Source organism: Argonema antarcticum A004/B2 (assembly GCF_023333585.1).
Classification (GTDB): Bacteria; Cyanobacteriota; Cyanobacteriia; order Cyanobacteriales; family Aerosakkonemataceae; genus Argonema; species Argonema antarcticum.
The window spans coordinates 1-57,671 of record NZ_JAIQZN010000023.1; the positions used below are offsets into that span (position 1 = coordinate 1).

Annotated in this window: 55 protein-coding genes (1 of these 55 running past the window's edge); 21 read left to right on the plus strand and 34 right to left on the minus strand. The window is 45.7% G+C overall.

All coding sequences use genetic code 11. From position 1 onward, the window contains the following. Nucleotides 1–351 precede the first annotated feature (351 nt). The 10 genes from cpcG4 to LAY57_RS12260 all read right to left on the minus strand — a co-directional run bounded on the left by cpcG4 (nt 352) and on the right by LAY57_RS12260 (nt 8,472). Nucleotides 352–1,107, minus strand: a complete 756-nt coding sequence (cpcG4, locus tag LAY57_RS12215) for a phycobilisome rod-core linker protein CpcG4 (RefSeq protein WP_249066879.1) — start codon at nt 1,105–1,107, stop codon at nt 352–354. Nucleotides 1,108–1,233: 126 nt separating this feature from the next. After that, nucleotides 1,234–1,983 (minus strand): phycobilisome rod-core linker protein CpcG2, encoded by a 750-nt coding sequence (gene cpcG2, locus LAY57_RS12220; RefSeq protein ID WP_249066881.1) that lies wholly within the window; start codon nt 1,981–1,983, stop codon nt 1,234–1,236. Between the two features lie 53 nt (nt 1,984–2,036). Then, nucleotides 2,037–2,876: a phycobilisome rod-core linker protein CpcG1 gene (gene cpcG1, locus LAY57_RS12225; protein ID WP_249066883.1), complete on the minus strand. Its 840-nt coding sequence runs from the start codon at nt 2,874–2,876 to the stop codon at nt 2,037–2,039. Between the two features lie 93 nt (nt 2,877–2,969). Beyond that, nucleotides 2,970–3,575, minus strand: a complete 606-nt coding sequence (cpcF, locus tag LAY57_RS12230) for a C-phycocyanin alpha-cysteine-84 phycocyanobilin lyase subunit CpcF (protein WP_249066885.1) — start codon at nt 3,573–3,575, stop codon at nt 2,970–2,972. A 45-nt stretch (nt 3,576–3,620) separates the two neighbouring features. Beyond that, nucleotides 3,621–4,451: a C-phycocyanin alpha-cysteine-84 phycocyanobilin lyase subunit CpcE gene (gene cpcE, locus LAY57_RS12235; RefSeq protein WP_249066887.1), complete on the minus strand. Its 831-nt coding sequence runs from the start codon at nt 4,449–4,451 to the stop codon at nt 3,621–3,623. A 26-nt stretch (nt 4,452–4,477) separates the two neighbouring features. Beyond that, nucleotides 4,478–4,753 (minus strand): rod-capping linker protein CpcD, encoded by a 276-nt coding sequence (gene cpcD / locus LAY57_RS12240; RefSeq protein ID WP_249066888.1) that lies wholly within the window; start codon nt 4,751–4,753, stop codon nt 4,478–4,480. A 96-nt stretch (nt 4,754–4,849) separates the two neighbouring features. Next, nucleotides 4,850–5,713 carry a phycobilisome rod-core linker polypeptide gene (locus LAY57_RS12245; protein ID WP_249066889.1) on the minus strand — a complete coding sequence of 288 codons (864 nt, stop codon included), beginning with the start codon at nt 5,711–5,713 and terminating at the stop codon, nt 4,850–4,852. Nucleotides 5,714–5,828: 115 nt separating this feature from the next. After that, entirely contained in the window at nt 5,829–6,317 is a 489-nt protein-coding gene (cpcA, locus tag LAY57_RS12250; protein WP_249066890.1) for a C-phycocyanin subunit alpha, read from the minus strand. Nucleotides 6,318–6,428: 111 nt separating this feature from the next. Continuing rightward, the gene (gene cpcB / locus LAY57_RS12255; RefSeq protein WP_249066891.1) at nt 6,429–6,947 is read right to left on the minus strand and encodes a C-phycocyanin subunit beta; all 519 of its coding nucleotides are present in this window, start codon (nt 6,945–6,947) and stop codon (nt 6,429–6,431) included. Nucleotides 6,948–7,527: 580 nt separating this feature from the next. Further along, the gene (locus LAY57_RS12260; protein ID WP_249066892.1) at nt 7,528–8,472 is read right to left on the minus strand and encodes an RluA family pseudouridine synthase; all 945 of its coding nucleotides are present in this window, start codon (nt 8,470–8,472) and stop codon (nt 7,528–7,530) included. Between the two features lie 133 nt (nt 8,473–8,605). Here LAY57_RS12260 and LAY57_RS12265 point away from each other — a divergent pair, with 133 nt between their 5' ends. Together LAY57_RS12265 and LAY57_RS35825 are read left to right on the plus strand one after the other, a co-directional pair. Continuing rightward, nucleotides 8,606–9,889: a RuBisCO small subunit-like domain-containing protein gene (locus LAY57_RS12265; protein WP_249066893.1), complete on the plus strand. Its 1,284-nt coding sequence runs from the start codon at nt 8,606–8,608 to the stop codon at nt 9,887–9,889. A gap of 260 nt (nt 9,890–10,149) precedes the next feature. Then, nucleotides 10,150–10,284, plus strand: a complete 135-nt coding sequence (locus LAY57_RS35825; RefSeq protein WP_275993894.1) for a hypothetical protein — start codon at nt 10,150–10,152, stop codon at nt 10,282–10,284. A 6-nt stretch (nt 10,285–10,290) separates the two neighbouring features. On the opposite strand, the gene LAY57_RS12270 is transcribed toward LAY57_RS35825, so the two are convergent. Both LAY57_RS12270 and LAY57_RS12275 read right to left on the minus strand, forming a co-directional pair. Next, nucleotides 10,291–11,316, minus strand: coding sequence for a serine hydrolase (locus tag LAY57_RS12270; protein ID WP_249066894.1), 1,026 nt, complete (start codon nt 11,314–11,316; stop codon nt 10,291–10,293). A gap of 23 nt (nt 11,317–11,339) precedes the next feature. Then, nucleotides 11,340–11,894, minus strand: a complete 555-nt coding sequence (locus LAY57_RS12275; protein ID WP_249066895.1) for a 2'-5' RNA ligase family protein — start codon at nt 11,892–11,894, stop codon at nt 11,340–11,342. Between the two features lie 84 nt (nt 11,895–11,978). Here LAY57_RS12275 and LAY57_RS12280 point away from each other — a divergent pair, with 84 nt between their 5' ends. After that, complete coding sequence (locus tag LAY57_RS12280) at nt 11,979–12,245, plus strand: YciI family protein (protein WP_249066896.1); 267 nt, start codon at nt 11,979–11,981, stop codon at nt 12,243–12,245. A gap of 16 nt (nt 12,246–12,261) precedes the next feature. Here LAY57_RS12280 and LAY57_RS12285 read toward each other — a convergent pair whose 3' ends face one another. Next, a complete protein-coding gene (locus LAY57_RS12285; RefSeq protein WP_249066897.1) occupies nt 12,262–12,675 on the minus strand; it encodes a GFA family protein in 414 nt (137 codons plus the stop codon). Between the two features lie 219 nt (nt 12,676–12,894). Here LAY57_RS12285 and clpB point away from each other — a divergent pair, with 219 nt between their 5' ends. Together clpB and hpsE (LAY57_RS12295) are read left to right on the plus strand one after the other, a co-directional pair. Further along, nucleotides 12,895–15,537 carry an ATP-dependent chaperone ClpB gene (gene clpB, locus LAY57_RS12290; protein WP_249066898.1) on the plus strand — a complete coding sequence of 881 codons (2,643 nt, stop codon included), beginning with the start codon at nt 12,895–12,897 and terminating at the stop codon, nt 15,535–15,537. A 75-nt stretch (nt 15,538–15,612) separates the two neighbouring features. Then, nucleotides 15,613–16,602, plus strand: coding sequence for a hormogonium polysaccharide biosynthesis glycosyltransferase HpsE (hpsE, locus tag LAY57_RS12295; RefSeq protein ID WP_249066900.1), 990 nt, complete (start codon nt 15,613–15,615; stop codon nt 16,600–16,602). A 24-nt stretch (nt 16,603–16,626) separates the two neighbouring features. On the opposite strand, the gene LAY57_RS12300 is transcribed toward hpsE (LAY57_RS12295), so the two are convergent. After that, on the minus strand, nt 16,627–17,379 hold the full coding sequence (locus tag LAY57_RS12300) for an FkbM family methyltransferase (RefSeq protein WP_249066902.1): 753 nt from the start codon (nt 17,377–17,379) through the stop codon (nt 16,627–16,629). 166 nt (nt 17,380–17,545) lie between these two features. Here LAY57_RS12300 and hpsE (LAY57_RS12305) point away from each other — a divergent pair, with 166 nt between their 5' ends. The 4 genes from hpsE (LAY57_RS12305) to LAY57_RS12320 are packed head-to-tail and all read left to right on the plus strand — an operon-like array spanning nt 17,546 to nt 21,680. Further along, nucleotides 17,546–18,520, plus strand: coding sequence for a hormogonium polysaccharide biosynthesis glycosyltransferase HpsE (hpsE, locus tag LAY57_RS12305; RefSeq protein WP_249066905.1), 975 nt, complete (start codon nt 17,546–17,548; stop codon nt 18,518–18,520). A 5-nt stretch (nt 18,521–18,525) separates the two neighbouring features. After that, the gene (locus LAY57_RS12310; RefSeq protein ID WP_249066906.1) at nt 18,526–19,698 is read left to right on the plus strand and encodes a glycosyltransferase family 4 protein; all 1,173 of its coding nucleotides are present in this window, start codon (nt 18,526–18,528) and stop codon (nt 19,696–19,698) included. Nucleotides 19,699–19,735: 37 nt separating this feature from the next. Next, nucleotides 19,736–20,485, plus strand: coding sequence for a class I SAM-dependent methyltransferase (locus LAY57_RS12315; RefSeq protein WP_249066909.1), 750 nt, complete (start codon nt 19,736–19,738; stop codon nt 20,483–20,485). 19 nt (nt 20,486–20,504) lie between these two features. Beyond that, nucleotides 20,505–21,680 (plus strand): glycosyltransferase family 4 protein, encoded by a 1,176-nt coding sequence (locus LAY57_RS12320; RefSeq protein WP_249066911.1) that lies wholly within the window; start codon nt 20,505–20,507, stop codon nt 21,678–21,680. A gap of 23 nt (nt 21,681–21,703) precedes the next feature. Here LAY57_RS12320 and LAY57_RS12325 read toward each other — a convergent pair whose 3' ends face one another. From LAY57_RS12325 to LAY57_RS12340, 4 genes are read right to left on the minus strand one after another with little or no spacing between them, the layout of a single operon-like run. Continuing rightward, nucleotides 21,704–22,687 carry a glycosyltransferase gene (locus LAY57_RS12325; protein WP_249066913.1) on the minus strand — a complete coding sequence of 328 codons (984 nt, stop codon included), beginning with the start codon at nt 22,685–22,687 and terminating at the stop codon, nt 21,704–21,706. Between the two features lie 14 nt (nt 22,688–22,701). Beyond that, the gene (locus LAY57_RS12330) at nt 22,702–23,685 is read right to left on the minus strand and encodes a glycosyltransferase (protein ID WP_249066915.1); all 984 of its coding nucleotides are present in this window, start codon (nt 23,683–23,685) and stop codon (nt 22,702–22,704) included. Between the two features lie 3 nt (nt 23,686–23,688). Continuing rightward, entirely contained in the window at nt 23,689–24,690 is a 1,002-nt protein-coding gene (locus tag LAY57_RS12335) for a glycosyltransferase (protein WP_249066916.1), read from the minus strand. Further along, complete coding sequence (locus LAY57_RS12340; protein ID WP_249066918.1) at nt 24,681–25,580, minus strand: sulfotransferase domain-containing protein; 900 nt, start codon at nt 25,578–25,580, stop codon at nt 24,681–24,683. Before LAY57_RS12340 ends, LAY57_RS12335 begins: the two co-directional genes overlap by 10 nt. Nucleotides 25,581–25,826: 246 nt before the next feature. Here LAY57_RS12340 and htpG point away from each other — a divergent pair, with 246 nt between their 5' ends. Next, on the plus strand, nt 25,827–27,842 hold the full coding sequence (gene htpG / locus LAY57_RS12345) for a molecular chaperone HtpG (RefSeq protein WP_249066920.1): 2,016 nt from the start codon (nt 25,827–25,829) through the stop codon (nt 27,840–27,842). A 40-nt stretch (nt 27,843–27,882) separates the two neighbouring features. Here htpG and LAY57_RS12350 read toward each other — a convergent pair whose 3' ends face one another. After that, nucleotides 27,883–28,089, minus strand: a complete 207-nt coding sequence (locus tag LAY57_RS12350; protein WP_249066922.1) for a hypothetical protein — start codon at nt 28,087–28,089, stop codon at nt 27,883–27,885. Here LAY57_RS12350 and rpmB point away from each other — a divergent pair. From rpmB to LAY57_RS35830, 5 genes are all read left to right on the plus strand, one after another. Continuing rightward, a complete protein-coding gene (rpmB, locus tag LAY57_RS12355) occupies nt 28,072–28,308 on the plus strand; it encodes a 50S ribosomal protein L28 (protein ID WP_249066924.1) in 237 nt (78 codons plus the stop codon). The genes LAY57_RS12350 and rpmB overlap by 18 nt on opposite strands. Before the next feature lie 518 nt (nt 28,309–28,826). Further along, nucleotides 28,827–33,281, plus strand: coding sequence for a hormogonium polysaccharide biosynthesis protein HpsA (hpsA, locus tag LAY57_RS12360; protein WP_249066926.1), 4,455 nt, complete (start codon nt 28,827–28,829; stop codon nt 33,279–33,281). 17 nt (nt 33,282–33,298) lie between these two features. After that, nucleotides 33,299–34,045 carry a prepilin-type N-terminal cleavage/methylation domain-containing protein gene (locus LAY57_RS12365; protein ID WP_249066928.1) on the plus strand — a complete coding sequence of 249 codons (747 nt, stop codon included), beginning with the start codon at nt 33,299–33,301 and terminating at the stop codon, nt 34,043–34,045. Between the two features lie 36 nt (nt 34,046–34,081). Then, on the plus strand, nt 34,082–35,188 hold the full coding sequence (locus LAY57_RS12370; protein ID WP_249066930.1) for a PilW family protein: 1,107 nt from the start codon (nt 34,082–34,084) through the stop codon (nt 35,186–35,188). 47 nt (nt 35,189–35,235) lie between these two features. Continuing rightward, nucleotides 35,236–35,805, plus strand: coding sequence for a type II secretion system protein (locus LAY57_RS35830; protein ID WP_275993901.1), 570 nt, complete (start codon nt 35,236–35,238; stop codon nt 35,803–35,805). A gap of 165 nt (nt 35,806–35,970) precedes the next feature. Here the strand turns inward: LAY57_RS35830 and glgB are convergent, their stop codons facing one another. The 5 genes from glgB to LAY57_RS12400 all read right to left on the minus strand — a co-directional run bounded on the left by glgB (nt 35,971) and on the right by LAY57_RS12400 (nt 40,044). After that, nucleotides 35,971–38,292, minus strand: coding sequence for a 1,4-alpha-glucan branching enzyme (gene glgB / locus LAY57_RS12380; RefSeq protein ID WP_338022397.1), 2,322 nt, complete (start codon nt 38,290–38,292; stop codon nt 35,971–35,973). Between the two features lie 194 nt (nt 38,293–38,486). Continuing rightward, entirely contained in the window at nt 38,487–38,672 is a 186-nt protein-coding gene (locus LAY57_RS12385) for a hypothetical protein (RefSeq protein WP_249066934.1), read from the minus strand. 13 nt (nt 38,673–38,685) lie between these two features. After that, entirely contained in the window at nt 38,686–38,991 is a 306-nt protein-coding gene (locus LAY57_RS12390) for a hypothetical protein (protein WP_249066935.1), read from the minus strand. Next, the gene (locus tag LAY57_RS12395; protein ID WP_249066937.1) at nt 38,988–39,671 is read right to left on the minus strand and encodes a glutathione S-transferase family protein; all 684 of its coding nucleotides are present in this window, start codon (nt 39,669–39,671) and stop codon (nt 38,988–38,990) included. Before LAY57_RS12395 ends, LAY57_RS12390 begins: the two co-directional genes overlap by 4 nt. A 181-nt stretch (nt 39,672–39,852) precedes the next feature. Further along, entirely contained in the window at nt 39,853–40,044 is a 192-nt protein-coding gene (locus LAY57_RS12400) for a hypothetical protein (RefSeq protein ID WP_249066940.1), read from the minus strand. A 188-nt stretch (nt 40,045–40,232) separates the two neighbouring features. On the opposite strand from LAY57_RS12400, the gene LAY57_RS35835 reads away from it, so the two are divergent. The 3 genes from LAY57_RS35835 (at nt 40,233) to LAY57_RS12410 (ending at nt 43,310) form a co-directional block, all read left to right on the plus strand. Continuing rightward, nucleotides 40,233–40,367: a hypothetical protein gene (locus tag LAY57_RS35835; RefSeq protein ID WP_275993904.1), complete on the plus strand. Its 135-nt coding sequence runs from the start codon at nt 40,233–40,235 to the stop codon at nt 40,365–40,367. A 210-nt stretch (nt 40,368–40,577) separates the two neighbouring features. Further along, nucleotides 40,578–41,153, plus strand: a complete 576-nt coding sequence (locus LAY57_RS12405) for a hypothetical protein (protein ID WP_249066942.1) — start codon at nt 40,578–40,580, stop codon at nt 41,151–41,153. 195 nt (nt 41,154–41,348) lie between these two features. Further along, nucleotides 41,349–43,310, plus strand: coding sequence for a peptidoglycan D,D-transpeptidase FtsI family protein (locus tag LAY57_RS12410; RefSeq protein ID WP_249066944.1), 1,962 nt, complete (start codon nt 41,349–41,351; stop codon nt 43,308–43,310). Here LAY57_RS12410 and LAY57_RS12415 read toward each other — a convergent pair. The 5 genes from LAY57_RS12415 to LAY57_RS12430 form a co-directional block, all read right to left on the minus strand. Then, entirely contained in the window at nt 43,307–45,415 is a 2,109-nt protein-coding gene (locus LAY57_RS12415) for a thioredoxin domain-containing protein (RefSeq protein WP_249066946.1), read from the minus strand. The two genes, LAY57_RS12410 and LAY57_RS12415, sit on opposite strands and share 4 nt — an antisense overlap. 96 nt (nt 45,416–45,511) lie before the next feature. Then, nucleotides 45,512–45,670, minus strand: coding sequence for a hypothetical protein (locus LAY57_RS12420; RefSeq protein ID WP_249066948.1), 159 nt, complete (start codon nt 45,668–45,670; stop codon nt 45,512–45,514). Next, nucleotides 45,667–45,849 (minus strand): QAALIT motif small membrane protein, encoded by a 183-nt coding sequence (locus tag LAY57_RS36810; protein ID WP_522729852.1) that lies wholly within the window; start codon nt 45,847–45,849, stop codon nt 45,667–45,669. The genes LAY57_RS12420 and LAY57_RS36810 overlap by 4 nt, the downstream gene beginning before the upstream one ends. A 117-nt stretch (nt 45,850–45,966) precedes the next feature. Beyond that, the gene (gene cbiB / locus LAY57_RS12425) at nt 45,967–47,016 is read right to left on the minus strand and encodes an adenosylcobinamide-phosphate synthase CbiB (protein WP_249066949.1); all 1,050 of its coding nucleotides are present in this window, start codon (nt 47,014–47,016) and stop codon (nt 45,967–45,969) included. Between the two features lie 125 nt (nt 47,017–47,141). Next, nucleotides 47,142–47,585 carry an RrF2 family transcriptional regulator gene (locus tag LAY57_RS12430; RefSeq protein ID WP_249067001.1) on the minus strand — a complete coding sequence of 148 codons (444 nt, stop codon included), beginning with the start codon at nt 47,583–47,585 and terminating at the stop codon, nt 47,142–47,144. Between the two features lie 247 nt (nt 47,586–47,832). Here LAY57_RS12430 and LAY57_RS12435 point away from each other — a divergent pair, with 247 nt between their 5' ends. Continuing rightward, on the plus strand, nt 47,833–48,234 hold the full coding sequence (locus LAY57_RS12435) for an AbrB/MazE/SpoVT family DNA-binding domain-containing protein (RefSeq protein ID WP_249066951.1): 402 nt from the start codon (nt 47,833–47,835) through the stop codon (nt 48,232–48,234). A 134-nt stretch (nt 48,235–48,368) separates the two neighbouring features. Here the strand turns inward: LAY57_RS12435 and LAY57_RS12440 are convergent, their stop codons facing one another. Then, nucleotides 48,369–50,300, minus strand: a complete 1,932-nt coding sequence (locus LAY57_RS12440; protein WP_249066953.1) for a chloride channel protein — start codon at nt 50,298–50,300, stop codon at nt 48,369–48,371. A 380-nt stretch (nt 50,301–50,680) separates the two neighbouring features. On the opposite strand from LAY57_RS12440, the gene LAY57_RS12445 reads away from it, so the two are divergent. Then, on the plus strand, nt 50,681–51,064 hold the full coding sequence (locus tag LAY57_RS12445) for a hypothetical protein (RefSeq protein WP_249066956.1): 384 nt from the start codon (nt 50,681–50,683) through the stop codon (nt 51,062–51,064). 151 nt (nt 51,065–51,215) lie between these two features. Here the strand turns inward: LAY57_RS12445 and LAY57_RS12450 are convergent, their stop codons facing one another. After that, nucleotides 51,216–52,865 (minus strand): ArnT family glycosyltransferase, encoded by a 1,650-nt coding sequence (locus tag LAY57_RS12450; protein WP_249066957.1) that lies wholly within the window; start codon nt 52,863–52,865, stop codon nt 51,216–51,218. Between the two features lie 197 nt (nt 52,866–53,062). On the opposite strand from LAY57_RS12450, the gene LAY57_RS12455 reads away from it, so the two are divergent. Continuing rightward, the gene (locus LAY57_RS12455; RefSeq protein ID WP_249066959.1) at nt 53,063–54,418 is read left to right on the plus strand and encodes a sensor histidine kinase; all 1,356 of its coding nucleotides are present in this window, start codon (nt 53,063–53,065) and stop codon (nt 54,416–54,418) included. A gap of 4 nt (nt 54,419–54,422) precedes the next feature. Here LAY57_RS12455 and LAY57_RS12460 read toward each other — a convergent pair whose 3' ends face one another. The 3 genes in view from LAY57_RS12460 to LAY57_RS12470 are tightly spaced (at most 34 nt apart) and all read right to left on the minus strand, a layout consistent with a single transcriptional unit that may run on beyond the window. Continuing rightward, entirely contained in the window at nt 54,423–55,508 is a 1,086-nt protein-coding gene (locus LAY57_RS12460) for a substrate-binding domain-containing protein (protein ID WP_249066963.1), read from the minus strand. A 34-nt stretch (nt 55,509–55,542) separates the two neighbouring features. Next, nucleotides 55,543–57,054, minus strand: a complete 1,512-nt coding sequence (locus LAY57_RS12465) for a mechanosensitive ion channel family protein (protein ID WP_249066965.1) — start codon at nt 57,052–57,054, stop codon at nt 55,543–55,545. 27 nt (nt 57,055–57,081) lie between these two features. After that, nucleotides 57,082–57,671: the 3' end of an adenylate/guanylate cyclase domain-containing protein gene (locus LAY57_RS12470; RefSeq protein WP_249066968.1), read on the minus strand. It continues 1,564 nt past the right edge of the window; the window shows 590 of its 2,154 coding nt (coding positions 1,565–2,154); its start codon lies off the right edge, out of view — the gene reads right to left on this strand; the stop codon is at nt 57,082–57,084.

The following is a 57,671-nucleotide window of genomic DNA, read 5'->3' on the forward strand; positions in this document are numbered from 1 at the left end:
CACTCTGCCACTCTCCCCCTCTCCCACTCTCCCCCTCTCCCCCTCTACTCAAATAGCATAGTAAGTACGGAAGAGCCTTTCCTCTTCCCTCTTCCCTAGTCCCTAGCAAGAAAGCCCCTAGTCCCTAGCTATAAATCTGAGTTGGCAGCACGATAGTAGGCGGAATCAAATAAGTTGACAGACATAATCTGACTGTGTTAAAAACACTAACACTATAACTACAATGACTGGGCTTAATTTCCGCCTAGCTCAACAACCAACAAACGCTATAACGTCAGCCAGTCATTATTAAGCGGAAACTAAACCCAGTCTTTAAAGCAAAAAGTGATTTAGAGAAACTCAGCCAGAACCTTAGCGGCGCTTGGGCACCTTGTTCAGGTAATCGATGTCAAACGCAGACAGGCGTTGCGCGTAATTGCGCTTGGTATTGACCGACGACGCCATACCGCTGAACTTGCGGGGGTCGCCTTCGGGCAGTTTCCGTTCCTGTTCTTTGCGGCTGTAGAACTTCTCCAACGCAAAACGCCAATCGGTTTTGACAGTACCAGCTGATTCTTGGAAGTCCACGCCGTAGCGGGGTGTCACCAAATTGAACGGACGCGCCTCCATCCGCTTGCGTTGGTAGGGTACAGTGAAATCCCCAAACGCTGCGGTATACTCATCGCTATCAACCAGTGCATCCACAAAGCCGCTAAAGCCCTTGGTTGCAATCACAATTGACCAAGCGATTTCTTCGTCTTTGTTGTAAGAAGTACGACCCAAAAAACGCTTGAGGCAGATTTGTACCAGTCGATAATTATTATTGACCGAGACAACTAAACGATAAAAAGCCTCTGACTTCGCCAATTCACGGATCAAGTCGCGCACCGTAATGGAACGATTGGCGAGACGAGTTTCCACCGCAATTTGACGGTTGAACTTGAGGATTTCGTGTTCGCTGAATACTTGGCGATAACCTGCCCAAATCAGTTCCTTAATCTCGTAGGGAGAACCGGCATCTTCTAGGCGATAGATATAAGGCGTATCTTCATTAAGATCCGCTACGCCAAAGCTTTTAACGCGCTGGTTTTGGGATGAAGGTTTATATGAAAGCAACGATAGTGCCATGCAAAAGCCTCCTAATGTGGTTGAAAAGTAAATACGTTGGTCAAAAAGGTAACTTCAAATCGTAAAATTCAGATTGCAGATTGAAAAATTCAACTTTAAATCTGAGATCTTGAATTTGAAATTCCCTTACCGGCGTTGCGGAAAACTCGTGCTTGAGTTAATCGACACCGGAATCCCTTCAGGCTTATTATCCCTTGTCGTGTCGGGAATTTTGATATTAGCCGTTGAAACGTTCAGATTTTGGGTAACTTCCTTGATTTGGAGAGAACGTGCCAAATCAAGGAAGTTACGGACATCGCCCCACTTGTAGCGTTCGTCTTCTTGTTTGTCGCGCCAGTAGTTGCCGTAACGAGGGGTCACCAAGTTAAAAGGACGGTCTTTGTAGCGACGGCGCTGATAAGGCACCGTGTTGTCGCCAAAATTGGTCTGATATTCTTCGCTATCGATCAAGGCGTCAACGAAGCCGCATAAACCGCTGGTAGCGATTTTAATTGACCAGGCAATCTCTTCATCCTTGTTATATGGGGCACGGCCCAAGATGCGTTTGAGGCAAAGTTCGACGACGCGATAGTTGGAGTTTGTTTCTACAACTAAACGGTAGAATGCCTCAGTCTTCGCCAAACCACGGATGAAGTCCCGGACAGTAATCGCCCGATTTTTTACCTGAGATTCCAACGCAATTTGACGAAAAGATTTGAGGATTTCGTGTTCGCTGAGAATTTGACGGTAGCCAGCCCAGATTAATTCCTGGACATCCCTATCGTCTATGCAGTCTTCTATGCGATAGATTCTGGGTGTTTCTTCGTTGGCCACTTCGTAACCCGCTACTCGCTGGTTCTGCGAGGAGGGTTTGTATGTAAGCAAAGGTATGGACATAAGCAGTTTTGAGGTTTGAGTTTTTAGTTTCGCTCTGCTAATCGGTATTAGCGCTATGCTTTGGGATCTGTGGAAACATAGCGATAGGGGAGCGCAACTTCCGTATGACTGACTGCTGGTTTAACAGTGCTTCCCTGACGAGTCATATCTGGAAGATTGACACTTCTGGTCTGATTGATTGCCCGGTCTTTGTACCGCTGGTAATTAACTTGGGGGGTAACGATGCTCCGCGCCATTGCCAGGAAGTTGTCGGGAATGCCTTTACGAGCAACTTGTTTTTCTGGTTCCCCTGTACCGTAGGTCCGCACTTGATAATAGCTGCGGCCTTCAATTTGAATCAGGCGAGTGCGCCAATAGTCGCTGTAACGGGGATTTACTAAGTTGAAGGGTCTTTCGTTGAATCGACGGCGTTGATAGGGTATGAGGTCATCTCCAAAGTTCTGGACATATTCCTCGCTATCAACAATAGCGTCAATAAAGCCATGTAATCCCTTGGTTGCTATTACAATTGACCAGGAGATTTGCTCGTCTTTATTGTAAGTAGCGCGTCCGAGAAAGCGTTTGAAAGTGATGTCAACTAAACGGTAGTTGGAGTTGGTTTCACCTACAAGTTGCCGATATACTTCGGATTTGCCGAGTCCCCGGACAAACTCTCGCACTGAAATAGAGCGATTCCGCAATAAGGACTCTAAGGAAAGTTGGCGGTTGCTTTTGAGGATCAACTGTTCGCTGAAGATTTGGCGATAGGCAGCCCAGATTATTTCGTTAACTTCATACTCTGATGAAGTATTGGTTAACCGATAATTAATGGGATCGTCTTCATCAGGAACTTCGTAGCCTTCTACGCGCTGATTTTGTGTGCTTGGTGTAATTTCTAGGATGGGAATTGGCATTTTTTAAGTAGTTGTAAGTTGCTAGTTGTAACTTGATGGTGTTAGTTATTGGTTGTTAGTTGTATTTAACGACTAACGACTGACTTCTAACGACTAACTACTGAGGGTTGCTAATTGAACTCTCGCGCGAACTGCTCGATCGCTTTCCGATCCGAGCATTTGCTGTAAGTGGGTTTGGATATGGGGTTTGATTCCCGGCTCTTTAGCCAGTAATTGCAAGCCTACAATGGCTGCATAGCGAATCGACCAGTCTGAGTCTTGGGAGACTTGTCGAAGCGTGTAAAAAGCTTTTTCTTGGGCGGATTGAATCTGTTCTGGGGAAAGTTTGTGCCAGTGGAGGTTTCCTAATCCTTTGGCGGCAGCACGGCGGACGCTGGGGGCAAAGTCGTTTAGAGCTGCTGTGTTCAAGACTTCTAGGGAACGCGGATCTGCGATCGCGGCTAAGGCGCGTATGGCATAAGCCCTCGCGCCGTAGTTGTACCCATCCAGTTTTTCTAGTAAAAGCCCTACAGCCGATTCCCCCATTTGAATCAACCCTTCAACGGCTATTAATGCTGCGCCTGGGTTGTTGTAGCCCAAAGCGGCGATTAGGGTAGGAATTCCAGCTTCTAAACGGGCATCTGCTAAGGCGCGTACTGCTGCGATCAGAGTTGCGGGGGTATCTGCTTGTTCGACAGCCTGAATAAGGTCATTAGTCATTGCTTCACCTGCTCTTTCCCCTAGCCCCGACGCAGTAGCCCCTTTCTACAAGAGGGTATCCATCAGGTTCATGACTTTGACAGCCCCGTCGTTGAGCGATTCAGGTTTGAAAGGCTCAAGTTGGTTTTCTAATAAGCCTTTGAGAGCTATGAGCTTAAAGCTATTTTCTACCGCCGATTGGGCGATCGCACTAGCAGCCGGTAAATAGCCTATAGCACCAAGGTCAGACAAAGCCACCCGGCGCAATTGAATATCTTTTCCGGCCAAAGCTTTAACTAGGCTTTCCCCATATACTGACTCTTTGGTCAGCTGGTACATAGCCCTGGTGGCAGAGTACTGCACTCGCTCTACTGGATGTTCCAGGAAGGGTTTAATCAGGGGAATGGCTTCAGTTGCCTGGAGCGTTCCCAAGGCTTCCATTACAGCTTCGTAGGGTTGTGCTAAATGGGGCATCCCCGGTACTTGTACGGCAGCTGCTATTCCACCAAATAGCAGCTGCTTCAGCGCTGGAATGCAAGCTGGGTTGCCCAGCATACCCAGCGACTGAGCAGCTGCTTCTCGTACATAGAAGTCGGAGCCATCCAAACACTCAATTAGGGCAGGTACAGCCTTAATATCTCCTATTTTTCCCAGCGCCCTTGCGGCATTGCGCCGTAGGGGGTAGCCTCCTAACTCTGTTCGGTCAGCCTCATCGTTTAAAGCTGCGATCAGGGTGTTCACTGCTGCTGGTGTGTCGATCTGGAATTTTCCCAGCCACCAAGCGGCATAATACCGGAGACTCACATCTTCGTGGGTGAGATTGGCGATCGCCTGTTCTACCGTTAGCGACGGAGAAACTTCTGTTTCACCATCCGCCTCTGGATTGGACTCCTGCATGATTCAGAGTGCAAACACTTTCTCAGTTAATCTTCTGATTTGTCTGATTTTGCGGATGCGGCAGCTTCTTCAGCACCCCAGGGCTGAATGCTGACGATTTGGCCGCCAAGACGAGTAATGCGCCGCATTTCTTCATTCATGCGGCTGTATGGGACGGTGACAAATACGCTGCCGCTGCGACGAATAGCGTAGTTATTTTTGTCGTTTTCTTCGTTTTGGCGTAAGCCAACAACTTCGTAACGAAAAACACGGCTACCAGAAGGCGTGTTTGCAGCGCTACCAATGGCGGTTTGACCAAGCATTGTTTTAGTACCTCCTGTGATTTTAATTTCAGATTTCCAATCTGAGATTTTAGATTTAATTTCAATCCAAAATCCAAAATTTAAAATCTAAAATTCTTAGGCTGGGTTGACGCTTACGATTTTGCCGCCTGAGCTATGAATTTGCTGCATTTTGGGAAGCAGATTTTCGTAAGGCACCAAGAAAGCGGTGCTGCTACGGCGGACACCGGGATATCCCGGCTGACGAATACCGGCTACTTCGATGCGGTAAACGCGGCCACTTTCACCATAAGAACCACCCAAGCAGTTACGGGGGGCAACATCCCTGGATGCGCGGTAGTAAGACCAGGTGTCATCGCTACCGGAAGGCTTGATAATCGAGGAAGCGACATTCTGCGCCAGGTCGGTGGCGAGACGAGAGTTACGGCCTTCTACTTGAGCGCGATCGCTATTGGCATAACCCCGGTACAAGCGGAACATCCGCGTGAAACCTACGCTTCTTTGCCCTGCTTGATACTCAAAGCTACGATAGTAGGGAACAATGTTGTCGCCGAAGTTGGCTTGATACTCCTGAGAGTCGATGTAGGAGTCTATTTCAGCGTCGTAACCCTTGTTCTCGTACAAATCGAGGTGATAAACCACCTCTGATTCGTCATAAGGGGCACGTCCCAGTAGATGTTTGTAGTTCAGCTCGATCAACCGGGTTTGAAAACTGTTGTAGAAAAACTTGGTTTTGTATAGCTCCGATTTAGCTACGGCGCGTACAAACTCTTTGACTGTCAAATTTCCATCTCGCAGAAGCGATTCGGCACTAACCAGACGTTCGGAAGCCATCAAATAATCATTGCCCAGAACCTGACGGTACGTGGCGCGGATTACATTCTCGATATCTTCCTTGGTTGCATAAGGTCTTAGTTCTACCCTTGCTGCTTCACCATAAGCTGCTGTTCCCAAACGGGATGCTGCTGCTGTTATCGCCACTTTAAATTTCTCCCAACAAACACAGCTTCTCTTAAATACAACAATGCCCGGAGAAATAAGCAACTGCGAGTTTCATAACCAGCACCTGCATACCCCTCCGGGCCATAGCGATCGATTAGCTCAGAGCATTGATCGCGTAGTCGATGTAGGTGTTAGCTTCGTTAGCAGCTTGGCCGCTCAGACCGTGATTGCCTTTGATGTACTTGAGGGCTTCAACGTACCAGCTAGGAGATAGATCGAAAGCTGCGTTGATTTCGCTCAAGCCAGCAACCAAGAACTCGTCCATTGGGCCTGTGCCACCGGCAACCAGACAGTAGGTCACCATACGGACGTAGTAGCCGATGTCACGAGAACACTTGGACTTGCCTTCGGGGGTGGAGGCGAAGTTGGCACCCTGCATTTGGGTGGTGTAGGGGAATTTTTGGTAAACTGCATTAGCAGCACCATCGATCAGCTTTTGAGCGTTGTTGGTCAGGGCGCGAGCTGCTTCCATGCTGGCAGTGGCGCGTTCAAACCGACCGCGAACTGCTTGCAGTTCGGTGTTGCCCAGAAAACGGCCTTGAGTATCGGCTGCTGCGATCGCTTCAGTAATAGGGGTCTTCATCTTTTCGTTATCTCCAGAATACTTTGCAAAGTTTCCTAACTAGGGTGCGAAAAATCGCGGTTTGAGTTGTTTGAGTGCGGGATTAAATCCCTACTCAGGACTCAAAAGTTATTAAGCAACGGCAGCGGCAGCGCGATCGAAGTAGCTGGCTACTTCAGAAATCAAAGAGCTGCAATCGCCTTGGCTGATTCCGCTGGGGTCGTTAGCGATCGCAACTGCGGCTTCTTTCATCTTGGAAACGCCAACAGCTACGGAAGAACCGGGGGTACCCAGAGCTTGGTAGGTTTCGCGTAGGCCATTCAGGCAGCGATCGTCTAGCACGCTGGAGTCACCAGCCAGGATTGCATAAGTTACATAACGCAAAACGATTTCCATGTCGCGCAAGCAAGCAGCCATGCGACGGTTGGTGTAAGCGTTGCCACCAGGAGCAATTAGCTGAGGTTGTTCAGCAAACAGAGCGCGAGCGGCGTTGGCAACAATGGTGGAACTGTTGCTGGTGATGCGGTTAACGACATCCAAGCGCTTGTTTCCGTCGCGAACTAAGCCGGTTAAAGCATCCAGCTGAGAAGCGCTGAGGAATTCACCCTTGGCATCTGCCTGAGAAACAACTTTGGCGAATGCGTCTAACATTAATTCAATCTCCTAACTTTCTTTGGTTTGAGAGGGTTTTTTGCTTAAAAACTGGTATTTCGGTAATTACGCCAATTCAAACTTTGAATCAGCTTACCGGGGTCAATAACAGACAAATGTCAAAAGCACTTTTCAAGTTACTGCCCCTACCACTTGCTCCTTTGAGGGAGCCTTTTATAAGGATAGGGGATAATTCTGAGAAATTTTCACCTTTTTATGAGAAAAGCGAAAAGTTGCTTAATCAGTACTTTCTCTTACTTTTGCCTGTCTGTAAGTCCCTACAGGTTATGTTTATACACTGCCGTTCAGGCTTAATATATTACAAATTGTTAATTGGCTTCTCTCGGTACGGATAAACGCATCAAATCGTTTATAAATAAGGCTTTTGACTTCTCCTTACTCTAGTTATTTGTTACATTTCTTAAAGTATTTATACTTATAGGTTTTGATTGATAAATCTTATATTTTTTGACAAACCGCTAAAACCGCCACTTTATAAGGAATTGGGGCTCAATTAACCGAACGGCCAAAGAGTGATTTTGTATAGAAATGTAAATGAAAAGTAATAAAGATACGTAAATTAAATGCTGGAAGCGGGGAGGGCTACTCGCCGTCGCAAGACTTCCAGGAGGGTAACGAAGTGAGGCGGAAGAGGTGCTGTCACCTGAATCATCTGTCTGGAGATAGGATGTTCTAAAGAAAGTCGCCAAGCGTGGAGGGCTTGACCGGGTAGGTTGACGCCTATCTTGTGTCCCGAACTGTAAACTGGGTCAGCGACGATGGGATGGCCCATATAGGCACTGTGGACGCGAATTTGGTGAGTGCGGCCTGTTTCTAGCTGAAAGTGGATCAGGGTGTAGTTTCCCAGACGTTCCTCTACCCGCCAATGGGTGACGGCTAAGCGACCTTTTTTCTCTTCCAGCATCACAGCCATTTTTTTGCGATCGACAAGATGACGGCCGATCGGTTGGTCAATGATGCCGCTTTCCGTTTTGGGGGAACCGTAGACGACACCCAGGTATTCCCGGCGGGCGGTTTTGGCTTTAAGTTGAGCTTGGAGATGCTGGTAAGCTTGGTCGGTTTTGGCGATCGCGATCGCACCTGTCGTATCTTTGTCCAGCCGATGGACAATGCCGGGACGCTGGACACCGCCAATTTCTGCGAGAGGACAATGTGCCAAAAGGGCATTGACAAGAGTACCTGCTGGGTGACCTGCCGCTGGATGGACGACTAATCCAGCGGGTTTATTAAGAATTAACAAGTGGTCGTCTTCGTAGAGAATGTCCAGAGGGATGTTTTCGGCTTGTAATTCCGAAATCTCAGCCTCTGGGATGATGACATAGATCCGATCCCCAGGCTTAACAATTTTGTTTTTGGTGGGGCAAATTTGGTCATTAATTTTTACCGACCCTTGTTCGATCAGTTTTTGGATGCGGGAACGGGAGAAGTCGGTTAGTTGACTAGCTAACCAGCGATCGAGGCGATCGATCTGGTTTTTGGCCAAAAAGTCGCTGGTTTCATTCACTTGTAGGTAGATTTCGGGTTGAGAAATGGTGTTTTAGTTGAACTCGTCAACTTCTATTGTAGAAACAAACCGCGACCGGCGCAGATGTCATAGAATTTTAACACTAGGATGAGCGATCGCAAAACACACACCAATGAGCTATTACATCTCTTCCCGTTTCCTTGACAAACTGGCCGTTCATATCACCAAAAACTTCCTCGATATTCCCGGAGTAAGAGTTCCCCTAATCCTGGGAGTTCACGGACGCAAAGGAGAAGGAAAATCCTTTCAATGTGAATTAGTTTTCGAGAAAATGGGCATCGAAGCCGTTCACATTTCTGGAGGAGAACTCGAAAGTCCAGATGCTGGAGATCCAGCGCGGTTGCTTCGTCTGCGATATCGAGAAGCAGCAGATTTGATTAAGGTTCGTGGCAAAATGATCGCACTGATGATCAACGATTTAGATGCAGGTGCCGGACGCTTCGATCGAGGCACACAATACACTGTCAATACTCAGTTAGTGAATGCCACACTGATGAATATTGCCGATAACCCAACAAACGTACAACTCCCTGGCAGTTATGACTCAAGCCCACTAAATCGCGTCCCAATTATTGTGACGGGAAATGACCTTTCCACCCTATATGCACCGCTGATTCGCGATGGTCGGATGGAGAAGTTTTTCTGGGAACCAAACAGAGAAGATAAAATTGGCATTGTTGCCGGTATCTTTGATAAAGATGAACTTTCTGCCAGAGAGATTGAGCAATTCGTCGATACTTTTATCGATCAAGCCATAGATTTCTTTGGCGCTGTGAGATCCAGAGTTTATGATGAGCAAATCAGGCAATTTATCCATGAAATTGGTTTTGAGAGAATTTCTTCTCGTGTGGTAAATAGTGCCGAAGGAAAACCAACTTTTCTCAAGCCAGATTTCCGACTATCTCGCTTAATTGAATTTGGCAACTTAATGGTGCAAGAACAGCAGCGAGTGCAGAATTCAACCTTAGTACAAGAATACAATGCAGGACGATTAAATAACTATCAACAAACGCCAAATCCTGCGCCTGCTACTCCTATCCCAAATCAAGTGGCGAATAACTCAACTAAAGTTGAGACAATTTACAAAGTCAATTACGCTAGCAGCAACAACGATCGGCCAAATGGTTCTAAACTAAGTGCAGAAACTCAGGAACAGGTACGTCAGTTGCTTGCCAAAGGATATAAGATTGGTATGGAACACGCGAATGAACGTCGTTTTCGGACTCAATCTTGGCAAAGTTGTTCTCCCATCGAGACAAGTGAGGTGTCGGATGCGATCGCAGCTCTGGAATCCTGCTTAAATGAGCATACTGGAGAATATGTCCGCTTGATCGGGATCGACCCCAAAGTTAAGCGACGCATTGTGGAGACAATTATCCAAAAACCGAAGAGTTAGTAAGTCCTTATACGATCGTAGACCTCTCCAGAAATTAAAGGTGCGTCGCTTAGAACCCTTGTAGAGACGTTTCATGAAACGTCTCTACAATGTTTTTTGGAGAGGTCAATTGAAGAAGCTCTAGCTACTTCTGATGCAATAGAAGCTACCCTGATAGAAACCAAGAGGGATTGGAACTTATTATGAACGAGAAACCAAAACTACCACCACCAGAGATAATTCAGAAAACCGTTGATAATTGAAAGAAAGTTTGCGAGAGATTGGATGCTTTCAATGAATTACTCGATCGAGCCAACGATGCTTTTGAAGCGCATATTCTCAGCAATCCCTCAACAGCTTACCGTTTGCGCGGAATTAAGCCAAAAGCTCCAGAAAATACCCCTGAACAATCATAAGTTTTCCTAAATCCCCCCATTTTTAGCAATATAGTCCACAATTTTGGCAATACAGTCGCGAATTTTGGGAGTGCTTTTACCATTATCTTCAGTCACAGTAATAATGTAAGTTTTACCGTTAATTTCTGCTGCTAATGTAGCCCCTCTAACTTTGGTATTTTCTCCAGTTTTTTCACCTAACCATCGCCCCGCAGATGTTTTTAATGCTTCAAATCCCAACAACCGATCGACCTGCCGATTGAAGATATCAATAAGTACATTATATTCGGGATTTTCGCAATTGTAAATTTGCACCATCATCGCTGACAGTTCGTTACTTGTAATTAGGTTAGATGCAAAGCCGCGATTTCTAGTTGGTGGCGTAAATTCTCCTGTTAGCTTGTAAGCAACGCGAGTTGTGGGATAGCCGAGACTGTTCAATACTTGATTGATATAATTCCAACCCAAGTAATCAATTATTTGATTTGTGGCAATATTACTGCTGTTAGCAATCATTTCTGTAACTAAATACTTAAAAGAGTAATATTTGCCCACTTCGATCGGGGAATAATCCTCTTCAGTAAAGTTACTTTTTTCCACATAAATATCTTTATTTAAGCTAATCTTATCTTTTGATAACTTGTGTAAAAGGACGACTGCAATGGGAACTTTAATTAAACTGGCGGCACTTTTTGGGGGCCGATCGCCTCGATAGCTCAAACATTTTCCAGAAAGGTCGCAAACTGTAATCGTTGGCGAGAAAAGACCGCTTTTGTCAGCAATTGTACCAAGAATTTGCGATGGAAAAACCTTAATTGCAGCAGAATGCAAAGAAAAAGTATTTTTGTTTCGGTAATACAAATTTGCTTTAATATCGCATGATAAAGAGTTAAGTAGGCTTGTGGACAATCTGTTAAGCACAGTCGCAGACGAGACAATTTCCTTGCTTGAATATAGCAAAATTGTATAACTAGCAAGTACCGTAGGGGGAGATGTGATTCCCATGATACTAATAATAGCCGCTAAAGATTGTCCAGCTAGAAGGTAGGGCACTGTTTTACGGAAAATTTCAGATTTTATATTTCAAGTTTAAACTCCGAGTAAATATTCCACCGACTACCGTCATAAATTAGCAGCGTGAGGGCGTCAGCAGAGAACTCAAATTGGAACGATCGGGCCTGAAATTCCCGCCATGCAGCATTAAAATTCTGCCGTGTCAAGTCTCTAAAGGAAACTGTAATATGAGGAGAGAAAGGGCGACCTTTAGAAACAGAATCTACAATACCCAATGATGCTTCCATATAGTTCATCAAGTCTGCTTGTAAAGCTAAGAGTTCTGGCGTCTTGAGAACATTGATATAAATGACTCTAGGGGAAAAAGCGTCAAATCCCGACAGTGTAACTGGGATCGATTGTCGCGTACTGGCAAAATCGCGCAGGGATTCTACCAAAACCGTAACTGAATCGATCGCCCACTCAAAAGGCGGTTGCAGGGTAATATGCGGGGGAGATTTCTGGGCGTGACGACTGTTATAGCAATCGGCAAAGTATTGCTTGATCTCATTAGCGCGATCCTGAATCTCTTGGGGCGGCAAAAGTGCGATGAAAAATCGTTTTTTTGATTTGTCCACAATAGTATAATTCCAACTGAGATGTGCCGCTAATAGTTTTAAAATCCTACAAAGCGAAGATTAGCACAAAAAGGATTAATTGCAATGGCTTGGTTTGTCAAAATTGAAGCAGGAATTGTCGATAAATCTACGTTTGACAAATACGTATCGGCTCATAAAGCTTACGTGCAAGATTTGATTGCCAAAGGACATCAGGCGCGTAGCGGCTACTGGGCCGAACGCGGGGGCGGAATGCTCCTATTCCAGGCGGCTACGATGGAAGAGGCGCAAGCTCTAGTTTCCCAAGACCCCCTAGTGAAAAATGGCTGCGTTAAGTACGAACTTCACGAGTGGCGAATCGCGATCGAGTAGTCGGTGAAGGCCATTTCTACATCTGCGGCATCTTGTCAAACTTAGGCAGTTGTGGGTCTGTATAATCCCAGGAGGGAGCGCTCGCCGCAAAAATTACCATGCTGGGTTGGAAAATAGAAGGATCGTCTAAGCTACTGGCACTAATAAATCCCATTTCCGGAAAACCAGAAGACTCCGCGTAGATGGAACAACCGCACCTGGGGCAAAAACCGCGTCGCACCACATTGCCACTCTCACCCTGCGATTCGTAGAACTTCAGTTCCCCGGAGATTTTGACGGCAGACCTGGGGACCGCTAACTTGGAACTGTGACCTGTGGCGCTGGTTTTGCGACAGTCGGAACATTGGCAGTGCGTGGAGAATAAGGGCGATGCCTGACATTCGTAGCGCACAGCCCCGCATAGACAGCCACCGGAGAAAACCTCGCTCATCTCAAAAATCCTCTTGTCATTCTAGCGGTTGTTTTTTCCCTTCTAGTTTGCACGATTCAAAATTGGGCAACAATAGGAAAAGCTAAGAGAAATCTAAAATAGACAGTTTCGCTGATTCTCCCCAGCCCCCTATTGCTAGATCGGTAAGTGCTGATGGTTTTCAGTATCATGGTCATGAGGGGTAAGAATTTAGAAACCCTTTGACAAAGAGGAATTATTGTGCAGCCTACTGATGCTACTAAATTTACCGAGAAAGCCTGGGAAGCGATCGTCAAATCCCAAGAGGTGGCGCGTCGCTATCAACATCAGTATCTAGAGGTAGAACATTTAGCGATCGCGCTTTTGGAACAAGATGGACTGGCGCACCGAATACTCAACCGCGCCGGCGTTGACTCCGCCCGCTTGGTGTCCCAACTGGAATCTTATGCAAAAGCACAAACTAGAGTAGTTGCCAAGAGCGAGGATATCTACTTGGGCAAAAGCTTAGACTTAATGCTCGATCGCGCGGAGTCAGCTAGGGTAACTTGGCAAGATGAGTTTATTTCCGTCGAACATTTATTGCTGGGCTTTGCCGAAGACGAAAAATTGGGGCGTCGGATGCTCAAAAGTTTTGAAGCAGACGCCAAAAAGCTGGAAGCGACGGTTAAACTTGTTCGCGGCAGTCAAAAAGTGAGCGATCAAAACCCAGAGAATCGTTACGATGCCCTGGAAAAGTACGGACGCGACCTCACCGAACAAGCAAAAGCTGGTAAACTTGACCCCGTAATCGGGCGGGATGATGAAATTCGCCGGGTAATCCAGGTGCTATCGCGCCGGATGAAAAACAATCCAGTGCTGATAGGAGAACCGGGCGTGGGGAAAACTGCGATCGCAGAAGCCTTAGCCCAGCGTATCGTCAACGGCGACGTGCCGGAATCCCTCAAAAACCGCAGACTTATTTCCCTAGATATGGGCAGCATAGTTGCAGGTGCCAAATATCGGGGAGAATTTGAAGACCGCCTCAGAGCTGTACTCAAAGAAGTCACCAACTCCCAAGGGCAAATTGTCCTGTTTATCGACGAACTGCATACCGTCGTCGGTGCTGGTGCTAACAGTCAAGGGGCGATGGATGCTGGCAACTTGCTCAAACCCATGTTGGCGCGGGGTGAATTGCGCTGCATTGGCGCAAGCACCCTGGATGAGTACCGCAAGCACATTGAAAAAGATGCCGCCCTGGAACGTCGGTTTCAACAAGTTTACGTAAATCAACCCTCAGTTGAAGATACGATTTCGATTCTACGGGGACTCAAGGAACGTTACGAAGTTCACCACGGGGTTAAAATTACAGACTCGGCGCTGGTTGCGGCGGCGACACTTTCCCATCGCTACATCTCCGATCGGTTTTTGCCAGATAAAGCGATCGACCTCGTAGATGAAGCAGCTGCTAAGTTGAAAATGGAGATCACCTCGAAACCGGAAGAGTTAGAAGCGATCGATCGACGGTTAATGCAGCTGGAAATGGAGAAATTGTCCCTGGAAAAGGAAGAAAACAAAGCGTCGCGAGAACGTTTGCGCGGAATTGAAGATGAAATTGTCGAATTGAAAGAAGAACAAGAACGACTTTCTTCCCAATGGCAAGGTGAAAAGCAACTCCTAGAAGCAATCAATACCTTGAAGGAGGAAGAAGATCAACTTCGCGTACAAATTGAACAAGCAGAAAGAGCTTACGATCTCAATAAGGCGGCGCAGTTGAAGTATGGAAAATTGGAAGGTTTGCAGCGCGGACGCGAAGTCAAAGAAGCCGAACTTTTGAAACTGCAATCCCAAGGTTCTACCCTATTGCGCGAACAAGTCACGGAAGCGGATATTGCCGAAATAGTCGGTAAATGGACAGGTATTCCGGTTAGTCGCTTACTGGAATCGGAACGGCAGAAATTATTGCAATTAGAAGCCCAACTGCATAAAAAAGTAATCGGTCAGCAGGAAGCCGTCTCCGCAGTCTCTGCGGCCATTCGTCGCGCCAGAGCAGGAATGAAAGACCCCGGACGCCCGATCGGTTCATTTCTGTTTATGGGGCCTACAGGAGTCGGAAAAACCGAGTTAGCCCGCGCTTTAGCGCAATTTTTATTTGATTCGGACGACGCCCTAGTGCGGATTGATATGTCCGAGTACATGGAAAAACATTCCGTGTCGCGACTGGTGGGTGCGCCTCCCGGATACGTCGGTTATGAGGAAGGCGGACAACTTTCGGAGGCAATTCGCAGGCGTCCCTACTCGGTGGTATTGTTGGATGAAGTGGAAAAAGCCCACCCAGATGTGTTCAACATTTTGCTGCAAGTCTTGGATGATGGGAGAATTACCGATTCTCAGGGGAGAACGGTGGATTTTCGCAATACCGTGATTGTGATGACGAGTAATATAGGAAGCGATCGCATCCTCGAATTCGCTGGCGATGATTCCCAATACGAACAAATGCGTAAACAGGTGATGGACGCCCTCAGAAAGCACTTCCGCCCGGAATTTCTCAACCGGGTTGACGATATAATCCTGTTCCACACCCTGAGTCGCAGCGAATTGGGCCAAATTGTGGGGATTCAAATGCTGCGAATTCAAAAGTTACTCGCCGACCAAAAAATTAGTATCGAGCTTAAACCCGTCGCCCAAGAGCATTTGGCAGAAGCAGGCTACGATCCAGTGTACGGCGCTCGCCCGATCAAAAGAGCGATTCAGCGAGAACTGGAAAATCCGATCGCTACCATGCTGTTGGAGAACGCCTTTGTTCCCGGTGACACGATCGCGATCGACTGTATCGATAATAAGCTCATATTCACCAAAAAACAGCCTCTCACTCTCGCGCCAGCAGTTCAAGCTGTGGAAACCTAATATTAAGGCATTTCAAATTTGAGATTTGAAATCTCAAATTTGAAATCTCAAGTTCCCCCTCTCCCCAGTCTCCCAATGCTAGACTTCACCGTTGCCATACCAACCTACAATGGGGAAAACCGTTTACCAGATGTTCTGGAACGACTGCGATCGCAAATCAAAACAGAAACCTTTTCCTGGGAAGTAATTGTTGTTGATAATAACAGCACCGACAACACCAAAAAAGTTGTTGAAGAATACCAAAAAAACTGGCCTGTAGCCTATCCTCTCAAATATTGTTTTGAACCTCAACAAGGACTTTGTTTTGCCAGACAACGCGCCGTAGAGGAAGCTAAAGGCAAATTTATCGGCTTTATCGACGACGACAATTTACCAACTTCTGAATGGGTAGCAGAAGCGTATGCTTTTGGGAAAGCTAGTGATGATGTCGGTGCCTACGGCAGTCGGATTTATGCTGAATTTGAAGTAAGTCCCCCAGAAAATTTTCAGAGAATTGCTTCTTTATTGGGATTGACAGATAGAGGTGACGATGCTCACCTCTACGAACCTCACAAAAAAGTGCTGCCACCAGGAGCCGGATTAGTTGTCCGCAGGCAAGTATGGCTGGAAAATGTTCCCAAAAAACTTATGCTTGGGCCAAAAGGTGAGGATGCGATCGCGCAAAGAGGAGAAGACTTAGAAGCATTATTATATATTCAAAGAGCCGGATGGAAAATTTGGTATAACCCCAAAATGGTCATTTACCATCGCATTCCCCGCCAGCGCCTAGAAAAAGACTATCTAATTAAAATATGCCGCCAAACTGGACTCTCCCGTTATCACACGCGGATGCTCAGCGTCAAAACATGGCAACGCCCTCTTGCTTTTTTAGCTTATATGCTCAATGATATCCGCAAAATTATCTTCCACTTAGTAACATATAAAACAACAATTCGTAACGATATAGTATTTGCTTGTCAGATGGAGCTTTACATGGCCAGCCTCATCAGTCCTTTCTACATCTGGAGAAGATATTTACACAAGCAAAGGTATTTTTTCATAGTAGGACTGAAGTCCTCCCCATAAATACTGTCCTAGCCAATAAAGAAACTACTTTAAACGTTCCCAAAATAACTGTTCCAAACCTACTTTTTGCCGCCCGTAAAAATTTTTATTTACTTGAAATCCAGCTTCATCCAACTTAGCTTTAACAAATTGAACCTTTTCAGATCCAATAAGTTTTTCATGCAACTCGATCGCCAGTTTTTGGATGTTGTAAAAATCTGCGTTCTTTAATATATCGTACTCCCCACCCTCAACATCCATAATCAGAAAACTGGGGTTAATGCGTCGCACTTCTTCATTGAAAGATTTTACCGGAACTTTAACAGATCTTGCATTTTGATTCCAGGGAGTAATGGAAGAAGACCAAAAGTTTTTTTCTATATAAAATGTTTCCTCCCCAGGTCGATCTCCTACTAAGCAAATTTCCAGTGTTGGAAAGACGCTATTGAGTTTATAAGTCTCGCGGATGTGAGTTTCTAATTCTGGGTTAGCTTCGTAGGTAAAAACTCTTTCAGAACCTATCTTTTTCGCACAATAACTAGAAATTAGACCGATTCCTGCACCAATTTCCATTACAATATCATTTGGGAAAAGATGAGATTTAACAATTTTCATCTCATCGGCTTCGTAGTGACCTCTATAGATAGATGCTCGTATAGGTTCGGAGAAATAAGGGTCAACTCGAATCGCAATCCCTTCGAGCTTAACAAGACTGGGTTTAGTTAGCGTTCGGTATTCTGCCAAAAGCTTGTTTTGAATACGGTTTAACAACAAACGCAGTTTCTGGAATTTTTGCATTTTCGTGAAAATGAAGTAGCTATTAATACACTCTTTAACACGAACGAGTTACAGACGGCAATTCCGCAACGTTTTGTAACGATTTTATCAAAACTTGCCTCTTGCCACAAAACAGATATATGCTATCCTGATAAAAAGAGTATAGCAAAAAAACTTGTGTGTAAATTTGGTTGAGTTTACTGTAGCTATTTGCACCTATAACGGTGCAGAACGATTCCCGGAAGTCTTAGAGCAACTGCAAAAGCAAGTTGGGATAGAAGGTATTGCTTGGGAAGTCCTTCTTGTTGACAACAACAGCAGCGATCACACAGTCAATGTTGTTTCTCAATATGCCCAAAATTGGCGAAAAGATTCTCAATTGAGATATGTTTTTGAACCGAAGCAGGGACTTGGATACGCACGGATAAGGGCAATGAAAGAGGCTAAAAGTAAAGAGTTAGTAGGCTTTTTAGATGATGACAATATACCGTCAAAAGATTGGGTAGCCCAGGCTTACCATTTTGGTCAATCAAGACCTCAAGTTGGAGCTTATGGAGGTATAATTCATGCTAAAATTGACCAAAACCCGCCTCCTTATTTTGACCAAGTTAAGTTATATTTAACTGTGGGCGATCGCGGTGAAGCTGCATTTCACTACAAGCGATCGGACAAACCCCGGCGAATACCCGCTGGTGCAGGTTTTGTGATCCGCAAGCTAGCTTGGCAAAAGTGCGTTCCTCCACCAGAAAAATTGTTAATAACTGGCAGAGATCCGAAAACTTGGGCAGCTGGTGAAGATGCAGAAGTAATGTTTTATATTCAAAACAGTAATTGGGAAGTTTGGTACAATCCAAAGATGGAAATTTGGCACCACATTCCCTCCCATCGGTTGGAAGAAGCTTATTTGCTTAAACTTGCCAGAGGATATGGTCTTTCCTTTCATCTTACCCGTTTAGCTCGATTTTATCCTTGGCAACGTCCTCTCGTGCAACTATTGATTCCTTTTTATACTTTCAGGGATAGCTTGAGAGTGCTGAGTTACTATCTAAAGTACAAAGATGCGATCGCTAACGACTTAGGCAAAACTTGTGAATTTGAGTGCAAGATAGGAAATTTACTCAGTCCTTATCTGATAATTTATCGAATTTTCGTTAAGGATTAGTAAAAATGAAAATAGCTTATATCACCGAATTTGATGTCAAAAATAAAGTTCGCTCTTCTTGGCGGAAAAACCAATTAGGCCACTGGGGCTGTTGCTATTACATAGCTAAGTATCTTGAAGATGAAAATACAACTTTGCACTATTTAGGCCCTTTACTCCAAAACAATACGTTAATTCCCAAACTAAAAAGGCGTTTATATAATTGGTTTACTAATAAATTGTACCATTTTTGGGCTGAGCCTATTTTCACTAAAGATTACGCCCGCCAAATTGAGGATAAATTATCAAATATTAATGTAGATGTTGTATTGTGTCCAGATATAAATTTTGTGTCTTACCTGAAGTGCGATCGCCCCATAGTCATTTGGGTAGACTCTGCTTACGTAGGTTATCTGAATTTTTACCCAGACTATACTAAACTTTGTAGAGAAAGCATCAATCATTTAATCAAAATGGATAAATTAGCGTTTAAAAAATGCCAAGCAATTATATTTTCATCTGAATGGGCTGCCAGCACAGCAATTCAAACCTATCAAATCGCTCCAGCCAAAGTAAAAGTTGTCCCTTTCGGAGCCAACATCGAATGCAACAGAACTGTTGATGATATTAAAAGCATAGTTGAAGCCAAGCCCTCTAGTAAATGTAACTTATTATTCATCGGTTCTAATTGGGAGAGGAAAGGAGGAGATGTAGCTCTCGCAGTTACTAAAATTTTAAATTCAATGGGTTTGGATACCCAATTAACAGTAGTTGGATGTAAACCTACCATTGATGAACCTCTGCCCAAATTTTTAAAAGTGATAGGAGCGCTCGATACCTTTACCAGCGCAGGGTTAAATAAAATAAATCAATTGTTTGCTGAATCTCACTTTTTAATTTTACCCTCAAAAGCAGACTGCACTCCCCACGTCCTAGCAGAGGCAAATTCCTTTGGAGTTCCTTGTTTGACCACAAATGTCGGCGGTATACCGACAATGATTAGAGATCGTTTAAACGGCAAAACTTTTGCACTAGATGCGAGCAATTCGGAGTATTGTGACTATATCTCTTCTATAATAACTAACTACAGCGAATACAAGCGGCTGGCTCTCTCATCCTTTAACGAGTATCAAATCCGCTTAAACTGGTTTGTCGCTTGTCAAGAAGTGAAAAAAATATTGGTGGATATGATATTATAGGCAAATTATCAATCTATAAATATTAGGAGCAAGTCTGATGAATTGTGTTTTGGAAGAAATTTTGAAAAGTGGTTACGTCAAGTCTGTTGATGGAAAATTAGTGAAGTTGCATTCCAACATTTCTAGTGAAGAAGGAAAGCTATTACAGGAAATCATTTATGAATTAAAGCCAAAGGTCAGCCTTGAAGTTGGCCTTGCCTACGGAATTTCGGCACTTTTTATATGTGAGGCACTTAAAAACACGCCCAACTCTCGTCATATTATTATAGATCCCATGCAATCAACTCACTGGCAAGGGATTGGTCTTAATAACCTCAAGAAAGTTGGTTATGAAGAAATAATCGAGTTCCATCAGCAGCCATCCCACCTTGCTCTTTCTCAGCTAGAAGCGCAAGGAATCAAGATCGATTTTGCTTTTATTGATGGTATGCACACATTTGACCACACTCTGATCGATTTCTTCTATGTTGATAAATTGTTAAATGTCGGCGGGGTAGTAGCCATAGATGATACAAGTTTTCCCAGTATCCATAAAGTTTGTAGATTTATTGTTACAAACCGTGCATATAGCATCTATCGGTACTTTAATAGAATTGACTATAAACCATCTTTGGGACGACGAGCGCTCGAACGCTTGGCGCATATTTATGAACCAATGCGGCGCATTCTCAAGCCTGAATATGTCCAACCAGATTTTGAACTGGGGTTTGCTCCCAGATCTGAATTGATTGCCTTCAAAAAGGAAGCGGAAGACACCCGTAAGTGGAATTTTTATCGCGAGTTTTGAGTAGTAATATCGGTTAAATATGATAAATTTATCTTATGTGACAACTTATGATGTTTTGAATAGTTCGACTTGGCTTAAACATCAAGTAGGACTTTATGGGGCTGGTTATTACATCTCCCAAACTCTGCAAAATCAATCTGTATCAATGGACTATATTGGCCCTTTAAAGAAAAATTTTGCTCCTATCACTAGGACTAAGTGGAGTTTTTATCGCTACTTACAAAAAAAAGACTACTATAGTTGGGCAGATAAGTTAACGCTGAAAGATTATGCTTATCAAGTTTCGCAAAAATTGTCTAAGCTAAATTCAGATGTAGTACTTTGTCCAGAAAATGCAGTGCCGATCGCATATCTCAATTGCCAACAACCAATAGTTTTGTGGACAGATACAACCTTAGCCGCTTTGATTAATTTTTATCCTTATTTAAGTAATTTGTGTGAAGAAACTAAGAAAAATATCTATACTTTGGAAAAGTCTGCACTCGACAGATGCAAATTGGTGATATACTCATCTGACTGGGCGGCAGAAACAGCTATTCAAATTTATGGAATCGATCCCAATAAAGTAAGAGTAGTGCCTTGGGGAGCAAATATCGAATGCGATCGCACCCTCAACGACATTCAAAATATAGTACAATCCCGACCTTTAAACCCCTGTAAATTACTGTTTTTTGGCGCTCAATGGGAAAGGAAAGGAGGAGATATCGCCTTAGCAGTAGCAAAAGAACTAACTAGCAGAGGTTTAATTACTGAATTAACCGTAATTGGGTGCGATTCTTCTGTAACTAACGAAACAATTCCTAAATTTGTAAAATTTTTAGGATTTATCGACAAATCCACCAAAGAAGGGGAACACAAGATTAATCAATTATTAGCTGAATCCCATTTTTTAATTTTACCTTCACGTGCAGAAACTTACGGTCACGTATTCTGCGAGGCAAATTCTTTTGGCGTTCCGTGTTTGGCAACAAAAATAGGCGGTGTACCAACAATTATCAAAGATAATTTAAACGGAAAGATTTTTGCACTTGATGCACCAATCTCAGAATATTGCACTTATATTAATAATTATATTACTAATTACAAGGAATACAAACGCCTCGCTCTGTCATCATTTAACGAGTATCAATATCGCTTAAATTGGTCTGTGGCAGGACAATCAATTAAACAATTACTTGGGGATTTAGTAAAGTAGGGTGCGTTCAGTCACCCTACTAATTAAGGATTTAGCCTAATTTGAGTAAGCAAAGTGTTGAGATCTGAAAATTTGCTCAATTTAGTAAGCACTAACGCCGCTTGTTGAGGCGGCATTATAATCATTGCTGCAATTTTAAACACCGCTTTCCAGATGATTCGCGTCTTCAGCAAAGAAAGGTCATTTCTCACCGCACTCCAGAGAAACCTAGCTCCTGCCAAACCTTTTTTTCGTTCTGGAAAACCTTCCAACGCCTTGTAAGTAAGGTACTTGTAAATGTTAGAAAGACTGTAGGGTTTGAGATACTGTAAAGATGCGGGAGCTTGGTCAAAAGCTTTTTTGATCGCGTGCAAAGAGCCTAATGCTAAGCGGCTCACATTAGCAGATGCAGAATTAGCAGAAACGCGATATAAAACTTGCGGAAATGGCACCGCTACAAAAGGATACTTTGCCGCCAACCGCAACCACATATCCCAATCTTCCGCAGGAGGAAGCAACGCATCAAAGCCTCCCACTTTTAGCAAAGCTTGCTTGCGAATCAAAGGGTTAGAACCATTGTCTAAGAAATTAATTAACAGCAACTTTTCATAGACATCTCCATTGGCAGTAATGTGGCTACCCGGACGTAAAAATTCACCCGCCTCGGTAATCCAATCAGTCCAACTGTAAGCAACAGCAGCTTCGGGATTTTCTTGTAATGCCTGCCATTGCGCCTGTAGCTTATCTGGCGTCCAAAGATCGTCAGCATCTAGAAAAGCAATAAACTCTCCGTTAGCATTTTCAACTCCTCGGTTGCGGCTAACGCTTACACCAGAATTGGAATAAGAGAAAACTTGCAAGCGAGAATCTTGGATTTGGGAAATAACCTCTAATGTGCCGTCTTGGGAACCATCGTTAATGATAATTAATTCATAATCTTTTAAACTTTGCTTTAAAACGGATTCGATCGTGGCGCGAATGGTTTTTTCACCGTTGTAAACCGGAATAATTACAGAAATGAGTGGCATATCATATCCATTTTTTAGGGTTCGCGTCGAGAGTGGATAAATATAGTAGTAATATCAGCCGCTCGCTCTAGTTTATTAAACAAAACCTCAGCTTGTTTGCTTGGCAGTACCGTCACAACCAAAATTCTCAACAATATTTTCCAAATTACTCGCCGCCGTAGCAAAGCCGGATCGTATTTCACCGCATACCACAAAAACCTAACTCCTTCCAAACCTCTCTTTCGAGAAGGAGTCAAGTCAAGCGCCTTGAAAAGAAGGTATTTATAAATGTTACCTTTAGTCAGCGGTTTGAGATATTGTAGAGATGCTGGAGCGCGATCGAAAGCTTGTGCAATGACTTGCATAGTTTCTGCCTCCATCCTCACCAAATTGGCTGACATAGAACTGGCTGTAATTCGATATAAAATTTGCGGCTTAGAAACAGCAACGAAATGATATTTAGCAGCTAACCGCAGCCACATATCCCAATCTTCACCTGATTTCAGGGATTCATCAAAACCTCCCACTTCGCTAAAAACTTCCTTGCGAATCAAAGCATTAGAGCCATTGTCTACAAAATTTGTTAATAACAAATTCTCATAAACATCGCCATTAAAAGTAAGGTAAGTCCCACTCCGAAAATTTTTACTTGATTCATCAATACAATCGCTCCAACTGTAAGCTACCGCCGCTTGAGGATTTTCTTGCAATGCTTTTAATTGCCCTTCCAGCTTATCGGGAGTCCACATATCGTCCGCATCGATAAAAGAAATATATTCCCCTTTGGCTAAAGAAATGCCACGGTTGCGACTAGCAGCTAATCCGGCATTTGGGTATGAAAATACCTTCAATCGCTCATCTTGAATGCGGGAAATAATTTCTATGGTTTTGTCTGTGGAACCATCATTAATTACGATTAATTCAAAATCTTTAAAAGTTTGGCTTAAAACCGACTCGCTCGTTTCTCGGACGGTTTTCTCGCCATTATAAACTGGGATAACCACAGAAATTAATGGCATATATTATGTTTCGCGGCGCATAAATATGTACAAGGTACTAATATCGGCCAATTTCTTCATTTTACTCAGCAATATTTCAGCTTGTTTAGGTGGTAATAATGTTATGGTGGCAATTCTCAACAACACTTTCCAGATAATTCGCCTTCGCAGGAGAGCAGGATCGTATTTGACAGCATACCAGAAAAATCGCGCTGCTTCCAAACCTCTCTGCTTCTGCGGAGCCATGTTCAGCAACCTAAAAATTATATCTTTGTAAAAATTGGCTATGCTGTACTGTTTTAATTCTGGAGGTAAAGGTTTACGAGACTCCTTAAAAGCACGTTCTCTCACTAATAAACTGGTTGCTTCTTGTCGGCGAACATTAGCAGACATGGAGTTAGATGAAAGCCGATATAAAATTTGTGGGGATGGTACAGCTACAAAATTATAACGAGCAGCTAATCGCAAATACAAGTCATAATCTTGACTGGCGGTAAGCGATTCATCAAAACCACCAACATCGACAAAAGATTGCCTGCGAATTAACGGGTTTGAGCCACTTTCCACAAACGGAATTAAAAAAAGTTTGGCAAAAACATCGCCATTTTCAGTTCTGTAGTTACCTCCTCGGACAAATTCACTTGATTCATTAATAACATTTAGCCAACTGTAAGCTACCGCCGCTTGGGGATTTTCTTGCAAAGCTTTTAGTTGTGCTTCTAGCTTATCTGGTGTCCACAAGTCATCGGCATCTAAAAAGGCGATAAATTCACCAGAAGATTGGGAAAATCCGCGATTGCGACTGACAGCAGCGCCAGCATTGGAGTAAGAGAAAAGTTTTAGACGGGGATCATTAATGCTGGAGATAATATCTAAAGTCAAGTCAGTAGAACCATCGTTAATTACAATTAACTCAAAATCGGAAAAAGTTTGCTGTAAAACCGAGTCGATCGTTTCGCGAATTGTTTTTTTGCTGTTATAAACAGGAATTATTACCGAAATCAAGGGTCTATCATCTATAGCCATGATGAAAGATCCCTTTGAATCAAATCCTGCAACTTCAAAATATCTTCTCGATAAACTTCTATTAGTTGCTGCCGCATCTCTTTCGTTAATTTTAGAGGTTGAGTCATATTTTGTTTGTAAACTTTAGCAGACAAAGGCTTTCTTATATTAGCTGGTAAAATCGACTTTAAAAAATATTTCAGCGGGTTTTGCTGCGTCAGAAAGTCTTGCACAGCTTTATTTTTAGGTGGAATAACTGAGTAAGCATACTTGATGGAGGTATCTGGCATATATATATCATCAACCTCTAAAAAATTAGAAATTTCTTTGATTAAGCTACTTCCATTATTTTTTAAATCTTCAAATAAATAAACTTTAATTTGTTGACGAGCGAATCTATCGTAATATCGTTTTAACTGGGGATAATAAAACCCCAGATTTTTATAATGCCAAATCCACTCCCAATTACTTTGGATACGGCTTTCCTCTGCTTCCAGCGCTTTGGCAAAATCTTTTATTTGTTCTCGCTCTTGACCAAATAACCACAAATAAGCAGAATAAGCTCGATCGGCTGGATGTCGCAAAATTGCAATTAATTTCACATCCGGTATGTAGTGCTTGATGCGATCGGGAGCCTTTGGACTGTAGAGATACAATGGAGATACTTCACCGATCGCTTTTTGCTCCTTAACATCTTTGAATAAGGCACGGTACTTTTCAATATCGGTGACTGACCAAGAATTAATGCGAGTTTCCGCACCTAATCCTTTAAAATCTAATCTTTGTCCTTCTAAAGCAAAAAAGTTCGGTTCTTTCACAGGACTGACATAAATTTGTGGATGCTGCTTTAAATACTCGTCAAGCGAGGTGCTGCCAGCTTTACCCGCACCGATGACTAGAAAATTTGGCATTGTCATAGATCTACCTCATAAATGGCACTAACAAAACTTTACCAAACAACGCTAAATATCCAGAATACTTTTTTTGTGCCTCGACCCGCTAAATTGCAAGCGGTTTTTCCTGGTAAAAGTAGGGAAATCCGAATTAGCCATTGACGGGTATCTCCAATTAAAAAGAGGAGTCTCTGCCTTGCGGCGATCTTGCTTAACGCGCAAAAATCTATTCTGGATATAGTATAAACAACCTGAACTCAACCTATGACCATGCTGGAACAAGGCACCATAAGTATTCATACCGAGAATATTTTCCCCATCATCAAAAAATCGCTCTACTCCGACCACGAGATATTCTTGCGAGAACTGGTTTCCAACGCTGTGGATGCCATCCAAAAACTCAAAATGGTTTCCCACGCAGGAGAATTTAGCGGCGGCCTCGATGGCCCGGAAATTAAGATCTCGATCGACAAGGACAACAAGACACTCTCCATCAGCGATAACGGTATCGGTATGACGGCAGAGGAGGTGAAGAAATACATCAACCAAGTCGCCTTCTCCAGTGCCGAAGAATTTATCCAGAAATATAAAAGCGATGGCGACCAACCGATTATAGGTCACTTCGGCTTGGGCTTCTACTCCTCCTTCATGGTGGCCCAGAAAGTCGAAATCGATACCCTGTCATACAAAGAAGGGTCGCAGGCAGTTCACTGGTCGTGCGACGGTTCGCCAACCTTTGTGCTGGAAGACTCATCGCGCACGGAACGCGGCACCACCATCACCCTCACCCTCCAGGAAGAAGAACTGGAATATCTCGAACCATCCCGCATCAAGCAGCTGGTGAAGACCTACTGCGATTTTATGCCGGTGCCGATTAAGCTGGACGGCGAACAGATAAATAAGCAAAAGGCACTGTGGCGGGAATCTCCCAGGAACCTGAACAAAGAGGATTATTTGGAGTTCTACCGCTACCTCTATCCTTTCCAGGAAGAACCGCTGCTGTGGGTACACTTAAACACGGATTATCCCTTCCTCCTCAACGGAATTCTCTATTTTCCCAAGCTCAAACCGGAAGTAGACGTAAGTCAGGGTAATATCAAGCTGTTCTGCAATCAGGTCTTTGTCAGCGACCACTGCGAAGAAATTATTCCCAAATTTCTTTTACCGATGCGTGGTACGATCGATAGTCCAGACATTCCCCTGAACGTCTCTCGCAGCGCCTTGCAGATGGATCGCACCGTCCGTAAAATAGCAGACTTCGTTGCCAAGAAGGTGGGCGATCGCCTCAAGGAACTATATCGCGATAACCGTTCCGAATATATCCGCTGCTGGCAAGACCTCGGCACCTTCGTCAAATTCGGCTCCATGAACGACGAGAAGTTCAAAAAGCAACTCGAAGACATCCTCATTTATCGCACCACTTTCCAAGCAGAAGCGCAGGAAAGCAAGGGCGCAGAGGAGCCACAAGCTAAGGTACAAGTGCAAACTCAAGAGGGGGATGCTTGGCAAGATGTGACTCCATCCGCTGAGGAACAAGAAAATCCAAAATCCGAAATCCAAAATCCAAAATCGGAATACACCACTCTGAAGGAATACCTGGAACGCAACCAAAAGCGTCACGAAAACCGAGTTTTCTACTCCACCGATGAAGTTGCACAAGCTACCTACGTAGAACTACACAAAAGGCAGGGTTTAGAAGTCCTGTTTATGGACTCTTTCATCGACTCTCACTTCATCTCTTTCCTGGAGCGGGAATATAAAGATGTCCAGTTCTCTCGCGTAGACTCCGAACTAGATCAAAACCTGGTCGAACAAGACAAAGCTGCCGAAATCGTTGACCCTAAAACCAACAAAACCCGTAGCGAACTGATCAAAGAGCTATTCGAGAAATCCCTTAATAAGCCGAAACTTAACATCCGTACTGAAGCCCTCAAGTCAGACGACCCCCAAGGGACACCACCTGCAATGGTACTGCTGCCAGAATTTCTGCGGCGGATGCGAGAGATGACTGCTTTGTTGCAACAGCAAGCCGTTCAATTTCCCGAAGAACATACTTTGGTGGTGAACACCACTCACCCCTTGATCCAGAATCTCGTTAGTCTGAGTCAAGGCGGTATCCTTCAAGGTGAAGGTACATCTCCCAGCGGCGAACTAGCCAACCTGATTTGTCATCACGTCTACGATTTGGCGTTGATGGCGCACAAAGCACTAGATGCTGAAGGGATGAAAGCTTTTGTGGCCCGATCGAACCAAGTGCTAACTCGTCTCACCGCTAATTGAGAGTGGGGGAGTGGGGGCTAGAAAAGTCAAAAGTCAAAAGTCAAAAGTCAAAAGTCAAAAGGGGAAGAGTGGGGGAGTGGGAGAGAATGACAACTGACCACTGACCACTGACCACTGACCACTGACCACTGACCACTGACCACTGACCACTGACCACTGACCACTGACCACTGACTAATTCCCTACAATAGAAGGTTGCACCTAAAATTCCTGAAACCTGGAGATACTTATGTCCCGTGTATGTCAACTGACTGGTAAGAAGGCAAACAACGCCTACGCTATTTCCCACTCTCACAGACGCACCAAAAAGCTGCAAGAAGCCAACTTGCAGTGGAAGCGAGTTTGGTGGGCCGAAGGCAAACGCTGGGTCAGGCTGCGCCTTTCCACAAAGGCAATCAAAACCTTAGATCACAAGGGTTTGGCAGCTATGGCTAAAGAAGCTGGGCTCGATCTGAATAAGTTTTAATGCTCTGCTTCCCTGTGCCCAAGCAGGCTCTATTTTAAGCAAATTAGCCGCCGCCTACCTCCCCTCTTGGGTGGACTAGGCGGCGGCTTATCTTTCTGGAGAGTGATCGGTTTATTGAATCTGGTGGGTAATATAAGTTTATCCCCTAACCCACTTAGATTAATAAAATTTTGTTAAAGATATGCGGAATGCGATCGGATCGAAGTGTAGTTACCCCGGTGGGATGCCCTCCTTTTGTGAAAGGCAACAACTCTCCCCTGTACAGATATACCGATCGATTTTCCGCTGACCCGTCAAATTACATCCAAACTTTAAGTTTCCTTTGTGTTCGGCGAGAGCGTATTTTCTCGGTTGATGCTCAAATTTAGAGTTGTTAGCACAGAGGTAAGTCACAAAATTAACGAATTTTTTATGAAGTCTAAATAGAGATTTTTAATCTCTGTGGTCTTATACTCTTTTGTCCATCTTCTCTTTTTGAGCCCCTCCAAATCAGAGTTTCTCAATCCAGGAAAGCAGCTATGTTAAAACGCAAGCAAACCAAGGCCATTCAAAAATTTATCTACAGCGTATTCAAACAGTTTTGGCAACTTTCAAGAAATGCTAGCAGAAAGCTAAGCCGCTGGCTAGCCCGTAACTTGCTTAATATACGTTACAAGCGGCGATATGCCAATGCCAAATCCGGTTTCGTATTGCCAACTGTGACAGTTCTTTTGTTAGTGGTGGCTTTGGTAATAGGAGCAATTCTATTTCGCACCGGGAGTAGGACAAATCAGGTAATCGGACAGCGGGACGAACAGGTAATTTATAATGCCGCTACACCGGCGATCGAGCGAGCAAAAGCTAAAATCGAGTACTTATTCAGACAAGACGATCGGCGTCCCAGTGGCGTGCCTTCCGAAGGTATTCTCAACAGTATGATGCTCAACGATGGCACATTGGTGCGACTATTTGGCGGCGCATCGGACCCCTATACCTACACAGGCGGTGCAAACCCCGAAACCCGCAAAGACATCAATGGAGATGGAATACTTGACAATGCTTGGTATTACGAAATAGATGTGGACGGAGACGGAACCAAAGAACGAGTAGCCTACGCTATTTTTATGAGAGCGGCGGTCGCAGACGCAGCCGGTAACGTTACATTAGACTTGACAAGCTCCAACGACACGCAAAAAGCCAGGAACTTGGTAGTTCGCAACGGGCCGATCAATACTACCGAGCCTACCAGAGCGGTATGCCGAAATCTCAACCTGAAACCGGAAGCGGGTTGGTATCCGATCAGTTCCGCAGCTTTAAAGAAAACTTTTCAGGTAGTTGCAGTAGTCCTCCCGAATCCGAACCGGCCAAATAATAGAACCATTACCACCATAGAATTTCAACAGGAAAGACAAGTAGATAAGGGAAATAAATGGGGAGTTTGGTATCGTTACGATCTGGATATTTTTCCAGGTGACGTTTTTAACTGGAACGGGGCTATGCACACTGAAGGTAGCCTCATGTTAGGGGATAACAATTTTACGGGCTATTTAATTAGCGACCCCGATTCTTGTGTCTACGATCAAAGTGCCTCAGAAATTACTATCACCGAAAACCCTCCAAACTCGAACTTTGTAGGCGCGATCGTCGCTAACGCCGTCGGTAACACTTCGGGAACCTCGAAATTGCACATCCACGGCAACCCACCCATTACGACCGGCACTAAAATCGAACTGAAATCTACTAATGACGCCACTAATAACACACCCTTGGACGTAAGTCTTAACCCGCTTCGGGTGTTTACTGAAGATGGATACTTCCGTCGTAACACAACAGCGGCAGTAAACAAGGGATCTCTCAATCCAGACTTAAAAGCCGGACGGATTCGCTGGCAATCGGAAACCTCGCCTTACGTTGACGATACTTATCGGGCGGACGATCGCTACGGTCCCAAACCCAAATACGGTGTCATAACAATACCGAGAAATGGAGACCCGATCTCAGCAGCCGATCGACCCGCACTCGCCAATAATATTATCGACCCTGCTGACCCAGATCTCAAAAATCTCGGTCTGGATGGATACTGGGAGCGAAGAGCGTCGGCAAGCGGCTTGCGGGTAATTGTCGGCGAACGTCTGGAATTGGGCAATCTTTTCGGTTGGGATGCCACCACCGAGCCGCTCTATCCCGGAACTTGCACCAGCGGCATTCGCTGTCACGAAGCCAAACAGCGACGCACTCTGAGGGATAACCCGACGGCAGTACAAGCAACAGCAATTTACCACGTCAACGCACCCGCCACTCAACCTAACACATTCCCGATGGCATTTGTGGCGACTGTATCTCATCCGGGAACGCAAGATACCATCACTAGAAGCACAACTTTTAATCGTTTTGCCGCCAACCTACCCAACTTATACAGCAATTTCCTCACAGGCGACGGCACTAACGGGTGGGAATACGAAGTGGTGCCGGGAGACGGCAACGAAAACGAAACTACTTTTAGAGCTTTGGTTAGTAGCGATACTGCCTTGAAGAGAGCTTTGCAGAACCTTGCCAATTTCGCTGGTGACTACGTAGATGTGAATAGAAGCGGTGCTTTTCCACCAACACAAGAAGCAGGAGTTGTTCACCCTCATCCCGTATTGACGATGTGGGGAAACTTCTCCAATTTGCGGCGGGCGATTACGCTTTTAAATAGTGGAGGATACGATAACCTCAGCATCGCAGATAAATCGTACATCCAGACGGCTGCTGGTACCTTGGGAATGTTAGCTTACAATATCAGGCAGTTGGAGACTTACACTCCGACAACAGCAGAATTGGACGCTTTGAATAATGCGCTGGCGAGCATACCAAACAGTTGGGGCGCAGATACGGGTATTCCTCCTACAACACCAGCAACTCCAACGCTTATACCCGATGACTACATCAGAGCGCTGGAAGCAAACGTCGCTACTCAAGCGGTAGCAAGAACAGCACGACTTGTTAATTTAAAAGAGCAAATAGCTCGAGATCGTCGATATGGTTTTGCAACGTCACCGACCACAATTACAACTGATGGGACATACAACTACAAAGTCAAATCTCTAGATAGTGGTGACAATTTCAAATATGCTAGAAGTACAACCGATCCTGTCTACATCAAGGACGATACTGCTACTACATCAGTGGATGAAGCAACATTGTTTAATATCGGCTGTGACGTTAGTCCAGCAGCCAGCGGAATCGGAAAAAACTATTTCGGTTTTGGCGCTCCTGCGGTTGGAGATAAAGTAGCGGAAAAAAGGTTTATTCGTCTGGCAGCAACTCTGTGTTCGATTAACTTTAGCCCTACCGCTACAGCACGGCCATCCTTTGCAGTCAAATTCCCCTCGCTCTACTACATTTTTCCCGATACTACTGTAGATAATCACAACCACAGCACTAGCGGTACTCCCCAGACTACCGCAGCAGATCTCTACATCAGCGACGCATATATCGCCAGCACAGTTAATGCAAGCGTTGCTTACAGAACCGTCGATCTGGCACAAATGATGCTTCGGCCCAAACAATCGGGAAACGCAGGCTGCGGCGACCTGGGTTGGTGTTTGCCAACTGGAACTGGAGGATCGAACCCAATCACAGCTCCAACGGGAGCTATAAGCGTACCTTTCCTGGATAAAGGAATCTTCAACGGACGAGAAATGATGTCGGTGCGGGTTCTGGATATCGACTTAAATATGCTCAGGAATACTGCCAGAGGCACAGCAACGCTGCCAGACTCAACCTCAGTCACGGAAACATTGCTACCAGTCAGCGGCATTGTCTACGGTTTCCGGGAAGACGCAGTGCGGGAAGATGCCATTGCCAGACCGCTCGGAGCCGAGATGAACGCCTACACACCAACCGATCCAGCTTTAACAGCCAACGGTATTTCCACCAAACCAGTAGATTACTACCCCGACCCAGACCGTCGTCCTCACGGGTTCCGCTTGAGAAGGGGGGCAGACCTGCGACGCTTGGCTAGCGATCCTGTCAGAGTAACCCGTGGTTTAACCTTCGTTTCCGATAACCCGGTTTACATTCAAGGGGATTTCAACGTACACAGTACAGATGGCACGGCTAGCAACCGACTGGAAGAATTTACCCAAAGGATCGATCCGAACAACTGGGCGGGAACTTTCTATAACCGCACCGACCTGGATACAAACTTCGCCCAACCAGCTAACGACACTTGGCGTCCCTCTGAGATTATGGCCGATGCCGTCACCATCCTTTCCAACAGTTTCGCGGATGGCGATATAGATAGAGGTATAAGAGGCGTTGATGCACAATCGTACCGAGGTATGAATCGTCCCATCGGCACCACTACTGATTTTGTCCGGGAAGATAGTACGTTAACTAACACAAACTTACCCATCAGGATAGCAAGAGGCGGTAACCCCGGGCGTTGCAGTACCACCCCCACACCAGCCACCACTCGTTGCACAAGTCCAAATACTATTACTGCACAAACGAATGATAATTATGTCCTCTTCAACACCCCCGCCAAATCACAAAATGACATCAACAACGCCACAGAAACCACAGTAAACGCCACCATTGTTCAGGGTCTTGTACCGTTTCGGGACAATCAGAATAATGGGGGATTCCACAACTTCCCCCGCTTCATAGAAGACTGGGCGGGAGCGCGATTGAACTTTACTGGGTCATTCGTACAGTTAAGCTTCAGCACCTACGCCACAGGCCCGTTTGACCAGGACGCTTGGGAAGCCGGTGCAACTCCGGCAGCAGGCGGTGCACACAGGTGGTTCTACGAACCGCCTCAACGTGCCTGGGGTTACGACGTAGCCTTGCAACTCGCACCCGCAGGTCCCCTAGCCCAACGTTTCGTCACACCAGGCCGGACGCGCAGCGAATTTTATCGAGAACCGAGAGCAAACGACGCCTACATCTGCCAGTTACGCATGGCTGTTGACGGCGCAAATCCACAAACTCAACAAGCGTGTCAATAACCACAGAGGAGGATAAAATGTTACCAGCAAATCAGTTGCAGGAACGATCGAACGGTAAGTTACTAAAGCTGGTATTATTAGCCAAGCTTTTGAAGGGGAGAAGCTCGCAGAGCGGATTTTCGCTGCTGGAAGTATTGGTGGCAATAGCGGTCGCTGCCGTAGTCATCAGCGTTTTCACTCCACCGATTTTTCTAGCGGTGGGTACGCGCATCCAAAACCGCAGAGCCGAACAATCGATACAGCTAGCACAGGGTGAGATCGATCGAGTCCGACGCCTAGTCGAACAGGGAGCATATCTAGAAAGCTCATCACCCTATAATCCGAATAGCTTACCGCCGTCAATAGGAACGGGCGACGTTAAGGCATTTGGGCCACCAACCACCTACACCGACGAGCCCACCCAAATTAATGCCTCGAAAGGTTTAAGAGTTGACGCCAACGGCGATGGCACCAAAGATTTTTTGGTGCAAGTATTCCGCGATACAGGCGTTGTCAGACCTGTTAACGGCGTTCCTAGAACTTTTGCTTTTAATATGGGCGTCAGAATTTACGCTGACGCGGCCACCCAAAATATAGGCCAACTAGCAGTACCCAATAAAGCTGCCTCTTTGGGATTGACAACAGCAATAGGCAGTCAAAAACGGCTACCTTTATCTATGCTGTACACCACCGTAGTTAGAAGCGATGTAGACCATTCGTTATGCGATTACCACCAATTTAACAATGGGGGAGCGCGACCTGCTTGGTGTCCAATAGCGCCTTAATCCCCAATTTTATGTTGAATTAAATTCATTAAAGCTATGAAAGCCAAACTCCTTAAAATACTGCGAAATCGGCTAATTGCTGCTAACAAGAAGCTTAGGATCGGTAATCTCAAAAATAGCGGGTTTACCATACTGGAACTACTGGTGGCCGTGGTTATTTCCACAGTAGTTATGATAGCCCTAGTTGACATGATTACTGACCTTTTGCGAAGCGATCGAACAGAATTCGGTCGCAACGAAACGCAAAGGGAAATGCAAATGGCAGTGGACATGATGGTTTCTGACTTGAGAGAAGCAGCTTACGTTTACAGCGGCAAAGAGATCAATCAACCAAGAACCCAAACGAACGGTGTTAGCATACCGGCCTTAAAAAATTACCTCCCGGCATTTAGCACTCCAAATGTTGAACCCGTTCTGGTTTTCTGGAAAGTCGATCCGGTTCCCTACAATCAAACTGACCCCCCAATTCCTAGCTGCACTGGTTTTGCTGATGGTACGCCAAAACGACAAGAGTGTAACCTATTGCAAATTAAGCGTCGTTCTTACACCCTAGTGGCATATCTGTTCGCGCCAAACCAACCAAACGATGATAAATGGAAAGGCAAATCCAGACTCATGCGGTACGAAGTGCGTAAGTATCAGAATATCGCCGCTTTAGAGCAATCAACAGGATATCTAGACCCTACCACCCAAAATGTCAGCTTCCAAACCTGGCCTTTGCAAGGCGATGGTCTTACGCCTCCCGGAGGAGGCGCACGACTACCCGACACTCCTGCACATCGTCCAGTCCTAGTCGATTTTGTGGATTACTCGCGGATAATAGTGTCGGGTACACCCCAGAGTATAGAACAAATCAACGATCAGCCCTGTCCCGATCCCAGTGCTGCCAGTACCGAAGACAACCACAGCCGCGTTCCCGAAAACAGGGATACCTACAACAGCTTTTTTGTTTGCGTCAGTCCGAGCAGTTATCCAGTAACAAACCCTGCTACAGGTGAAGTAACTTTAATTCAGGCAAACCAAGACGTTTTAATATTCTTGAGAGGGAATCCGACAGGTAGAGCAGGGATTAAAGTAGCACCGCTTCTAACAATTAAAACCCAAGCAGTTGCCCGTGGGGTTGTTAATAAGACACCCGATTAGAAATTTGGCAGATGCTAAATGCAATTTAGATGAAAAAGGAGGTAAAAATGAAGCGGTACTACAAGCAATCTGTCGCCGGTTTTACACTGATAGAAATGCTAGTTGTTATAGCGTTAATCGGTATACTGGCAGCGATCGCAGGCCCGAGTTGGCAGGGCTGGTTAACGAGACAGCGGATAACATCCGCACAAGCAGAAGCATTAAGTGCCATGCGTGAAGCTCAAAGCAACGCTAGAAGGGAAAAACGACTTTGGCAAGCTTGTTTTAAAGATGATGACACGAGAGTTGCGTGGGCTATATTTCCCGTACCCTCCAATGCTACTGGTGGCTTATTCAATTGCGGTGGGGTGAACGCCGGCTCTTGGAGAAGTATGGTTGACGAGGACTCGGACAAAATTACGATCGACGCAGCCAATACTACCTTACGAGCGTCGGGTGCGGGTACATATCAGGTGCAATTTAGAGAGAAAGGCTTGATAAACGGATCGCTTGGCAAAATTACTTTCGCTTCTCGGAGAGATCCCCAGAGCGCTACAAAGCGCTGTGTCTTTGTTTCTACTTTGCTGGGGGCTATGCGTACCGCACAAAATAATGACTGCAATGCTCCTAATGATTGAGAGCGAATAATTTCCGTCTGATATAGCTAGCCCCTAGCCCCTAGCTATATCAGACGGAAATTGGGTTTCTAGCCACCCCCAAAATTGGCGAGGGTGGACTGCTGGGAATTAGGGGCTGGGGAAAGGGAAATATCCCCGCACACCTACTTTAGCGCACCCGGAGTTCTACTCCTGCGTCTCTTCCTCAGATGGTTCGATCGCCTGTTTCATAGCCGCTTCGGTTTTCTGGCGATCGAACTTCAAAATCAGCACCGCTAAGGGTGGCAAACACAGATCCAGGGAATGGTAATGATTGTGGAAGAACCACTCTTCCGTCCACTTACCCCCTAAATTCCCCATGTTGCTACCACCGTACTCACCGGCATCGCTATTGAACAGTTCCTTATAGAATCCCGCTTCTGGCACGCCGACGCGGTAATGACTGTGGGGCTGAGGTGTGAAATTACACACTGTCACTACAAAATTACCTGGATCTTCCTTATCGCGGCGGATAAACGAAATCACGCTGTGGCGGTTATCATTGCAATCAATCCACTCAAACCCGCCCTCACCAAAATCCCAAGTATACAGCGTTGGTTCGTTTTGATACAGGTGGTTGAGGTCAGTCATAAACTTAACCAACTGTTGATGCTCCTCGTGCTGGAACAGCTGCCACTCCAAATCTGCCCAGACATTCCACTCGCTCCACTGCCCGAACTCCATACTCATAAATAGAGTCTTCTTGCCGGGGTGAGTATACATATAAGCCAACAAAGTTCGCACGTTGGCGAACTTCTGCCACCTGTCCCCCGGCATCTTTCCAATCAAAGGACTCTTACCGTGTACCACCTCATCGTGAGATAGCGCCAGCATATAATTTTCGCTGTGGTGGTACCAAATACTGAAGGTGAGGTTGTTTTGGTGGAACTGACGGAACCACGGGTCCATGTGGAAATAATCCAACATATCGTGCATCCAGCCCATATTCCACTTCAAGTTAAAGCCCAAGCCGCCCACATAAGTAGGCCAAGACACCATCGGCCAAGAGGTAGACTCTTCAGCAATGGAAAGAATGCCAGGGTAGTAGCTGAAGAGGACGTGATTTGTCTGACGGAGGAAATCAGCCGCTTCAATATGTTCGCAACCGCCGTACTGGTTGGCAACCCATTCCCCATCTGGGCGTAAATAGTTGAGGTAGAGCATCGAAGCTACCGCGTCTACCCGTATCCCGTCAATATGGTATTTGTCAAACCAAAACAGGGCGTTCGCTACCAGGAAATTACGCACTTCATTGCGACCGTAGTTGAACACCAAAGTGCCCCACTGTTTGTGTTCGCCCTTGCGGGGGTCAGCGTGTTCGTATAGGTGGGTGCCATCGAAGAAAGCCAATCCGTGACCGTCTTTGGGGAAGTGACCCGGCACCCAGTCAACGAGTACCCCAATACCTTGTTCGTGGCATTTGTCAACGAAATACATGAAATCTTCGGGCTTGCCGAAGCGAGAAGTAGGTGCGTAGTATCCCGTCACCTGATATCCCCAAGAGCCATCAAAAGGATGTTCTGCGATCGGCAATAATTCAATGTGAGTAAATCCGAGTTCCTTAACGTAGGGAATCAGCTTCTCTGCTAACTCCCGGTAGGTAAGGAAGCGAGCCCCCGGTCTGAGTTCTGAGACGACCACCACCGGCTCCTTTTCCCCATTGGGCAACACTGCCGGTTCATCTGAAGAAGCGTGCAACCATGAGCCCAAATGGCATTCGTAGACGGAAACAGGCTGGGTCAGCGGGTCACTGTGACGACGCTTTTCCATCCACTCATCGTCGTTCCAAGTGTAGGTCTCTAAGTCTACGACAATCGAAGCAGTTTTAGGCCGCGCTTCCTGATGGAAACCGTAGGGGTCGCTTTTTTCGTAAATGTGGCCAGCATAGTTTTTGATTTCATACTTGTAGTGGGTTCCTACGTCCAGTCCGGGAATAAACAATTCCCAAATACCTGTTTCCCGTTTTCGCATCTGGTGTTGGCGGCCATCCCACAAGTTAAAATCGCCCAAAAGCGAAACGTTACGAGCATTGGGAGCCCACACGGCAAAATAAACACCCTTGACGCCGTTGACTTCGGTTAGGTGTGCCCCTAACTTCTCGTAAATGCGGTGATGATTTCCTTCGGCGAATAAGTGAATGTCAAAGTCTGTCAGCAGCGGTGAGCGGAAAGCATAAGCGTCATTGACGACTCGCTCGTGTTCGCCTTCTTTAATCCGCAGCTGATAGTTTGCTAGTTCCGGCGTATCAATCGTGCATTCAAAAAAGTGAGGATGATGCACCGATTGCATCGGAAATTGTTTCCGTTCCTCTGGTAGCACGACCCATACGGCGTCAGCATTCGGAAGGTAAGTTCGCACTACCCAGACAGTTTTGCCATTTTGCTCAATAGTATGAGGCCCCAGCACTTCAAACGGGTCTTGATGCTGATTCCAAACAATCCGGTCAATCTGCTCAGGGGCAATGGTCATGGACATGAGGCTACCTACCTACTAACGGGAACTTACTGAGTTGGCTTGTACTGGACAGTATTGCCAAAGCACTTTAAATTTATATACATTTTTTCATGTATTTACATCATCTGGCTAGCCGATCGCCTAAAATGCTGGCTCAGATGTCGGATTGGGGCTATAGGCCCCAAAAGTCAAAAGTCAAAAGTCAAAAGTCAAAAAGGGGGGAGTGGGAGAGTGGGAGAGTGGGAGAGTGGGAGAGTGGGAGAGTGGGAGAGAGAATGACAACTGACAACTGACCACTGACAACTGACCACTGACAACTGACCACTGACAACTGACAAATGACCACTGACCACTGACAAATGACCACTGACCACTGACAAATGACCACTGACCACTGACTAATAAGTCTCAGAAATGCAAAAATGGGAAAAGCTTGCGGAGCGGATAACTGACGCGGAGCAGGAAAAGTAGATGTTGTACTTCAGGATTTACTTGAGGTCTTGCGTTTTGAGCTTCTCGCAGATTTGATCTTAACTGAGCGTACTCAGCCGCAGTTATGGGTTTACCATCCAGAGGCGATCGCGCTTCTATAATAATTTCTGTCCTCAAAACTTCTTCCGGTATATCCTCTGGTGGTGGTAAAGCTAGTCCAGGAGCAGAAGGGGCAAGGAGCAGAGACGCCCAGGAGCAGAGGAGTAGAGGTGCAATTTTCATCCTTCATCCTTTCTAAGTCCGGGGGGTAGGGGTTCCTCACAGATTTGATGAATTTGGATAATGCGATCGAACAGCAGGGGATATTCTCGTCTGTAGTGGGGAATTAGGGCTAAGGGACTGAGCAAAGCACCAGCGGCGATATCTGCTACGCTGAGATGATTTCCTACCAGATAGGGTTTATCCTGCCAGCGACTTGATAATTCCTCCAGAGCTACAGCCAGCCGATCTGCCGCCAGTTTCACCGTCGCTGCATTAATTTTATACTGACGCCGCACCACCTGGATCAGCACCTGGCTGGACAAAGAGGGGTCTATTTGCTTGCCTTCACCAGCACGAAAGTCATAGTAGACAAATCTAGTCGCAGTGCCAATACTTTCATCAAGCCAATCTTCCAGCACACAGGCTTCTGTATGCTGCCGCCGATCTGGTAAAAAAAGTTCTGGTTGGGGCTGGTAGCTTTCCAGGTATTTTAATATTTGGGTCGAGTCTGCGATCGCTTTCGGCTCTCCCTCTTTCTGCGGCAACAGCACAGGGACTGTTGTCAAACCCGTCAGCGGTTTTAACTTTAGAATATGAAGTCCCGGCGTTAAATTCTGAACTTCATAACTTATTTTTTTATACCCCAGCGCTAACCTTGCTTTGCGACAGTAATGCGACGTACTAAATTGCAGTAAAAGCATCTATTAGAAAGGTAACAAGAATATATAGTGCATGGTTCCTTGCTTTTGAACCATGCACTATGAACGACTCGAAGTGAAACTTCACTGTGGCTAAAGCCAAAGGTATTTTCCCAAGCCTAAAGGAAATGGGAAAGGCGCAAATCTCATTGTCAAGCCGGTAATGAGAATACGGAAAGCCAGTTTAGGGCGATTTAGTGGGAGTTGCCGCAGGCGTTTTAGCAGGTGCGGGGGCGGGTGCTGTTGTTGCTTTGGGGGCAGCAGGAGATGCTGGTGCCGGACTGGTGGGGGCAGCCTCTTTATCGCCGCCTTTGCAGGCTCCCAACATTACAACTAAGCCGAGTCCTAGAGCCAAACTAACGATTTTTTTGTTCATACACTCCTCTGTTACTGATTGCGTCACAATTTGTAACTAGATGATAACAATACTTTATTTACCAGGCTAGCGCGCAAGTACAACCAATTTTTTTTGTGAAGCAAAGCTGCTGCCTCTCACATAATACTCGAAAAACTCGAAAGAATCGCCCAATAGAGGTATTGTGTCCAAATTTGACAACTTTTTAGATGGGATATAGTGGCACTTCGATCGCAGCAGCAGGGCCTTTGCCTTTGGCAAGACTGAGGGTAAAGCTAGAAAAACAATTCACTAATGCCAAAAACGGGGAAGATGCGGTTATAGCAACGAAATATCGACTTTGACAACCAAAAAACCGGTTTCTCATCGCCTGTGAGTGAATACTGAATCAATGTTATGGGGGGGAAGGATGTCAACAATGTTAGAATCCTGTCAGAACGGTGGGGGTAAGAGAGGTTGCAAGTTGTTGACTTGCCGAAAAGCTCTCGCTTGTGAGTTAAAAACTCCGCGACCCTGTGTGGAAGTGGGAATATCTATCGAAATTGGTAAAGGCTATGTCGGTCGCCCCTAAATCTGCGTTTTCTGCTAAAAGGCTAGCATTCAGAAAATCGGTTGTTAGTTTAATAGAACCCGAAAAAAAGGGAAAGGGCGGCAGTTCGCAAAACTCGTCGCGGTATATTGAAAAACAAGACAATCATAAAAAGCAGTCCATCACAAGGCGATCGCGTCGTATTAACGACCAAACCGTTAAAATCCTGCCCCAGTCAGAATCAATACCGCCTTGGTTACGAAAGTCGATCGCACTACAGCAGCGATCGACTTTCGTAACTTTTCTCCTCGTGGGCGCGGTACTCTTAGTTTACGGCAGTACAGTTTATGCCCAGCAACTGTGGAGCAAAGAGTACCGCAAACTAGAAATACTCCAACGAAAAGAGCGACAACTGACAACAGCAGGTGAAATTTTGAAAAATAAGCTGGCCCAGGGAGCGGAACACCCTGATAATGGTTTGGTGTCTCCAACTCCAGACAATAACTTGTTTCTCGTGCCATCACCGCGATCGACAGCCACGGAAAAAACTGCTCCAAAGCCATCTAGCCCCAAGCTAACCCCAACGCCAGTAGGGTACTAGAAAACAAGGGGCTAGGGGCTAGGGGCTAGGGGAAGAGGGGCTAGGGGAAGAGGGGCTAGGGGAAGAGGGGAAGAGGGGAAGAGGGGGAAGAATCCTTCTTTTGACTTTTGACTTTTGACTTTTGACTTTTGACTTTTGACTTTTGACTTTTGACTTTTGACTTTTGACTTTTGACTTTTTGTGTTGGGTTTTAATATGGCTTCAGCCAATCCTCCCTCTTCTCGTTATGCTAGGCGTCGCGATCGGGCACGGCGACCGGCGAGCAAACAGCCTCAACAGCGTTCGGCAAAGCTTCTAGATCGGCAACAGGCGGATATAGGGCCTAATTTACTAACTCCTGTTTCCAGATTAGGCCGGGATATCGGTTCTCCCAGACAAAAGAATTTTGGATCTAAGTCTAAAAGCGAGATTTCAGAATCATCTCAAACTCGCAAACAGTCTAATAATCTAAAATCCAAAATTCAAAATCCAAAATTGAACCGACTGGTGCTGGTATGGATCGTTTTGTTGCTAAGCGGATTGGGTCTCGGCTGGAATTTATATAAATTGCAAGTTGTGCGCGGGCCGATACTAGCACGCACCGCCAAACAGCAGCAAGCAGTGCCCTTGCGCCCTTATGTGCCTAGACGCCCCATTGTTGACCGCAACAACAACGTTTTAGCAGTAGATCGCCCTGTTTACACCTTGTACGCCCACCCGAAGCTGTTTAAAACTTCAAAAGAAGAAATCGCCACAAAACTCTCACCCCTGCTGGGTCTTTCTGTCGAAGACCTAGTGAAATATTTTAATAAAGCTGAAAGTGGCGTTCGGATAGAAAATTCCTTGTTGGAAGAAGTAGCCGATCGCATCATCGCCCTGCGACTCGACGGACTGGAATTAATTGCCCATTATTCCCGCCTCTACGCGCAGCAGGAACTGGCGGCAGACATTGTGGGCTACGTCAATACGAATCATAAAGGTCAAGCAGGGGTAGAATACAGTCAGGAAAAATTGCTAGAACGCTCCATTAAAGCAGTCAGGCTGAGTCGGGCGGGAAATGGTGATATGATGCCAGATTACGCGCCAGCAGGAGTCATGAACGACGACCTGCGACTGCAACTGACAATAGATAGCCGACTTCAACGTGCAGCCCGTTCAGCCCTCAAAGAAAAAATTGAGCAATACAAAGCTAAGCGAGGCACCGTCATCGTCATGGATGCGCGGGATGGTGCATTGCTGGCACTGGTTTCCGAACCTTCTTACGATCCGAACCAGTACTCCAAATATGATGTGGGACTGTTTAAGAACTGGGCGCTGACAGACCTTTATGAACCGGGTTCCACCTTCAAGCCCCTCAACATCGCGATCGCCCTAGAAACTGGAGGTATCAAACCCGACAGCAGCTTTGTTGACAACGGTCACATCCAGGTGGCGGGCTGGCCGATCAAAAACGCTGAGGGAGGCGGTCACGGACGCCTGACAATAGCTGAGATTCTGCAACTTTCCAGCAATGTTGGCATGGTGCAGATTATGCAGCAAGTAAAGCCAAGTGTCTATTACGGCTGGCTAGAACGCCTGGGACTGGGGCAAACTGTAGAAACAGACCTGCCCTTTGCAGTACCCAGCCAGCTAAAAAGTCAAGAAGAGTTTACAACTTCAGAAATCGAACCGGCAACCGCCTCCTTTGGTCAGGGATTTTCCATCACCCCCCTCCAACTGGCTCAACTCCACGGTGCGATCGCCAATGGCGGTAAACTGGTAAGTCCCCACGTTGTCCGGGGTTTATTCGACTCCAAAAGACAAATGCACTGGCAACCCAAACTGCCAGCAGCTCGGCCTGTTTTCTCTCCTAACACTAGCCAGACAGTCCTAGAAATGATGAAAACTGTGGTAAGTAAGGGGACTGGAAAAGCCGCACAAATTGCCGGATATTCGATCGCAGGCAAAACAGGTACAGCCCAAAAAGCCAGTCCTACCGGCGGCTACTCCGCCACTGCCAAGATCGTCAGCTTTGTCGGTATCTTGCCAGTAGAATCCCACAGCTACGTGATTGTAGCCGTGGTGGACGAACCAAAGGGCAGGGTTTTTGGTTCAACTGTAGCAGCACCAATTGTCAAAACTGTGATGGAATCTCTAATTACCATTGAGCAAATTCCCCCCACTCCCCCACTCCCCTAGCCCCTGGTTTGGCTACTCTGCACTTGGGCCCACAATTGCTCGCGGCTTGTAGCAGGTTCAGAGCAACTGAAGCCCTGACAAACCAGTCCTACACTTCCGGCAGGGAGATGATCTGTAAGAGCATAAACTGCTGTGGGTAAATAATGAGGAATTAGAGATTCGAGTCGATCGTTAGTAGTGTGAATCAGAGTGTAGTTGAGATACCAATCTAGAGCAGTAAATAAGCCGGGACAGGCTTGAGGAGTCTGATTCATCACGCCGCTAAAAGCGCGTAAAGCTCGATCGGCCCGATCGAGATATTGTAGATCTTCGGTGAGTAAGGCTAGTTGCACTAAGTTAGCGATCGCCACACCATTAGCAGACGGAGTAGCATTATCATTATAATTCCGCTCTCGCACCACAAGGTCGCCACTCGCATCGCTGGCAGTGTTGAAATATCCTCCCAGTTCCACACTCCAGAGGAATTCATCAAACTCCTCCTGTACCTTGACCGCTTTTTCTAGCCAAAACTTAGAAGTTGGGAATTGTTTTTCTTCCCCAATACCTAATCCCAGAGAAGCTTGCTGTAAATCCAGTAGCGCCTTGATGAACAGAGCATAATCTTCAGACTGAGCCAAAACAGCCGCCTTACCCTCATAATTGAGCCGATGAAAGCGATCGTGTACCCACTGACAATCCAAAATAAATTTAGCAGCCCTGACACCAACAGACAAATATTCTGTTCGCCCAAATGCAGTGTAAGCGCGTGCTAGTCCCGAAATCATCAAGCTATTCCAAGCTACAATCATCTTGATGTCTGTCACTGGCGGAATCCGACCAGTCCAGTTGCCTGCTTTGGCTTCCTGATTATTGCGGGCGGGAGGGAAAGTTTCCAAGGCGTCAGGTTTAACACCGTAGCGGACTTGAAACATTTTGAGTAAAGCAACTTCTGCCTTGTCGCTCAAATGGTGGGTATGGCGGCGTTGCACAACGTTACACCCTTCAAAATTGCCCTCAGCAGTGACAGTGAACTCCTCCTTAATTTCTGCTAATTCCTCAGCAGTGAGGAGATGTTCGAGTTCCTGATATTTCCAAACATAAAAGTTTCCTTCCTCTGGCTCTTTGGCAGCCGCATCAGTGAAGTTATCGGCATCCTGAGATGCGTAGAAGTAACCTTCAGGGGCAGTCATTTCTAGCACAAGCCATTGTACCGTACCTGCGATCGCTCTCTCAAATGCCGGTACTTGAACTCCGCTACTCCACAAACAAGCCAAATATTCCACAATCTGACCGTTATCGTAGAGCATCTTTTCAAAGTGAGGCACCGTCCAAGTCGCGTCAACTGTGTAGCGGTGAAAACCTCCGGCAACATGGTCGTAAATACCTCCCAATGCGAGATTTAACCCCCTTTGGGTACAAACCTGCTTAGCATCGGATGGGGATTCCTCCTTGCCAACTTCAGCTTGAGAACTAAATCGAACGCCCCGCAGTACCAATCCGGCGTAAGGCATCATTGGGAAACTGGGGCCTGAACCAACGCCTTTCAGCACGCTAGTATTGGTCTTTAAACCTTGACGCAGTAGAGATGAATCTAATTGTTCGCCGCCTGTTGGTTGCAGCACAGCTCCCTGCTGGAGATATCCGCGAATTTCAGCCGTTACAGACTCAACTTTGGCTTTTTCCGTGTCATAGTGGCGGCGAATTGCTTGCAGCACTTGCAAAAATCCAGGTCGTCCGTAGCGGGGTTCGACGGGAAAGTAAGTACCGCCGTAAAAAGGTATTAAGTCTTTAGGGTCTAAAAATACGTTGAGGGGCCAGCCGCCTTGCCCAACCATCATCTGCAACCCTTGCATATAAATACTGTCTAAGTCTGGCCGCTCTTCCCGATCGACCTTAATCGGGATAAAATTCGCGTTCATATACTCGGCAATAGTCCGATCGGAAAATGCCTCGCCTTCCATGACGGTACACCAGTGGCAGCTTGAATAGCCAATGGAAAGAAAAATCAGCTTGTTTTCCCGGCGGGCAACTTCTATGGCTTCATCGCACCAAGGCCACCAATCGATGGGATTTTCGGCGTGTTTGCGTAGGTAAAGACTTGGGGATTGGGCAAGACGATTCGTCATGGGAAGAGGCTAGGGGCTAGGGGTTAGAGGCTAGGGGGAGGGGCTAGTGCCTTCGTCGGAAGTCACGCATTCACGCATTCAAAAATCTTTTGAGTGTCAGGCATTTAAATACTTCTTTCCTGGTTGGTTATTTCTGCCGCCCTGCACTAGGACGGGCGGGACGCCCATCCCACAAGAAATCCGACAAGAAGTTGTTGGATATTTTTTGTTTTGCTTTAATATATTATCGCGATCGCACAATTCCCGGTCTTTCACTTTAACGATGTTTTCTGCGACTGAAACAGGCGATGCAGCAGGATCGCTATTGGGGCAGGGGTAGGGTTCGATCGCAAACGGTATGTTGAGCTTGTTTGGAGAGTAGTTGGGGAGCTAATTGACGCCAGCATTTGGATCGAGAATGTGATAATGGCGGCTTGCAGAAGTCTCTTAAACATGGCACACTCCTCTTCCTCTGGTTGGGTGGCTTCTCAAATACGATTGACTCTTTCCATCTCACTTCGTTCCACTGAGTCACCCAACAGGGCGGTTTGAAAAATCTGATTAATTCTTGTTTATTGGTTAAAGGTAGCTAAGCTTAAAGTTGATAATGCAATCGACAACCAAATTAAAAAGCAATATCGCGTCAGCTGCATCGCCTGTTGAATGCGATCGCAAGTGATGGGATTAATTGGATCTCCCAGTAGTGGTTTATGTTTGGCAATACCGCGATACCAGTTTGTACCCCCTACTCGGACACCCAGTATAGCAGCATAAACGCACTCGCTCCAGCCAGAATTGGGACTGGAGTCTGATGACGCATCTCTAAGACATATCCTCCAAACATAACCGGGTCTGCCAGATAAAAGTGCTAAGGTAATTACCACAAACCTGCAAGGAAGCCAGGTCAGAACATCTTCCTGTTTGGCACTAAACCATCCTATATATGTGTAGGGCGCTTCTCGATAACCGATACTTGAATCGAGAGTACTTGCCGCTTTGTAAGCAAGCGCCAGGGGAACACTACCTACCATCGGCAAAAACGCGCCAATTATCGCATAAAACAGCGGTGCCATTACACCATCAGTGGCATTTTCTGTCACCGTTTCTAAAACCGCTCGCAGAACTTCTGACTCTGATAAGTTATCTGTATCGCGACCCACATATTGGCTCAAAGTAGAACGGGCGCTAGTCAAATCTCCATCTGTTAAGGGTTGCAAAACTGCCTCACCTGCATCTCTCAAACTCCTACCGGCGAAACAACTGGCAAGCATTATGGTGGCAACTGCAACACCCAATAAAGGATGTAACCTGTCGGCAGCTAGAACAATTAACCAACCTACCAACCCACTACCCATCACTAATGAAATTCCTAGCAGTATTCCAGCACAGCGGGGTACGATCGTATCGATCGGCAAATTGGTGATCTTTTTTGTAAAATGAATACATCGTATGGTAATAGGGTTCTCTAAAATTCCGATCTGGTATGGCAATAATTGATTAATTATCCAGCCCATCACTTGCACCGGATGAAGCCAACCCCAAGGATCGCCAATGAGGTAATCTAACCCAGCTGCTAATGCTAGAACGACAGCGCACTTAAGGATAGAAAAATCAAAAGACATGAAGAAGGGGCTGGGGCTAGGGGCTAGGGACTAGCGGCTAGGGGAAGATGGGAATTTCAAATTTTAGATTTTAGATTTCCAATTGAAACAAAATCTAAAATCTAAAATCTCCTGCCCAATGACTGCTAAACAACAAAACTGGTTTCTTCCCCCAGAGATGCTTGCCAACTACGGGCGTCATAATAAAGGTCTTCCAGAGAAATACTGTATAAAGCTTCTTTAAGCTTTTGGTGCAGGTGTCGCCAAACGGTAAACGTTACCCAGTCCTCAGCAAGCTTTGCATCAGGGGCGTGATGAGGCAGCGGTTGAATTGTTTCGCCAACCGCTTCTAAAATCTGTCCCAGAGAAATTTGTGCGGGTGCGCGTGCCAATTTATAACCACCTTGGGCACCGCGAACTGACTCGACTAAACCGACGCGACGCATTTCTATAAGAAGTTTTTCCAGGTATGGGGCTGGGATATCTTGACGGCGTGCGATCGATCTGACAGAAGTCGGGCCGTATTGCGGCTGTAGACTCAAATCTAGCAGCGCCTTAACACTATAGTGTCCGCGAGTAGTTAGTTTCATCCCAAGCTGTAACTCATACAGCAGAGCATCTATTTCTTTAGTCAATTCTAGTGAGCAACAGGATAGAGGGAAGCTAGATGTAGGTATGCTAGAGTTCCATTGACCAATGAGAGAGAACTACTTGACCAAGCGAGTTGTAACATAATATTGCGAGCTGATACAAAGCTAAAGCTTCATAAGCATAGCAAAATTCACCTAAAGTAAGATACTATAAATTACTTGAAGCATTTATTGTTGGATCGAGTTAATGAATAAAACCAAAAAGATCGAACCCCTAACTGGTGAGACTCTCCTCAAAAGAGTCAAAGAGCTGGAGACCCAGAGCAAAGAAGAAAAGGCCAAAGAGTGCGGTTACTACACCGTTACAAAAAACGGCGTAGAGCGCGTCAACATGATGAAGTTCCTGAACGCCCTCATTGATGCTGAGGGTATTCAGTTAGACAGCAAACAAGCTGGGAATGGGCGTGGCGGACGCAGTGCTAGCTATCGCATTAGCGTGCAGTCTAACGGCAACTTACTGATTGGCTCAGCTTACACGAAACAGATGGGACTACAGGCAGGAGATGAATTTGAAATTTCTCTAGGACGCAAGCATATTCGGCTGCGTCAACTAGATGGAGATGAAATTCTAGACGACGAAGAATCCTGAGCGTTAACTCAAAGCTAATGGCTGCATTTTAAAGACGCCGACCGTTAAAGGTAGCGCCTTCAGGCGAAAGTTCGGGAATGCTTGCTTGGTTGCACTCAAGCAAAGATAAATTCCCGTGCTATTACCTGAAATTTTCAGGCAGGTTGCTTGAGCTTAGTTAAAGGCAACACCTCAGTTTTAGATTGAGTTGTTAGGTAAGGGCTGAGTGCCTGACCTGTAAGTGCTACCTGACAAGCTAAATTAATCCCCTCTTGTTCTAGTAAGCCTAAAACTCGCCGGGGATTGTCTCGCTCAACTACTGGTAGCTGATGCAAACCACGAGCCCCCATGCGGTCTAAAGCCTCAGCAACAGATTCCGAAGCGTAGGCGTAGAGGATTTCTTTGGTGCAGATAGATTCCAGGGTTTGAGCCGTTAAATCGCAGGCAAAAGGGTCGGCTTGGGCTCGTGCTAGAGCTCGATTGATATCCTGAAGAGTAACAAGGCCAATCAGTTGAGACTCTGCATCAATAACTAAAGCCGTATGGCACCTCTCACGGGTGAGAGCAAGACCAGCTTCTAGGACACCGCAATTGCCAGATAACATCAGACGTGGCTTATCCATAGCCACACCCACCGGCATTTGCTTCAAAATTGCCAGATTCTGGTCTTTCTCTACATTCACGCCCATCTGCTGGAGATTCAAGCCCTGAGTAGCAGTTGGCTTAAGTCGTTCAACCAGCCAAACGCTCAGACCCACAGCCGCCATCAAGGGTAAAACAATGCGGTAATCCCGCGTCAGTTCAAACAGTAACAGAATTGATGTCAGCGGAGCCCGCACGCTTCCAGCCAGAACCGCAGCCATTCCCACCATTGCATAAGCTGGTGGTGCAGCAATATTGGCGCTGATTCCCGGTAGCAATACCACCAAAATTTTTCCGTAAGCAGCACCTAAAGAAGCTCCCAAAAACATCGCTGGGGCAAAAATGCCGCCCACCAGTCCAGAACCTAAGCTAAGCGCCGTTATCACTAACTTGACGACCAGCAATATCAACAACAAGATGAGAGAAAACTCTACATCTTGAAGCATGGCTTCCACAGTTTCGTAGCCAATGCCCAAGATTTGAGGCCATTTCAAAGCCACCAACCCGATGCAAACTCCGCCCATAACTGGATGAATAAATCGAGGAATCTTACCCAACCAGCCAAACCCAGGCATCTGCCCGCGAAAGCATCGCTGAGTCACCTGAATGGCTTGTGTATAAGTTAGAGATACCAAACTGGCTAATAAACCCAATCCCATATAAAGGGGAAATTCCAGCGGGCTGCGAACTTCATAAACTGGTAGACTAAAAGCAGGTTGAGCCCCTAATCCAATCTGTGCAATTAAAGCCGCTACTACAGCCGCTAGCAGCACTACGCTAACCGCTGAAGTGGCAAAAGTAGTTCCCAGTACTACCTCCAGAGCAAAGAAAACGCCAGCAATGGGGGCATTAAACCCAGCTGCCAAGCCTGCGGCGGCACCAGCCCCCAAAAGGAGGCGCTGTCGCTCTTGCGAAACTTGCAGCACCTGACCCAGCAGCATACCGAAATTCGCTCCGATTTCTACACTCGGCCCTTCTGGCCCCAAAGAAGCACCTGTTCCCAGAGAAATCGAAGCTGCCACCATTTTCGTCACTGGTCTGAGCTGTCTGACTACAGCATGACGGGACCCCTCGGTAGCTGCAATCAAGGAAGAAATGCTAGGGCCAAAGTCTTGCCAGCGCCAGCGCATTAAGCCGATAAGCAAGCCACCGAGAGCAGGAATGCAGGCTAAAGTCCAAGAACCCCAGACTGCGATCTTTCCCATCAAATCCTCCAGCATCAGGCTCCGGATCAGTTCAATCAAATAGTGAAATGTCACAACACCCATGCCAGTTCCACTACCAATTAGTACCGCCAAGATCAGCACGACGGTTTCTGGTGATGGCTGGAGACGGTTGAAAAGGCGAGTTAGATGGGATGAGGGGGTAGAAGCACGGCAAGATTTTCCCGGATCTAGCAATGGCTGTTGGTTCACATCCACAACAGCGGGGGGAATGGGGGTCATTATAAAGGCGACTATATAAAGTATTAGAGAAAGCTTAAATTTTGTGACTGACTCCTCTTCTAAATTGTATCGGCAAGGAAGACTAGAAGTGTGCCGTTTTGGGAGTCAACAAGGGTAGACTAAAGATGATGCCTGTATAATCCAATCCATGTTAGCTACTCCTCTCATAGCCCCTGGGTGTCAGGGATAAAGCTGGGAAAGCTACGGGCGTGGAAAATGCGATCGTTTAGCAGTCCTATAAAATCTGGGAATATGTAAATCTGCGGCTAAGGTTCGGTGTTCGCTTGTAAAAACTCTAATCCTGGCGCAGCAGCGTCAAGGCAGTGTCAGTTATCAGTGCTGAAAAATAGATACACCTGGTGGAAAAGTAGGAAATTCTGATGAATGCTCACACATTTGATGGTCATTCTGTTACTTGCCCGATTTGTCATCGTTCTAAAGGAATGAGGCTGGGTAACACGGGCAATGGACTATATATGTGTCCGTATTGCCAGGAACGCTTTGTAGTTACTGAAAGCGGTCATTATGTCCGAGACCCCCAACCGAATAAAAAACTGCGGGCTGATGGGCTGATGCTACGTCGCCAAAGTCGCCCTTTGGCTCGTATGCGTCGGGATTTCCGCATTGTTAAACCTATCTCTCTTATCGCGATCGTAGGTAGTGCTATTTTTTTGGGTTATACTTTGGCAACGCTGGATGAAAGGCCCTCTCAACAAAATCGTTTTCAGGAATTTATAGAATGGGTGACAAAATTGGTAGAGTAAATAGGGCACCAAAAGTCAAAAGTCAAAAGTCAAAAGTCAAAAGAAAATTGGTCATTAGTCATTAGTCATTGGTCATTCTCTCCCACTCTCCCACTCTCCCACTCTCCCACTCTCCCACTCTCCCGCTCTCCCCTGCGCCTGTACATAGTTTTCAGGAATTAGGATCTCGTGCGATCAGTGTCCAAGTGGTTTTTTTGTCCTGGGGATCTGCGACAGCAACAGCACCAAAGGATTTCACGTACTCTAGGCTCAGATTTTTGATGAAGTCTTCCTCAAGTAGTAAGTAGGGATGAGGTTCTTGTTCCCAAATTTTTTTGAGGTCGTCAGCAGAAGCGGGGATAATTTGGCGATCGCTATAAAAATTTAATGAAGGGCGAAAGTATGGGTAAGATGTATAAATCTTCTCCCCATCTGGGATATCGCTTTTGAGGATCATCTCGGCAACTGGTTTAACTGGATAAGCTTCAGCCAATTCCCAAACCCAATGCTCCGAAGTCATCAGTAATATTAGGGATACATAAGTGCCCCACAACAAAATGGCTATAAATTGAAGGTCGCGACGAATCACCAGGAAGGCTGCTAGAGTCATGGTTAGGGCGGTTGCGGCCAGTATAATCTGTAAATCTAGTTCGGGTTTTGAAGCGAAAAAGCCAAAGTAAATACTTCCAGCCCAAGCAACTAAAGCCAACAGGGCTAAAATAATGCTCCAAGCACGGGGATAGGATTTTGTGCTGGGCCAATGCCAAACTTCTGCTAAATAGGCTCCCAGTCCTAATGCTAAAGCTGGGTAAATCGGCAAAACGTACCAGGGGAGTTTTGTTGTCATTGCGGAGATAACTAAGAGGTAGACGCCACTCCAAACCAGCACTAACTTAGCCCAGCCGAGATTGCGATTTGACCAAGCAAAGTGCAAACTCGGTGGCAAAAAAAGCAGCCACGGCCAGTTGTATTTCAAGATTTCCAGGAGATAATACCAAGGTGGCCCTGCGTGATTTTCCAGGGGTGCCCAAATGCGCTGCAAGGATTGGTTGACGAGCCCTTCATTGAGAAATCTTTGGCCGTAGTGTAGAAATTGGGCACCATACCAGAAAGCGACTGGGAGGCTGCCGATGATGATGCCGCTGCAAAAATAAATAGATGTGAGCAGTCGGGGTGTATCCCAGATCAGAAATAGTAGTGCGATCGCTCCCAATAATAACCCCAAAATTCCTTTAGTCAGGCAAATCAACCCGAAACCAATGCCGACGCCCAAGCAATAACGTAAGTTGCGGCGACTGCGTAACAGACACCATACCATAAATAGAAAAAAGCACAGCACAGCCCCATCTAGCATTGCCAAGCGCCCGTGACGCACTACAGGCAGCAAGGTTAGGTAAATCAAGGAACAGAAAATAGCTTCTAGGCGGCGGGGAAAAATTTCGCGACCGATGCCATACAGCAGGGGTACAGAGAGAGCAGTTAAAATTGTACCTGGAAGGCGAGTTGTCCATTCGTTGACGCCCCCAACTGAGTACGCCCAAGCAATTAACAGATGCACCAGTGGTGGCTTGTTAATATAAGGTTGACCCCCCAGGGTCGGGTAAAGCCAGCGCAACTCGCCAGTCGGTGCTAGCCAAATGTTGCGGGCTACTTGAGCGACAATTCCCTCATCCCAATCTCGCAGGGGTAAACCGCCCAGATTGATTGTATAGAGGATAATTGCCGCTATTAGCAATCCCAAGACCCATAAGCGGTCAATTAAGGTTTCGTGGCGGCGCAACCAGTTTCCCGGTTCACCCGACCTAAAAAGTTTACCGTACATAGTGATCTAGCTCACAGTAAAAGCCACTTCGTCTCACAGACTATTGAGATAGCCATAGTCAGATATGTTAGGACAGTATTGAGCTATTCCCCGCAAGGAAGCGACTGTGTTTGCACTCAAAACTCAGGACTCAGGACTCAGGACTTTGCTATACATAGTTTGTAATAAAAATCGGTGTTAAAGCACAGCAAAAATTTATGTTGTTAAATAATAATTTTTTGGCCTTGGCTCACGGTGTAGCAGACTCTCGAATTGAGTTGCTGGGCGGTTTTGCCAATGTGACAATTGCTTGCTGTTACTTTGCGATTAGCACACTTATCATCCTGGGTTTATGGCGTAACCGTCAAGGGGGGATTGATTTGTTTGCGGGCGTAACAGGCGGAATATTTTTCAGCTGTGCTGCTGGTCATACGTTCCATGCGATGGGGTTTTTCGGTTTAGGACACATAGGATTTTGGCAAACTGTCGTTGATTCGCTCACGGTTGTCCCTGCGATCGCTTTTTTGAGTTTACACAAACGCTACAGCTTATTGATTGGCTCTACGCAGGTACTTCATTCTCAAAAAGAACTGCAAGAACGAAATGCCGAACTGGAGAAAAAGGTAGATCAGCGCACGCAAGAATTACTGCAACAAAATCAACGCCTCCAAGAAGCTTTTAGCGAGCTACAAAGGATGCAGTTGCACCTAGTGCAAACCGAAAAAATGTTTATGCTAGGTCAGATGGTATCGGGCATTTCTCATGAAATCAATAATCCGATTAACTTTATCCACGGCAACATACCTTACGTTGAAGGCTATGTGCAAGATATTTTGAAAGTTTTAGAAGTATACCAGTCGAGTTACCCAGATAACACAAATTCCGTTCGGGAAGTACTGGAAGAAGTCGATCTAGATTTTGCGGTTGAGGATTTACCTAGAATTATTAATTCTATCAAACTCGGCTCTGAAATCATTCGCGAACTGGCAATCAGTTTACGTAATTTTTACCGACTTGATGAATCGGAAATGAAAAAAACAGATTTAAATGCAGGAGTTGAAAGTACGCTATTACTGCTGAAGAGTCGTTACATACAAAAAATAGAGATTATTCGGCAATACGGTGATATTCCCAGCGTGGAATGCCATGTCAATCAATTGAATCAGGTGTTTATGAATCTGCTTTGTAATGCAATTGATGCGTTGCTAGAAGAAAAGGACGAAAACGTGCAGCCGCTTAAGCATAAGCAGATTGCGATCGCAACTAAGCGAATCGGAGATGACCGGGTAGCCATCAGTATTTCAGACAATGGTTTTGGGATTCCTCCAGAAATTATAGAGCGGTTATTTGAGCCTTTTTTTACTACGAAACCTATCGGAATCGGGACTGGTTTGGGTTTATCGATTTGCCATCAGCTTGTCACAGAAAACCATGATGGCAAAATTTATTGCCAGTCTGTTTTAGGTGAAGGAACAACTTTTACGGTAGAGTTACCGATTAGTCGGATGAGCGACTCTAAAATGACCCTTAAAACTAAATTGAAAGAAGCAATAAAGATTGCTGTTGATGTTTAAATTATTAACTTTTATTCGTTTGGATAACAAGTCTTTCTAATCCCATAGCTTTCAAAAGTTTAACTTTTGCTTCATCAAGTTCCTTTTGACTGGGTGGGAAGTAGCCAACGTTCACGATCTCTTCATTAACATGGCTCAGGTAAAAGTTTATAAACGCAGCTACCTGCGGCTTTTTGCTAATAATATTGGCATCTGAATAAAGGAAGATGGGACGATTCAGAAGGTATTTCTCATTCTTTGTAGATTCACCATTTGGAGCGATGCCTTCAATTGAGAGAAGTTTCAATTCTTGAGCATTTTCTGGATAGTAAGCATAACTAAAAAAACTAATGGCGTATTTATTACCAATAACGCCGTCAACTAGGTCACCGTCACTGCGACTGAATTTTGTATTTAACGAATTTAGAAGCGGTTTTATATCGTTATTGAAAACGCGATCGACAAAAAAGTTGAAACTTACGGATTCCGTGTCGCGAACAAAGCGCTTAATCCGTTCGTTAGGCCATTTAGGGTTGACATCAGACCACTTCTCGGCGGTAAAGATTGCCGCCAATTCTTTTAAGGTGACATTGGTAAGAAAATTATTCTCTTTATTGACAGCAACAACTAGCGCATCGGTGCCGACGCGGAACTCAATGGGGATACGACCCTTGGCAGCACAAGCTTTTACTTCCTCATTTTTAATCCGACGAGTTGAGTTGGCAATATCTGCCTTCCCTTGTTGACAAAAGAGCTTTAAACCAGCCGTTGAACTAACACTTTCGATATTAATAGTGTTTCCATAACCTTCTTCAACAAAGCGATCGTAAATTGCCTTAATCAGGGTAAAAACCGTGGAACTACCCGCGATATTAATGTCGCCTTCAACTTCTAGGGGGTCTACTTCCGGTAGTTTGATGCTACCTTCATCGGTGGTCTTTTTGACAGCTACAGGTGTTGTTGGGGTAGGCTGTTCTTTTGGCAATGAATTTACAGATTTGTTTTGTACAGGTGCTTGAGTTGGTGTAATTTTAGCAGCGGGTGGATTGGGTTGGCTAGAGCAACCGCCAAAGAGTAGAACAAAAAGGATAATGCACGCTCGTCGATCCATTCTAGTAGACCTTTTAAGTAATTTCCGTCGATCGCTAATTTAAACCGTCTGTAAGCCGGTTTATGAGTGGATGCCTTGCCTTACCGTTATCTGGGGTGTCTGGGTTGGAAAGGTTTTTAGTTCCTCTTGCTAAACGTGCAGCTTTTCTCCGTTCTTCTACAAATTGGTTCATCTCCAAACTAAACTTGGGGTTTTTCTGGGCAGTGTTAAAGACTGTATCGGGTTCGATCGCAATAGCCTTCAAGTCATCGATGACTGTGACGGATGCAAGGCTGGGTTCCCCTCGTAAAAGCACCATTTCGCCAAAAAAATCACCCTTGGACAAGCGATAAATTTCTTGTTCCTGGTTATGAATATCTGTGACCGAAAGCAGAACGCTACCATCCATAATTATGTAAAATCCAGTATCAAATTCTCTAGCTTCAACAATTTTTTCGTCTGTTCCGTAATATTCCAATGTGGCATTTTGGGCAAGTGTGTTGATGACTTCGCGTTCCAGAGAAATGAAATAGGGGACTGTCTTCAAGAATTCTAAAATTTCCTGTTGGTGATCTTTCGGTTGGATATCTTTAACGTTCCCATCATATTGGATACTTATCGGGAAAGGCATCGTCAAATTGTTACGTTTGGCAACGTAATAAATGCGTGACATCACTTCATAGCGAGCTGTTTCTAAGTCAATAAAGTCCTTAATGTAAAATCTCACTTCGTAGTTAATAGAATAATCTCCATAGGATTTAATTCCGATTTCTGGCCCAGGTTCGGACACGATTCCTTTAGTCGAAAGTACAGCACTTCTTAGCACCCCTTTGACACGGTTGGGCGGATCGTCATAGGAAAATGCTACCTGAATGCGTTCGGCGTGTAAGGGGTCTAACATCGTGTAGTTGTAGATCGTTTCTTTTCCCAAAACGCCATTAGGGATAATCACAATATCTTTGTCTTGCGTTTTCAAGCGGACAGCCCGCCAGTTGATTTCGATTACCTCTCCTTCAAGCTCTTGAAAGCGAATCCAGTCACCCAATTTTAAAGGAGACTCGAAGATGAGCAAAAACCCAGATACTAGGTTACTGAGTGTGTCTTGTAGTGCCAGCGCAATTACGAGGGAACCAACTCCCAATGCTGTCAGTACGCTACTCAAGTCTACTTTCCATACATCGCCGAGAACATAAGCACCGATGCCTATAATGATCGTGGTACGGGCAAATTGAAACAATAAATTGGGGACGTGAATCTGCCAAAAGTGTTGTTTTCTGCTCGTTGTCAGCACTACGTTCAGCAGAGAAATAGAAGTGTAGACGGCTGCAAACCAGAAGAGGGTTTCGATAACCCGCAAGGCTAGATCAGATTCTTTGAACCCCAGGATTTCCCGCATCACCAACAGGATTGCTAATGGGGGCAAAGTCCAGCGGCGGAAGTTACGAAAGAAGTGCGTTAGTGGATTTCTGTGGCGCTGCAAACGTTCGATCGCTTCTCCAAGGGCAACGCTTAAAAGCGGAAATCCAACTATTAAAATCAGTCCCCAAATTAGTGTCGATCGGTCCATCAGACTGTTACCTTTCTGTCGTTACACTTACCTTAAGTCTTTGATTGCTTCGTCAGTGCTGTCTTCGATCCCCCAATCATCCATATCTAGGCCGACTGAAAGGTTGTCGATCAAGTCTTGCAACCCTCCTTTCCTCAAAACCCAAGTTGTTAAGTTGCCTTTTTCTTCAAATTTGATGTTTTTATCTTTCTCAAAAGAATAGAGGTCTTGCAGGCGATCGCGCAATTCTTGGGTGACTCGAATTGTGTTGGGTTCGGCGTGAGCGTTCAACTCGTTGGCTAGGGCTAAAGTTTCACCCCAAAGATCGTAGTTAAGCTTTTTGGTGCCGATAATGCCTGCCATAACTGCACCGGAATTAATGCCAGCAGATAAACTCAGCTTAATTCCCAAACGATTGTTGAAATTGTGCAACACATCCATTGCTTCCAGGGCAAAATCTACGGATCGTTTTGAGTGATCCAGACGCGGTTTTGATAGCCCGCAAACTGCTATATAGCGCTCGCCAATGGTTTTGAACATCTCTACATCGTGGTTGGCGGCTGCTTGGCTCAACAGATCGATCAGTTGGTTCAGCAGGTCGGCGACTTCTCCAACCTCCCGATTGGCACCTAGTTTTG

Excerpts from the sequence above, each read along its gene's own strand:
- cpcG1 (WP_249066883.1), bottom strand. The coding sequence starts at position 2,876 with ATGCCAATTCCCATCCTAGAAATTACACCAAGCACACAAAATCAGCGC.
- LAY57_RS12415 (WP_249066946.1), bottom strand. The coding sequence starts at position 45,415 with ATGACGAATCGTCTTGCCCAATCCCCAAGTCTTTACCTACGCAAACAC.
- LAY57_RS12395 (WP_249066937.1), bottom strand. The coding sequence starts at position 39,671 with ATGCTTTTACTGCAATTTAGTACGTCGCATTACTGTCGCAAAGCAAGG.
- LAY57_RS12430 (WP_249067001.1), bottom strand. The coding sequence starts at position 47,585 with ATGAAACTAACTACTCGCGGACACTATAGTGTTAAGGCGCTGCTAGAT.
- LAY57_RS12435 (WP_249066951.1), top strand. The coding sequence starts at position 47,833 with ATGAATAAAACCAAAAAGATCGAACCCCTAACTGGTGAGACTCTCCTC.
- cpcG4 (WP_249066879.1), bottom strand. The coding sequence starts at position 1,107 with ATGGCACTATCGTTGCTTTCATATAAACCTTCATCCCAAAACCAGCGC.
- LAY57_RS12285 (WP_249066897.1), bottom strand. The coding sequence starts at position 12,675 with ATGAGCGAGGTTTTCTCCGGTGGCTGTCTATGCGGGGCTGTGCGCTAC.
- LAY57_RS35835 (WP_275993904.1), top strand. The coding sequence starts at position 40,233 with ATGGGATATAGTGGCACTTCGATCGCAGCAGCAGGGCCTTTGCCTTTG.
- LAY57_RS12405 (WP_249066942.1), top strand. The coding sequence starts at position 40,578 with ATGTCGGTCGCCCCTAAATCTGCGTTTTCTGCTAAAAGGCTAGCATTC.
- LAY57_RS12465 (WP_249066965.1), bottom strand. The coding sequence starts at position 57,054 with ATGGACCGATCGACACTAATTTGGGGACTGATTTTAATAGTTGGATTT.
- LAY57_RS12445 (WP_249066956.1), top strand. The coding sequence starts at position 50,681 with ATGAATGCTCACACATTTGATGGTCATTCTGTTACTTGCCCGATTTGT.
- LAY57_RS12400 (WP_249066940.1), bottom strand. The coding sequence starts at position 40,044 with ATGAACAAAAAAATCGTTAGTTTGGCTCTAGGACTCGGCTTAGTTGTA.
- LAY57_RS12365 (WP_249066928.1), top strand. The coding sequence starts at position 33,299 with ATGTTACCAGCAAATCAGTTGCAGGAACGATCGAACGGTAAGTTACTA.
- LAY57_RS12330 (WP_249066915.1), bottom strand. The coding sequence starts at position 23,685 with ATGCCATTAATTTCTGTGGTTATCCCAGTTTATAATGGCGAGAAAACC.
- hpsA (WP_249066926.1), top strand. The coding sequence starts at position 28,827 with ATGTTAAAACGCAAGCAAACCAAGGCCATTCAAAAATTTATCTACAGC.
- hpsE (WP_249066900.1), top strand. The coding sequence starts at position 15,613 with ATGCTAGACTTCACCGTTGCCATACCAACCTACAATGGGGAAAACCGT.
- LAY57_RS12370 (WP_249066930.1), top strand. The coding sequence starts at position 34,082 with ATGAAAGCCAAACTCCTTAAAATACTGCGAAATCGGCTAATTGCTGCT.
- LAY57_RS12450 (WP_249066957.1), bottom strand. The coding sequence starts at position 52,865 with ATGTACGGTAAACTTTTTAGGTCGGGTGAACCGGGAAACTGGTTGCGC.
- LAY57_RS12325 (WP_249066913.1), bottom strand. The coding sequence starts at position 22,687 with ATGCCACTCATTTCTGTAATTATTCCGGTTTACAACGGTGAAAAAACC.
- LAY57_RS12440 (WP_249066953.1), bottom strand. The coding sequence starts at position 50,300 with ATGACCCCCATTCCCCCCGCTGTTGTGGATGTGAACCAACAGCCATTG.
- LAY57_RS12320 (WP_249066911.1), top strand. The coding sequence starts at position 20,505 with ATGATAAATTTATCTTATGTGACAACTTATGATGTTTTGAATAGTTCG.
- LAY57_RS12455 (WP_249066959.1), top strand. The coding sequence starts at position 53,063 with ATGTTGTTAAATAATAATTTTTTGGCCTTGGCTCACGGTGTAGCAGAC.
- rpmB (WP_249066924.1), top strand. The coding sequence starts at position 28,072 with ATGTCCCGTGTATGTCAACTGACTGGTAAGAAGGCAAACAACGCCTAC.
- cbiB (WP_249066949.1), bottom strand. The coding sequence starts at position 47,016 with ATGTCTTTTGATTTTTCTATCCTTAAGTGCGCTGTCGTTCTAGCATTA.
- LAY57_RS12280 (WP_249066896.1), top strand. The coding sequence starts at position 11,979 with ATGGCTTGGTTTGTCAAAATTGAAGCAGGAATTGTCGATAAATCTACG.
- cpcD (WP_249066888.1), bottom strand. The coding sequence starts at position 4,753 with ATGCTTGGTCAAACCGCCATTGGTAGCGCTGCAAACACGCCTTCTGGT.
- LAY57_RS12460 (WP_249066963.1), bottom strand. The coding sequence starts at position 55,508 with ATGGATCGACGAGCGTGCATTATCCTTTTTGTTCTACTCTTTGGCGGT.
- cpcG2 (WP_249066881.1), bottom strand. The coding sequence starts at position 1,983 with ATGTCCATACCTTTGCTTACATACAAACCCTCCTCGCAGAACCAGCGA.
- LAY57_RS12390 (WP_249066935.1), bottom strand. The coding sequence starts at position 38,991 with ATGAAAATTGCACCTCTACTCCTCTGCTCCTGGGCGTCTCTGCTCCTT.
- LAY57_RS12335 (WP_249066916.1), bottom strand. The coding sequence starts at position 24,690 with ATGGCTATAGATGATAGACCCTTGATTTCGGTAATAATTCCTGTTTAT.
- glgB (WP_338022397.1), bottom strand. The coding sequence starts at position 38,292 with ATGACCATTGCCCCTGAGCAGATTGACCGGATTGTTTGGAATCAGCAT.
- cpcF (WP_249066885.1), bottom strand. The coding sequence starts at position 3,575 with ATGACTAATGACCTTATTCAGGCTGTCGAACAAGCAGATACCCCCGCA.
- LAY57_RS12300 (WP_249066902.1), bottom strand. The coding sequence starts at position 17,379 with ATGCAAAAATTCCAGAAACTGCGTTTGTTGTTAAACCGTATTCAAAAC.
- cpcB (WP_249066891.1), bottom strand. The coding sequence starts at position 6,947 with ATGTTAGACGCATTCGCCAAAGTTGTTTCTCAGGCAGATGCCAAGGGT.
- LAY57_RS12315 (WP_249066909.1), top strand. The coding sequence starts at position 19,736 with ATGAATTGTGTTTTGGAAGAAATTTTGAAAAGTGGTTACGTCAAGTCT.
- htpG (WP_249066920.1), top strand. The coding sequence starts at position 25,827 with ATGACCATGCTGGAACAAGGCACCATAAGTATTCATACCGAGAATATT.
- LAY57_RS36810 (WP_522729852.1), bottom strand. The coding sequence starts at position 45,849 with ATGTTTAAGAGACTTCTGCAAGCCGCCATTATCACATTCTCGATCCAA.
- LAY57_RS12310 (WP_249066906.1), top strand. The coding sequence starts at position 18,526 with ATGAAAATAGCTTATATCACCGAATTTGATGTCAAAAATAAAGTTCGC.
- cpcA (WP_249066890.1), bottom strand. The coding sequence starts at position 6,317 with ATGAAGACCCCTATTACTGAAGCGATCGCAGCAGCCGATACTCAAGGC.
- LAY57_RS12410 (WP_249066944.1), top strand. The coding sequence starts at position 41,349 with ATGGCTTCAGCCAATCCTCCCTCTTCTCGTTATGCTAGGCGTCGCGAT.
- LAY57_RS35830 (WP_275993901.1), top strand. The coding sequence starts at position 35,236 with ATGAAGCGGTACTACAAGCAATCTGTCGCCGGTTTTACACTGATAGAA.
- LAY57_RS12340 (WP_249066918.1), bottom strand. The coding sequence starts at position 25,580 with ATGCCAAATTTTCTAGTCATCGGTGCGGGTAAAGCTGGCAGCACCTCG.
- cpcE (WP_249066887.1), bottom strand. The coding sequence starts at position 4,451 with ATGCAGGAGTCCAATCCAGAGGCGGATGGTGAAACAGAAGTTTCTCCG.
- LAY57_RS12265 (WP_249066893.1), top strand. The coding sequence starts at position 8,606 with ATGAGCTATTACATCTCTTCCCGTTTCCTTGACAAACTGGCCGTTCAT.